This window comes from Kineococcus haloalkalitolerans, assembly GCF_050871905.1.
Classification (GTDB): domain Bacteria; phylum Actinomycetota; class Actinomycetes; order Actinomycetales; family Kineococcaceae; genus Kineococcus.
This window is the reverse complement of the sequence record NZ_JBJLSH010000018.1, coordinates 1-56,396: the sequence shown is the minus strand read 5'-3', so window position 1 is coordinate 56,396 and position 56,396 is coordinate 1. Positions and strand designations below refer to the sequence as shown.

Sequence of the window (56,396 nt, the reverse complement as noted above, 5' to 3'; positions counted from 1 at the left end):
GCTGGCCGAGACCGACCGGCTGCTGGCCGCCGAGGCCCGCAGCACCGGCTCGGTGGCCGTCGTGTCCCAGCACCGCTTCGGCTCCGGCGTGCAGCGGCTGACCTCGATCGTCGCCGACGGCTCGCTCGGGCGGCCGCTGGTGGCCACCTGCCTGACCCAGTGGTACCGGCCCGACGCCTACTTCGAGGTGCCGTGGCGCGGCACGTTCGACGTCGAGGGCGGCGGGCCGACCATGGGCCACGGCATCCACCAGATGGACGTCCTGCTGTCCGTCCTCGGCCCGTGGGAGGAGGTCAGCGCCATGGCCTCGCGCGGCGCGCGGCCCACGGAGACGGAGGAGGTCTCGGCGGCCACCGTGCGCTTCGCCGGCGGCGCGCTCGCCTCGGTGGTGAACTCGGTGGTCTCCCCGCGCGAGACGACGATCCTGCGCTTCGACCTCGAGCACGCCTCCGTGGAGGTGCACCACCTGTACGGCTACGGCGACGACGACTTCACCGTGACCCCGGCGCCCGGCCACGAGGAGGCGGCGCAGGAGGCCTGGGCGCGCGAGCCGCGCGGGGTGCGCAGCAGCCACGAGGCGCAGTTCCGCGCCGTGCACGACGCCCTGGACGCCGGCACCACCCCGCCGGTCGCCCTCGCCGACGCGCGCGCCACCCTGGAGCTCGTCGCGGCGATCTACCGCTCGGCGTTCACCGGGCGCCTCGTGCGCCGCGGCGAGATCGGCCCCGACGACCCGTTCGCCGTCCGCATGGACGGCACGGGCGCACCGTGGGCGCGCGTGCCCGAGGGGGCGGGCGCCTGAGCACCGCGTACGTCGGCAGCCTCACGACGCCCCAGCGGGGCGGCAGCGGCACCGGCCTGACCGTCCACCGCGTGCGCGACGACGACCCGGGCGCGGAGTGGGAACTGCTGCAGACCGTCCCGGAGACGAACCCGTCCTGGTTGGTGCCGTCCGCCGACGGCACCCGCCTGCACGCGGTCCACGCCGACGGCACGAGCGCCACCACCTACGCCGTCGAGGCCGGCACCGGACTGCTGGAGCGGCTGGGCACCGCCGCGTGCGGGGGCCGCAACCCCGCGCACGCGGCCCTCGTGGGCGGGTACCTGCTGACGGCGGAGTACGCCACCGGCACGGTCTCCGCGCTGCCCGTGCGCGCCGACGGGACGCTCGGCGACGCCGAGCACGTCCTGGCGCTGCCCGGCGAGCCGGGGCCGCACCCCGTCGAGCAGGCCTCCTCCCACCCGCACCAGGTGCTGCCGGTGTCCGAGAGCACGGCGTGGGTGTGCGACAAGGGACTGGACCGGCTGTTCCTGCTGCGCGTCGGCGACGGCGGGCTGGAGGTGCGGCAGGTCGTCGAGTCGCTGCCGGGGTCCGGTCCCCGCCACGCCACCGCCCACCCGCGGCTGCCGCGGCTCTACGTGGCCGACGAGCTGTCCAGCTCGGTGACGGTCCTCGACACCTCCGGCGAGGTGCCCGTGCGCGTGCAGGTGCTGCCCACCCTGCCCGCCGGGGCCGACCCGGCCGGGAACACGCCCGCCGCCGTCGTCGTCGCGCGCGGCGGCGGCAGCGTGCACGTCACCAACCGCGGCCACGACAGCGTGGCCTCCTTCGCCGTGGACCCCGCCAGCGGCGACCTGCGGCCCGTGCGGGTCAGCCGCGGCGGTGCGGTCCCGCGGTTCGCCGCGGCCGGTCCGCGCGGGGACACCCTGCTCGTCGCGCACGAGCGCGGTCACGACGTCGTCGAGGTCGACGTCGACGGGGCGGGCCGGCTGGGTGCGGCGCGCGTGCGCGCCCGGACCCCCAGCCCCGTCTGCGTCGTCCTCCTGCCCTGACGCCCGGACGGCCCCGGACAGCGCGACGCGCGCGCCCCCGGCCTGGCCGGGGGTCGCGCGCGTCGGGGCCGGGTCGTGCGGGTCAGTGACCGCGCGGCAGCTCGACGGTCTCGGGACGCTCGTCGTCGCCCTCGACCTCCTTGGCGAGCAGGCCGGAGCCGATCGCCCAGAGAGCGGCACCGACGATGCCGACGAAGACGCCGATGGCCGGCTCGATGGCGTCACCGCGCTCCAGCCCGCCCATCGGGTTCAGGGCGAAGGCGATGCACTGGATCGTGGCGGCCAGGCCGACGGCCATCGACACCAGGGTCAGGCCGCGGTGCTGGCCGCGGCGGGCGCGGCCGCGGGCGTAGAGCATCGCCAGGAGCAGGCCGAGGCCCAGGTAGGCGATGAAGGGGACGAGGGAGTCGGTCTCGTAGCCGACGCGCCCCGCGTCGGAGCCCTCGAAGCGGATCCAGGTCATCAGGGGCGCCACGTTGAAGACGACGATGCCCAGCGCAGCGACGCCCAGGCCGGCGCCGGAGGCGCGGCGGTCGTCCACGGTGGCGCGGCCGGCGGTGCGGTCGGTGGCTGCGGTGCGGCCGGAGGAGCCGGCGGTGGCGTGCTGGTCAGGGGTGCTCATGTGTGCGTTCCTCACGCTCGGTGGTACCCGTCGTGACGACGGGTGGTGCAGTGACGACGGCACGCAGCCGCGCGCAGCGCGGGTGCCGTCGAACCTCGGGTCCAGGAGGTGGCAGCCGGGGCGGACTTCGTCCACGGGGTGGGACGCGTCTCGCGCCGCGGCCTGCTCGGAACGGCCCGTCTGTTCCAGGCCGTGGCTACAGCAGACCACGGGTGGCGGGCTCCCGCGACCTGGAACCCCGGGAGTGGCAGGGTGTCCCCCACCGGCGTCCGCCGGTGGCCCCGGCCGGGTGGGAGGGCACCGTCGTGGACGTCGACGCACGAGTGGGGGTCGCGCACGCCTTCGTCGACCTGGCCGACAGCCTCGCCGCCGGCTACGACGCCTACGACCTCCTCCAGCGGCTCGTCGAGCACTGCGCGCGGCTGCTGGACGTCTCGGCCGTGGGCCTGCTGCTGGCCGACGCGCAGGGCCGGCTGCAGGTGGCCGCCTCCTCCAGCGAGGAGGTCCACCTGCTGGAGCTGTTCCAGCTGCAGACCGGAGGCGGTCCCTGCGTGGAGAGCTGCGCCACCGGCGCGGTGGTGCGGGCCGGCACCGACGAGGAGCAGCGGCGGCGCTGGCCCGCCTTCGCCGGCGCCATGCACGCGCACGGCTTCCACGGGGTGGCGGCGCTGCCCCTGCGGCTGCGGGAGCAGTCGCTGGGGACGCTCGGGCTGTTCACCGAGCGCCCGCACGCCCCCGGCGACGCCGACGTGGCCGTCGCCCAGGGCCTGGCCGACGTCACCTCCATCGCCCTGCTGCAGGCGCGCGCCGTGGGCGACGCGCAGCGGGTCACGCGGCAGCTGCAGACGGCGCTGGACTCGCGGGTCCTCGTGGAGCAGGCCAAGGGCATCGTGGCCACGCAGCGCGGCACGGGTGTGCGGGAGGCGTTCGCGCTGCTGCGGACCCACGCGCGCAACCACCACGTCCCGCTGTCCGCGCTGGCCGGGGACGTCGTCGCCGGGCGTCTCCACGGCCGGGAGTTGCGCACGACGCCGACCCCCGCGGCGCGCCGGGACGGGTCTTGACGCGGGCCGGCGGTCCTCGTGGCGTCCGCTGAGCGCGTGCAGGCCGGGCTGGGTGCCGCGGTCGCGGAGGCGGGGGGCGGTCTGGCGGCCGCCGACCGGCTGTGCGTGGCGTGCGTGGACCTCCTGGAGGTCGACGGCGCGGCCATCTCCCTCGTCCACCGGGGCAGCACCCGCGGCACGTTCGGGTCCAGCGGCCCGCTCAGCCGGCGCCTGGACGCCCTGCAGTTCGTGTACGGGGAAGGCCCGTGCCTGGACGCCGTGGCCCAGCGGCAGCCCGTCCTCGTCGGCGACCTCGCCGCGGAGGAGGACCGCTGGCCCGCCTTCACGGGCGCGGTCCTGGAGGCCGGGGTGCGAGCGGTGTTCGCGCTCCCGGTGGTCCTCGCCAGCGACCACGTCGGCGCGCTGGACATGTTCCGGCACGAGGCCGGCCCCCTGGACGCCGGTGCCCTGCACGGCGCGCTGCTGGCGGCGCACCTCGCGGCGCTGCCCGTCCTCGACCTCGTCGGGGAGCTCGCGGACCGCTCGGCCACGGGCATCGAGGAGCACGCGCAGGTCGACCCCTGGAACGAGCTGGACGGCCTGGAGCGGGTGGAGATCTACCAGGCGACGGGAGTGCTGATCGCCCAGCTCGGCGTCGGTCCCACCGAGGCGCTGGTCCGCCTGCGCGCCCGCGCCTTCACCACCGCGCAGACGGCCAGCGAGGTGGCGTGGGAGCTGCTCGACGGGCGGCTCGCCGCCCGGCCGGACGGGTCGTGGGACGCGCAGGGCGCGCCGGGCACCGGGCCGGGTGGGACGTCGTGAGGGGCGAGGAGCGGGAGGACGCCGTCACCGAGTCGTTCGTGGCGCTGGCCACCAGCCTCGCGCTGGGCGCGGACGTCGTCGACCTCGTCACGCGCCTCACGGCCGACTGCGCCCGCCTGCTGGACGTGGGGTCGGCGGGGTTGCTGCTCGGCGACGAGCGCGGCGCCCTGCACGTCATGGCCGCCTCCTCCCAGCGGGCCCGGGACCTGGAGGTGCTGCAGGTCCAGCGGCGCGAGGGTCCCTGCCGCGACTGCTGGACGAGCGGCCGCCCCGTCCACGTCCCCGACCTGCGCGAGGAGGCCGGGCGCTGGCCGGTCTTCGCGGCGGCGGCCGCCGAGACCGGCGTGGTGTCGGTCCACGCGCTGCCCATGCGGTTGCGCACCTGGACGCTGGGGGCGCTCGGCCTGTTCGGCACCCGCCCCGGCCCCCTGGAACCCGCGGACCTGCGCCTGGGCCAGGCCCTCGCGGACGTGGCCAGCGTCGCGCTCGTGCAGGACGACGCGAAGGCCGACCCGGCGACGGTCACCGTCCACCTGCAGGCCGCGCTCAACGCGCGCGTCCTCGTCGAGCAGGCCAAGGGCGTGGTGGCGCACGCCGCCGGCACGACCGTCGAGGACGCCTCCGCCCGCCTCAGCGCCCACGCCGGGGCGACGGGTGCGCGGCTCAGCGACGTCGCGCGGGAGGTCGTGCACCTGCGGCTGCCCGTCGGCGCCCTGCCCCCGGCGCCGGCGCGCGGGCAGGAGCGGGCCGGCGGCTGAGCCGCGCCCGGGTCCTCGACCACGCGCAGCTCCTGCGCCGTCCCGGTCCCCTCCACGGACACCGTCGTCGCCCGCGCGCGGCGCGGGCCGACGACCGAGCCGACGACGACGGGGGGTCAGCCGCGGAACTGGGCGGCCAGCGGGCAGTTCCGCGCCCGGCGCGCGCCGAGGCCGACGTCGTTGAGGTACCGCACGACCGCGAGGTAGGCGCCCGGGAAGGACGTCTCGGTGTAGGCGATGCCGTGCTCGGCGCAGAAGGCGCGCACGACGGGCTGCACCCGCTTGAGGTTGGGCCGCGGCATGCTCGGGAACAGGTGGTGCTCCACCTGGCGGTTCAGGCCACCCATCGCGAAGTCGACCCACCAGCCGCCGCGGACGTTGCGCGAGGCCAGCACCTGGCGGTGCAGGAAGTCCATGCGCGTCCCGCGCTCCGCGACCGGCATGCCGGTGTGGTTCGGGGCGAACGCGCCGCCGAGGAAGACCCCGAAGCAGGCGAGGGCGACGGCGACGAAGGCCAGGGCCTTACCGGGCGACAGGACGACCAGCAGCAGGCCGGCGAGCAGCACCCAGTGCGCGACGATGAGCGCCAGGTCGGCCCCGCGGCCGCGCGGACCGCGGCGGCGCAGCACGGCGGTCCAGCTGTCGACGTGCAGGTTGAAGCCCTCCAGCAGCAGCAGCGGGAAGAACCAGAAGCCCTGGTGGCGCAGCAGCCAGGTGTGCAGGCGCGACGGCTTGCGCGCCGCGGCCTCGTGGAAGGCGAGCACCTTCGACTCGATGTCGGTGTCGGCACCCACCTGGTTCGGCTTGGCGTGGTGGGCGTCGTGCTTGCCGCGCCACCAGCCGATGCTGAGGCCGGCGACGAGCGAGGCCAGGACGCGGGAGGTCACGTCGTTGGCGCGGTCGGACGCGAAGACCTGCCGGTGCGCGGCGTCGTGGCCGAGGAAGGCGACCTGGGTGGTCACCAGCGCGAGGGCCGGCGCGAGGGTCAGCGCCCACCACGAGTCCCCGACGAGGACCAGGCCCGCGACCACGAGCGCCAGAGCGGTGCCCGTGAGGGCCATCCGCACGGCGTAGTAGGCCCGGCGGCGCTCGAGCAGGCCGCTCGCGCGGACCTGCTGCGAGAGGGCCACGTAGGCGGCGACCGCGCGGCGGGCCGGTCGGGCCGGTGCCGTGGTGGTGGTGCCGCCCGCGGCGGCTGCTGAGGTGGTCACGGGTCCTCCAGGAACGCATCGGTCTGCGACGCGCCACCGGGTCCGGGGCAACACATCTCCGTCAGCCCCACAGGACCACGCGCGGACGGTGCCCGCAAGCGGGGAGGGGATCCGCGGTCCGGGCCGAGCCCGGCCGCCGCGGGTCGTGCGCTCAGGACCGGTCGAAGGGCGAGCGCGCCAGCGGCCACCAGTCCGGGCCGGCGCCGCCCAGCGCGGTCACCAGCGCGGCGACCGCGACGAGACCCAGGACGGCCAGCGCCGCAGCGGTCTCCCGCTCACCGCGCAGCGTCCCGCGCACCGCCGCCCGGGCCCCCCGCTGCAGGGAGCGGCTGCCCGGCCCCCACCAGGCCGTCAGCAGGCCGGCGAGGCCGCCGAGGGCCAGCAGCAGTGGCTGGTCCGGGGCGCTGGCGGAGACGGTGCCGCCGATGAAGGCGACGCTGACGGCCACGAGCAGCGGGACGACCGAGGCCAGCGCCGTCGACAGCGCCGCGCGCAGCACCAGCCACGGCGAGCTCAGCCCCACCGCCCAGGCGTCGCTGGCGCGCGGACCGGCCTCCCAGCGACGGCGGAACAACCGGGCCGCGGCCCGGTCGACCGTGCGGGCGAGCGTGCCGAGCGCGAACGCCGTGATCGCCCCGGCCGTGGGGGCCACGGCGACGACGCCCAGCAGGGCCAGCAGCCCGACGAGGAGGGTCCACGTGCGCTGCGGGCGGGCCGGCTGGCCGTTCGTGCCCAGCGGCGGCCCGGCGGGCCGGGCGGGGACGCCGGGCGGCACGTGCGCGGCCGGCCCGGTCGGCGGGCCGTGCGGGGCGGGGGCGCGGGCGGGGTCCGGCCCCGGCACCCGCGGGATCCAGCCGGGTGGTGCCTGTCGAGCCTGCTGCGCCGGCTGCGGGCGCTGCCCCCACCGGCCCGGCGGGGCCGGTGCCGGGCCCGGGACGGCGCGGGTGGGCCCCGTACCGCGCACGGGCGGCAGCACGGCGGTGTGGTCGGCGGCGTGGTCGGCGGCGTGGTCGGTGGCGTGGTCGGTGGCGTGGCCGGCCGCGTGAGCGGGCGGGACGACCGGGTGCTGCTGCGTCGCCGCCTCCCCCGGGTCCCCGATGATCGAGTGGAAGCGCGAGCGCGGGGGCTCGGGGCGCGCCTCGGGGAACGGCGGCGGCACCGGGGCGGGGTCGACGACCACGGTGGGCGGCCCCGCCGGGCGGGCACCGGCCGCGCTCGCCCCGCCCGCCCCGCTGGTGGCGCCGTCCAGCGCCGCAAGCAGGTCGTCGGGGGCCGGACGGTGGGCCGGGTTGACCGCGAGCGCCGAGCCCACGGCGTCGCGCAGGTGGGCGGGCACCCCGGTCAGGTCCACGTCGGCGCGGCGCACGCGGTCCAGCACCACCTCCATCGGCCCGCGGCCGAAGGGCGGGCGCCCGCTGGCCGCGTACGCGACGGTCGCCGCCCAGCCCCACCAGTCGGTGGCGGGCGAGACGAGACCGCCCGCGACGACCTCCGGGGACAGGTAGCCGGGGGTGCCCATCACCAGGCCGGTGGAGGTCAGGCGCACGTCGTCGGCGACGTGCGCGATGCCGAAGTCGATGACGACGGGCAGGCCGTCCAGCAGCAGGACGTTGCCGGGCTTGAGGTCGCGGTGGACGACGCCGGCGGCGTGGATGGCGCGCAGCGCCTCCGCCAGCCCGTGCCCGAGGTCGCGCAGCGCCGTCCCGCGCAGCGGCCCGCGGGCCTCCACGACGGCGTCCAGCGGCTTGCCGGGCACGTACCGGGTGACCAGGTGCGGGAAGGGGCCGTCGACGTCGGCGGTGAGGACCTCGGCCACGCGCGGGGAGCGGACCCGCTCCAGGGTGGCGACCTCGCGCGCCAGGCGGCGGCGGGCCGAGGGGTCGGCGGCGATGTGCGGGCGCAGCACCTTCAGCGCGACGGCGCGGTGCTCGGCGTCCAGGGCCAGCCACACCACGCCCATGCCGCCCTCGCCCACGACGTGGTCGAGGCGGTAGGCGCCCAGCCGCGAGCCCGGCTCGAGCGGGTGGCCGGCGGCGCGGGCGCCCCAGCCGGCGGTCCCCTCCTGCGGGTGGCCGTCCCCGCCGGGCGCGGCGCCGTCCCGCGGGACCGCGCGCGTGGGCGCGGTGTCCGGCGACCGCGGGTAGGGGGTGACCACGACCACCACGGTACGGCAGCGGGCCGCCGGCGCCCCGGCGCTCGGCGCCCCGGCCCGGCGGTGGGCGCGCGGCCCGCGGCGGCCCTCACGAGGGGTGGGCGGTGGGCACGCCCGGTAGGGTCGCCGGCGAGCTACCCCGAGGAGGACTCCCCGATGGCCGGCGACTACGACCTGGTGGTGGTGGCCAACCGCCTCCCCGTGGACCGCGTGGAGGAACCGGACGGCTCGACGTCCTGGCGGCGCAGCCCCGGCGGCCTGGTGACCGCCCTGGAACCGGTGATGCAGCGCGAGGACGGCGCCTGGGTGGGCTGGGCGGGCACCCCCGGCGACGCCCCGGAGCCCTTCGACGCGGAGGGCGTGCGCTGCGTGCCGATCGGCCTGTCCGAGCAGGAGGTCGAGGACTACTACGAGGGCTTCTCCAACGGCACGCTGTGGCCGCTGTACCACGACGTGATCGTCGCGCCCGGCTACCACCGCAGCTGGTGGGAGGCGTACGTGCGGGTCAACGAGCGGTTCGCGCAGGCGGCCGCCGACCAGGCCTCCGAGGGCGCGACGGTGTGGGTGCAGGACTACCAGCTGCAGCTCGTGCCGCGGATGCTGCGGCGCCTGCGCCCCGACCTGGCGATCGGCTTCTTCAACCACATCCCGTTCCCGCCGTTCGAGATCTTCGCGCAGCTGCCGTGGCGCAAGGCGATCGTGGAGGGCCTGCTGGGCGCCGACCTCGTCGGGTTCCAGCGCGCCGCCGACGCCGGGAACTTCGCCCGCGCCTGCCGGCGCACCAGCAACCTGCCGGCGCGCGCGGGCCGGGTGCGGCTGGACGCCGAGGGCGGCCGGGAGGTGCGGGCGGCGTCCTTCCCCATCTCCATCGACTTCGCCGCCCTCGACGAGCTGGCCCAGCGCGAGGACGTGCGGGCCCGCGCGGCGGAGATCCGCCGCGACCTGGGCAACCCCGAGCACGTGCTGCTGGGCGTGGACCGGCTCGACTACACCAAGGGGATCCTGCACCGGCTCAAGGCGTTCGAGGAGCTGCTGGACGACCGGCGCATCGACGTCGCCGAGGCCTCGCTGGTGCAGGTGGCGACCCCCAGCCGGGAGCGCGTGGAGCAGTACCAGCAGTTGCGCCAGGACGTCGAGGTCACCGTCGGGCGCATCAACGGCACGCACGGCACGATCGCGAACACGGCGGTGCACTACCTGCACCACTCCTACGGCCGCGAGGAGATGGCGGCGCTGTTCCTGGCCGCCGACGTCATGCTCGTCACGGCGCTGCGCGACGGGATGAACCTCGTCGCCAAGGAGTACGTGGCCTCCCGCCACGACGAGCGCGGGGTGCTGGTGCTCTCGGAGTTCACGGGCGCGGCCGACGAGCTCGGGCAGGCGCTCATGGTGAACCCGCACGACATCACCGGGCTCAAGGACACGATCGTCAAGGCGCTGCGGATGTCGCCGCGCGAGGCGGGCCGGCGGATGCGCTCGCTGCGCCGGCGGGTGGCCGACCACGACGTGCAGCGGTGGGCGGCCTCGTTCCTCGACGCGCTGGCCGAGCACGTGCCCGGCGACCGGACGGCCAAGGCCGCGGAGATCGCGCGCAGCGCGGAGGAGGCGACGGAGTGAGCGACGTGAGCGGCGTGAGCGCCCCCGTGGCGGTCCCCGGCCTGGAGGCCTTCGCGGCGCGCGGGCGGGTGCTCGTCGCGCTCGACTTCGACGGCGTGCTCGCCCCGATCGTCGACGACCCGGACGCGGCGCGCGCGACCCCGGAGGCCGCCGAGGCGCTGCGGCGCCTCGTGGACCCCGGCCGCACCGACGTCGCCCTCGTCTCCGGCCGCGACATCGACGACCTGGCCGCGCGCGCGCAGCCGCCCGCCGGGGTGGTGCTCGTGGGCGGGCACGGCACGCAGAGCTCCCTGGAGGGCGGCGCGGCGGCCCTGTCGCCGCAGGAGGCGGCCCTGCTGGAGCGCCTGGTCGACCGGGTCGAGTCGATCGCGGCGACGCACCCGGGGGTGCGGGTGGAGCGCAAGCCGATGTCGGTGGTCCTGCACACCCGCACCGCCGAGCGCCCCGTCGCGCAGGAGGCGGCGGAGGCGGCGCTGGCCGGGCCGGCGGCCCTGCCGGGCGCGCACGCGCTGCGCGGCAAGGAGGTCGTCGAGATCGGCGCGGTGCCGCTGGGCAAGGGCGGCGGGCTGCGGCGGCTGCGCGAGCGCCTGTCCGGCGACGGCGCGCCCGTCGAGGCGGTCTTCTTCGCCGGCGACGACGTCACCGACGAGGACGCCTTCGCGGTGCTGGACCCGGCGGCCGGGGACCTCGGCGTGAAGGTGGGCGAGGGCCAGACGGCCGCCCGCGCGCGGGTGGCCGACCCGCACGCCGTCGCGGCGCTGCTCGCGGCGCTGGCCGACCTGCGCGGCTGACCCCCCGGGGGGCCGGGAGGGCGGTCCGTCAGGCCCGCGCGGCGGCGGCCCGCCGGCGCCGCGCCCAGGACCGCCCGACGGGGTCGGCCCAGCGCGCCAGCAGCGGGCCCAGGACCGCCAGCAGCAGGACGTAGGCGGCGGCCAGGGCGCCCAGCCGCGGGTCCACCCCGCCCGCGGTGGCCAGCCCGGCGATGACGATGGAGAACTCCCCGCGCGGCACCAGCGCCGCGCCCGCCCGCACGCGCCCGGGCACCGCCACCCCGGCGCGCGCCGCGGCGACCCACCCGGTGACGAGCTTGGTGGCGATCCCGACGACCACGAGGGCGACCGCCGGCACCAGCACGGGCGGCAGCGCCGCCGGGTCCGTCGTCAGGCCGAAGGAGACGAAGAAGACGGCCGCGAACAGGTCCCGCAGCGGTTCCAGGGAGCGGCGGGCGTCCTCGTCGAGGTCGTCGGACAGGCTGATGCCCAGCAGGAACGCCCCCACGGCCGCCGAGACGTGCAGCGCCTCGGCGACCCCGGCGACGAGCAGGGCCAGGCCGAGGACCCGCAGCAGCGTCACCTCGCTGGACCCGCCGGAGACGAACCGCGACACGGTCGAGCCCCAGCGCAGCGCGACGACGAACGCGGCGACCAGGCACGCCAGGGCGACGAGGACCGAGCGGGTGGCCTGCCAGGCGCTGGAGGCGGCCAGGACGGCCGTCAGCACCGGCAGGTAGACGGCCATCTGCAGGTCCTCCAGCACGAGGACCCCCAGCACGCTCGGGGTCTCCCGGTTCCCCAGCCGGCCGAGGTCGGACAGGACCTTGGCGACGATCCCCGAGGAGCTGATGGCGGTGACGCCGAACATGGCCAGCGCGCCGACGGGGCCGAAGCCGAGCAGCAGGGCGAACGCCGCGCCGGGCAGGCCGTTGAGCAGGAGGTCCAGCAGGCCGACGGGCGCCTGCCGGCGCAGGTTCCCCAGCAGGTCGCCGGCGGTGTACTCCAGCCCCAGCAGCAGCAGGAGCATGACGACGCCGACCTCCGCGGCCGCGTCCAGGAACTCCTCGGGCGCCTCCAGCGGGAAGATCCCGCCGACGCCGAACGCCAGGCCGGCCAGCAGGTACAGCGGCACGGGCGAGACGCCCACCCGCCCGGCGACCCGCCCCAGGAGCCCGAGCCCGAGGATCACCGCCCCGAGCTCGACGAGCAGCGCCGCCGTGTGCACGCCCGGCTCAGCCGTGCGCGAGCAGCTCGGCCGTGGCCCGCACGCCCTCGGCGGTGCCCACGACGACGACCTTGTCCCCCACCTCGAACACGTGCGAGGGCCGCGGGGAGGGCACGACCTCCCCGGCGCGCACGACGGCCACCACGGAGGCGCCCGTGCGGGTGCGCACGGCGGCGTCGCCCAGCGACCGGCCCGCGTAGGGCGAGCCCGCCTCGATGTAGACCCCCTCGGTGGCCAGGCCCTCGACCTGCTCGCGCAGGCGCGCCAGCCGCTCCACGACGCGCGGCTGCCCCAGCAGCTCGGCCAGCACCTCGGCCTCGTCGGCCTCCAGGTCGATCACCGCCTGGCAGGCGTCCGGGTCGTCCTCGCTGTACAGCAGCAGCTCGCGCTCGCCGCCGCGCTGGGACACCACACCCACGCGGCGCCCCCGCGAGGTCGTGAAGTCGTGGCGCAGGCCGACGCCCGGCAGCTTGGTCTCCTCCAGGTCCACGGGACCAGTCTGGCCCCGCGACCGGGTGCGCGCGGCGCCGCCCGCCGCTCGTGTGGACTGGGTCACAACCCTGGACGCAAGCGCTTTCCTGGTGCACCATCGCTGCACCGCGACGCCGCGACCGCACGGCGAGGGCGCCGCGGGGTCGGAGTCGCGGGCGACTCCCGGGCCGTCGGCCCGAGGCGCTCCCGTCCCGGCACAACCGAAGAGCGCCCGGGAGCAGCACGCGACCGGGTCCATCCACGACGGATCGTCCGGCACGTACCTGCCGGTGGAGAGGACGCACACGACATGGCTACGGTCACGTTCGACAAGGCCACGCGCATCTACCCGGGCGGCGAGAAGCCGGCCGTCGACGCCCTGGACCTGCACATCGAGGACGGCGAGTTCCTCGTGCTGGTCGGGCCCTCCGGCTGCGGCAAGTCCACCTCCCTGCGCATGCTCGCGGGTCTCGAGGACGTCAACGGCGGGCGCATCCTCATCGGTGACCGCGACGTCACGACGGTCCCGCCGAAGGACCGCGACATCGCGATGGTCTTCCAGAACTACGCGCTGTACCCGCACATGACGGTCGCCGACAACATGGGCTTCGCCCTGAAGATCGCCGGCACCCCCAAGGACGAGATCAAGCGCCGCGTGCAGGAGGCGGCCAAGATCCTCGACCTCGAGCAGTACCTGACCCGCAAGCCGAAGGCCCTCTCCGGCGGCCAGCGCCAGCGCGTCGCCATGGGCCGCGCCATCGTCCGGCAGCCGCAGGTCTTCCTCATGGACGAGCCGCTGTCGAACCTCGACGCCAAGCTGCGCGTGCAGACCCGCACCCAGATCGCGTCCCTGCAGCGCCGCCTGGGCGTCACCACCGTCTACGTCACCCACGACCAGGTCGAGGCCATGACGATGGGCGACCGCGTGGCGGTCCTCAAGGACGGTCTGCTGCAGCAGGTCGACACCCCGCGCCGCATGTACGACCACCCGAACAACGTGTTCGTCGCCGGTTTCATCGGCTCCCCCGCCATGAACCTGCTGACCCTGGACACCGTCGACGGCGGCGTGCAGTTCGGCGACAACGTCCACCCGGTCGAGCGCTCCGCCCTCGCCGCCTCCGGCGAGAAGATGACGCTGGGCGTGCGCCCGGAGGACCTGGAGCTGTCGCCCACGGGCCTGCCGGTGCAGGTCGACGTCGTCGAGGAGCTCGGCGCCGACGCCTACATCTACGGCACGCTGGCCCAGGCCGGCCGCGACGCGCACCAGATCATCGCGCGCGTCGACGGCCGCCGTCCCCCGGAGAAGGGCTCGACGGTGCACTTCACGGCCAAGCAGGGCCACGTGCACCTGTTCGACCACAACACCGGCCAGCGCATCGAGGCGACCGCCTGACGCGCTCGCTCCCACGCGGCAGGGCCGTCACCCCGCGGGGTGGCGGCCCTGCCGCGCGCTGGACCCCCGATCCGCCGCCCCGCCTGGGAGGATGAGCGCGTGAGCACGCCGACCACGACCCCCGGCACGACCGCGCCCGGCACCGCAGCGTCCCGGACGGCGGCCGCGCAGTCCCTGCAGATCACCGCGGCCCGCCCCTACCCCGAGCTGCTGGACCTGCCGTGGGAGGTGCCGCTGGAGGAGTGGCCCGAGAAGCACCTCGCGGCCCTGCCGCGCGGCATCAGCCGGCACGTCGTGCGCTTCGTGAAGATCGGCAACCGGGTCATCGCCGTCAAGGAGACCAACGCGGAGATCGCCCACCGCGAGTACCGCATGCTGCGCCTGCTCAACCGGCTCGAGGTGCCCTCGGTCTCCCCCGTCGCCGTCATCACCGGCCGCGCCGACCGCGACGGCGAGCCCCTGAACTCGGTGCTCATCACCCGGCACCTGCAGTACTCCCTGCCCTACCGGGCCCTCTACAGCCAGACGCTGCGCCCCGACACCGCCAAGCGCGCCGTCGATGCCCTCGCCGTGCTGCTCGTGCGCCTGCACCTGACCGGTTTCTACTGGGGCGACGTGTCGCTGTCGAACACGCTGTTCCGCCGCGACGCCGGCGCCTTCGCCGCCTACCTCGTGGACGCCGAGACCGGGGAGCTGTACGACGAGCTGTCCACCGGCCAGCGCGAGTACGACCTCGACGTGGCGCGCACCAACATCGCCGGCGAGCTCATGGACGTCGTCGCCAGCGGCGCGCTGGAGGTCGACATGGACGACGTCATCGCCATCTCCGACCGCATCATCTCCCGCTACCGCGCCCTGTGGTCGGAGCTGACCGAGCCGGAGTCCTTCGAGCGCGGGGAGCGCTGGCGCGTCGAGGCGCGCATCCGGCGCCTGAACGACCTCGGCTTCGACGTCGGCGAGCTGGCCATCACCACCGACATCGACGGCACCTCCGTGCGCATCGAGCCCAAGGTCGTCGACGCCGGCCACCACTCCCGCCGCCTGCTGCGCCTGACCGGCCTGGACGCGGAGGAGAACCAGGCCCGCCGCCTGCTCAACGACCTCGACTCCTACATGGCCGCCGCCGACCGGCAGAACGAGGACGAGGAGATCGTCGCCCACGACTGGATGGCCGAGGTCTTCGAGCCCGTGCAGCGGGCCGTGCCCCGCGAGCTGCGCGGCAAGCTGGAGGGCCCCGAGCTGTTCCACGAGGTGCTGGAGCACCGCTGGTACCTGTCCGAGCGCGCCGGGCGCGACGTCGGCCTCGACGAGGCCGTGCACTCCTACGTCGAGGCCGTCCTGCCGGGCAAGCCCGACGAGCGCGCCGTGCTCGGCGTCGACACCCAGGCCATCCGCGTCGTCGCGGACGACTGACCCGCTCCCGAGGAGAACCCTTGACCGACCAGACCAAGCCCCGCGTCGCGCTGACCGGCGCCGCGGGCAAGCTGGGCAGCGTCGTGCTGCGCGACCTGCTCGACCACGGGTGGTCGGTGCTCGCGCTCGACCAGGTCCGGCCCGGCACGCTGCGGCCCGGCGACGACGCGCAGTTCGCGCGCGTCGACCTCACCGACCACGGGCAGGTGGTCGAGGCGATCGCCGGGCGCACCGACGAGCGGCCCGGCCCGTTCGACGGCGTCGTGCACCTGGCGGCGATCCCCGCCCCCGGGCTGACGAGCAACTCCGCGACGTTCCGCAACAACTCCGCCGCCACCTGGAACGTCTTCGACGCCGCCCGCGCCGCGGGGGTGCGGAACGTGGTGTGGGCCTCCAGCGAGACGCTGCTCGGCCTGCCCTTCGACAGCGCTCCCCCGCCGTACGCGCCGCTGGACGAGGAGTACCGGGTCCGCCCGGAGTCCACGTACTCCCTCGTCAAGGCGCTCGAGGAGGAGATGGCCCACCACTTCTGCCGGTGGCAGCCGGAGCTGACGATGACGGGTCTGCGCTTCTCCAACGTCATGCACGTGGAGGACTACGCGGCCTTCCCCTCCTTCGACGCCGACCCGCACCTGCGCAAGTGGAACCTGTGGGGCTACATCGACGCCCGCGACGGCGCGCAGGCCGTGCGGCGCTCGCTGCAGCGCACCGGCCCCGGCGCGGAGGTGTTCGTCATCGCCAACGCCGACACCGTCATGAGCCGCTCCTCGGCGGAGCTGATGGCGCAGGTGTACCCGGACGTCGAGGTGCGCCGCGAGCTCGGCGAGCACGAGACCCTGCTGAGCATCGACAAGGCCCGCCGGCTGCTCGGCTACGAGCCGCAGCACAGCTGGCGCGACCACGTCTGAGGACGGCGCCCACCGCGACGGGGCCCCCACCGCTCAGGCGGAGGGGGCCCCGTCCCCGTCCCGCCCCTCGTCCACACCGTCCGAGCCGTCCATCTCGCGGGCCATCGCCGTCGCCGCGAACCGGCAGCACGGGTCCAGGACCTCCAGCAGGCGGCGCGCCGCCCGGTCCAGCTGCTCGATGTCGACGTCCTCCAGCGGGTCGAACACCAGCTCCCGCACGCGCTCCACGTGCCCGGGGGCCGTGGCGACGACCTTGTCCCAGCCGGCGTCGGTGAGCACGGCGACCTGCCCGCGACCGTCCTCGCGGCTGCGCTCGCGGCGCACGTAGCCGTCGCGCTCCAGGCGCGCCACGACGTGCGACATCCGCGAGGGGCTGGCGTTGGAGCGGGCGCCCAGCTCGCTCATCCGCAGCCGCCGGTCCGGCTCCTCCGACAGCATCGCCAGCGTCAGGTACGCCGTCATCGTCAGGTCCGCGTCGCGCTGCAGCTGCGCGTCCAGCGCCGCCGGCAGCAGCTCGATGAGCGCGCTGACGCGCAGCCACACCCGCCGCTCCTCCGCGGACAGCCAGCGGGGCTCACCCACCCCGCACCCCCTCGTCGATCGGAACCGCCCGGACCTGCCTGGACCTGCCTGGACCCGCGCCTCAGCGGTGCCGGGACACCTCGTACAGCGCGATGCCCGCGGCCACCCCGGCGTTCAGCGACTCCACGGCGGCCGCCATCGGGATGCTCACCACCTGGTCGCACGTCTCGCGCACCAGCCGCGACAGGCCCGCGCCCTCGGCGCCGACCACGACCACCAGCGGGCCGTCCGCCAGCCGCAGCTCCGGCAGCTCCACGTCGCCGTCGGCGTCCAGGCCGACGACGAACAGGCCGGCCTGCTGGTACTCCTGCAGCGTGCGGGTGAGGTTCGTCGCGCGCGCCACCGGCACGCGGGCCGCCGCGCCCGCCGACGTCTTCCACGCCGAGGCCGTCATGCCCGCCGCGCGGCGCTCGGGCACCACGACGCCGTGCGCGCCGAACGCGGCCGCCGAGCGCACCACCGCGCCCAGGTTGCGCGGGTCGGTCACCCCGTCCAGGGCCACCACCAGCGGCGGCACCCCCCAGCCGGTGGCCCGCTCCAGCAGGTCGTGCGGGTGCGCGTACTTGTACGGCGGCACGGTCGCCGCCAGTCCCTGGTGCACGGCGCCGTCGGTGAAGCGGTCCAGGTCGGCGCGCGAGGCCTCCAGCAGCGGGATGCCGCGGTCGCCGGCCGCCGACAGCACCTCCTTGACGCGCTCGTCCGAGTCGATCCGGCTGGCCACGTAGACCGCCGTGATCGGCAGGCCGGCGCGCAGCGCCTCCACGAGGGAGTTGCGCCCGGCGATCCACTCGGTGTCGCCCTGGGAGGAGCGGGTCCGCCGGACCGGCGCGGTGCCCGCGGGGCGGTTCGTCGTCGCCGCCCGGTGCGCGGCGCGCGCGGCCCGCGCGGCGGCCGGGTGGCCGGTGCGCTCCGTCGCCTTCGGCGTGGGGCCCCGGCCCTCCAGCGAGCGCCGGTTCTTGCCGCCCGTGCCGCTCGTGGGGCCCTTCTTGCCCTTGCTCACCGCACCGCGGCGCTTCGAGTTGCCTGCCACTGCTACTGCCCACCCTCCAGCGACCACCGCGCACCGGTGGGCGTGTCCTCGACGACGATCCCCGCCGCCTCCAGGCCGTCGCGCACGGCGTCGGCCGTCGCGAAGTCGCGCGCCGCGCGGGCGGCCGCGCGCTCGTCCAACCGGGCGCCGACGAGCGCGTCCAGCGCGCGGCGCTCGGCGCCCGAGCCGCTCTCCTGCGACGCCCACGGCTCGGCGAGCGGGTCCAGGCCCAGCACCGCCAGCCCCGCCCGCACCTGCCCCAGGGCCCGCGCCAGCTCCGCGTCCGGCGCCCCGGCGGCCAGCGCCTGGTTGCCGCGGCGGGCCGCCTCGTGCAGGGAGGCGACCGCCGCGGGCGTGCCCAGGTCGTCGTCCATCGCCTCCGCGAAGCCCGGTGCCCACCCGGCCGGTTCCACCGCGGCGGCCCCCAGCCGCTCGGCGGCGCGGCGCACGAACCCCTCCAGCCGCGCGTAGGCGGCCTCGGCCTCGGCCAGCGAGGAGCCGGAGAACTCCAGCGCCGTGCGGTAGTGCGCCGCGACGAGGTAGTAGCGCAGCACGACCGCCCGGTGCGAGCGCAGCAGGTGCGGGATCCCCAGGACGTTGCCCAGGGACTTGCTCATCTTCTCGCCGGCCATCGTCACGAAGTGGTTGTGCAGCCAGTACCGGGCGAACCCGTCGCCGGCCGCGCGCGACTGCGCCTGCTCGTTCTCGTGGTGGGGGAAGCGCAGGTCCAGCCCGCCGCCGTGCACGTCGAACTCGGGGCCCAGGTAGCGCCCGGCCATCGCCGAGCACTCCACGTGCCAGCCGGGGCGGCCGCGCCCCCACGGGGTGTCCCACGAGGCGCTGGCCGGCTCGTCGGCCTTCGCGCCCTTCCACAGGGCGAAGTCGCGCGGGTCGCGCTTGCCGCGCGGGTCGGCGTCCGCCGCCGGCGCGAGGTCCTCCAGCCGCTGCCGGGTCAGGCTGCCGTACTCCGGCCAGGACCGGACGTCGAAGTAGACGTCGCCGGAGCCGTCCGGCGCGGGGTAGGCGTGGCCGCGCTCGACGAGCCGGGCGATCAGCTCGACCATCTCGGGCACGTGGCCGGTCGCGCGCGGCTCGACCGTCGGCGGCAGCACGCCCAGCGCGTCGTAGGCGGCGCTGAACTCCCGCTCGTAGCGGTAGGCGTGCGCCCACCACTCCACGCCCGCGTCGGCGGCCCTCGCGAGGATCTTGTCGTCGACGTCGGTGACGTTGCGCACCAGCGTGACGTCCAGCCCACCGGCGGTCAGCCAGCGGCGCAGCACGTCGAAGACGACCTGCGCGCGCGCGTGGCCCAGGTGGGGGGACCCCTGCGGCGTGGCCCCGCACACGTACACGCCCGCCCGTCCGGGCACGCGGGGCACGAACTCGCGCACCGCGCCGGTGGCGCTGTCGTACAGGTGGAGGGTCACCGGCTCAGGCTACCGGCGGCTCCCGCGCCCACCCGCCGCGCCACCTGCCGCGCCACCGCCCGCGGCACGGCTCCGGGCGGCGCGGCGCCGGGCCCGGCGACTAGGGTCCGGGCATGGCCTGGACCGTCCCCGGAGTGATCTCGCGCGCCCAGGGCGCGCCCGTCGAGACCGTCGACGTCGTCGTGCCCGACCCGGGGGCCGGCGAGGTCGTCGTCGACGTCGCCGCGTGCGGCGTCTGCCACACCGACCTGCACTACCGCGAGGGCGGCATCAGCGACGACTACCCGTTCCTGCTCGGCCACGAGGCCGCCGGCACCGTGGCCGCCGTCGGCGAGGGCGTGACCACCGTCGCCGTCGGCGACCCCGTCGTCCTCAACTGGCGCGCCGTGTGCGGGCAGTGCCGCGCCTGCAAGCGCGGACGGCCGCAGTACTGCTTCGCCACCCACAACGCCTCCCAGCCGATGACGCTGACCGACGGCACGCCGCTGTCGCCCGCGCTGGGCATCGGCGCGTTCCAGCCCAAGACGCTCGTCGCCGCCGGGCAGGCGACGAAGATCGACACGTCCGTGCTCGGGGACAGCTGGGACCCGGCCGTGGCCGGGCTGCTGGGCTGCGGCGTCATGGCCGGCATCGGCGCCGCCGTGAACACCGCCCCCGTGCAGCGCGGCGACACGGTCGCCGTCATCGGCTGCGGCGGGGTCGGCTGCGCCGCCGTCGCCGGCGCCGTCCTGGCCGGCGCCCGCCGCGTCGTCGCCGTCGACCTGGACGACCGCAAGCTGGCGTGGGCGCGGCAGCTGGGCGCCACCCACACCGTGAACTCCCGCGGGCTGGACGAGGACGGCGTCGTGGCCGCGGTGCGGGAGCTGACCGACGGCTTCGGCGCGGACGTCGTCATCGACGCCGTCGGGCGCCCGGAGACCTGGCGGCAGGCCTTCTACGCCCGCGACCTGGCCGGCACCGTCGTCCTCGTCGGCGTCCCGACGCCGCAGATGCAGCTGCAGGTGCCGCTGCTGGACGTCTTCGGCCGCGGCGGGGCGCTGAAGAGCTCCTGGTACGGCGACTGCCTGCCCGAGCGCGACTTCCCCGCGCTGCTGGAGCTGCACGCCGCCGGCCGCCTGCCCCTGGACGCCTTCGTCACCGAGCGCATCGGCCAGGGCGACGTCGAGGAGGCGTTCGCGACCATGGGCCGCGGCGAGGTGCTGCGCTCGGTGGTCGTGCTGTGAGCGCCCGCGTCGACCACCTGGTCACCTCCGGCACCTTCAGCCTCGACGGGCAGACGTTCGACGTCGACAACAACGTGTGGGTCGTCGGCGACGACCGGGAGTGCGTCGTCCTGGACGCCCCGCACGACGTGGACGCCATCGCCGCCGTCGTCGGCGACCGGCGCCTGCTGGCGGTGCTGGCCACCCACGCCCACGACGACCACGTGCGGCGCGCCCCCGAGCTGGCGCAGCGCTCCTCGACGCCGGACCACCGGGTGCCCGTGCTGCTGCACCCGGCCGACCGCGAGGTGTGGCAGCTGACCCACCCGGACGGCGTGGCGACGACCGACCTGTCGCACGGCGAGGTCGTCACCGTCGCCGGCACGGACCTGCACGTCCTGCACACCCCGGGCCACACGCCCGGCTCGGTGTGCGTGTACGCGCCGCAGCTGGGGACGGTCTTCACCGGCGACACCCTCTTCGCCGGCGGGCCCGGCGCCACGGGGCGCTCCTTCTCCGACTTCGGGACGATCATCGCCTCGATCCGCGACGTGCTGCTCGTCCTGCCGCCGGAGACCCGCGTGCTCACCGGCCACGGCGAGAGCACCACGATCGGCGACGAGGCCCCGCACCTGCAGGAGTGGGTGGACCGCGGGCACTGACCGGGCCCGGGCGGTGGCGCTGAGCCCCCGGCGGGTGGCGGGGGTGGGTGGAGCGCCCGGGGTCCTGGATAGCCGACACGGATCGTTGCTGACAGCATCCCCGCGTGAGCGACCAGCCGGACCCACCCGTGAGCGAGCAACCCGAGGGCGTCCGTTCCCCCGAACCACCACCCCGCGGCCGTCTGCGCCGCCGACCGTTCAGCGAGCAGCAGGCCCGCCTGGGCCGGATCCGCGCCGCGAAGCAGCGCGAGGTCCACGAGGAGGGCACCGAGCGGCCGCACCAGCCCCCGGAGCAGCCGCTGCCCCAGCACGTCAACGCCGGGGCCGTCCTCGGCCGGGGCATCACGGAGGCCTCCCGCTGGGCGCTGCGGCTGCTGATCCTCGGCGTGGCCGTCGCCGCGCTGATCTGGCTGCTGGCCCGCGGGTGGTCGCTGCTGCTGCCGCTGGTGCTCGCCCTGCTGCTGTCCGCCGTGCTGTGGCCCGTGGCCCACGTGCTGCGGGCGGTCATGCCGCGGGCGCTGGCCGCCCTCGTCGCCCTGCTGGCGCTGCTGGTCGCGGTCGGCGGGCTGTTCGCCGCGCTCATCCCGAACATCGCCGGGCAGACGGAGGAGATCGCCGACTCGGCCATCGCCGGTCTGGACAGCCTGCAGGGGTTCATCACCGGCCCGCCGCTGAACCTGGCCAACGACGAGATCGGGAACCTCGTCGACCAGGGCATCACCGAGCTGCAGAACAACGCCCAGAACATCGCGCTGACCGTCGTGGGCGGCGTCAGCACCGTCGGGGCCAGCATCGGCTCCGGGATCATCACCGCCGTCCTGGCGCTGGTGCTGACGTTCTTCCTGCTCTCCGGCGGCGACAAGATGCTGCCGTGGTCGCGCCGCTGGCTCGACGCCGGCACGCACAAGCACGCCGAGCAGCTCGGCGGGCGCCTGTGGCAGACCCTGCGCGGCTACATCATGTCCCAGGCGGCCGTCGCCCTCGTCGACGCCGTCTTCATCGGCCTCGGCCTGCTCATCGTCGGCGTGCCGCTGTGGCTGCCGCTGGCCGTGCTGATCTTCTTCGCCGGGTTCATCCCGATCGTCGGGGCGATCGTCACCGGGATCCTCGCGGTGCTCATCGCGCTCGTGACGCTCGGCTGGGTCCAGGCGCTGATCGTGCTCGGCATCGTCCTGCTGGTGCAGCAGCTGGAGAGCAACGTCCTGCAGCCGTTCCTCGTCGGCAGGACGCTCGCGCTGCACCCGGTCGTCGTCCTCAGCTCCGTCACGATCGGCGGCACGCTCTTCGGGATCGTCGGGGCCTTCCTGGCCGTCCCGGTCATCGCCATGATCACCGTGACGCTGCGCTACCTGCGCAGCCAGCTGGTCCCCGACCCGGACGAGACCGACCAGGCCGGTACCGCCGGCGGCGGCGAGGCGCCGGGGGCGGTCGCGACCGCGACCACCCCGGAGCAGGCCGAGGCGGCCACCGCGCCGCAGCGCGAGGAGGGGCGGCCGGTGGGGGCGGCGCCCCGCCCGGCCCCCGAGGCCTGACGGCCCGCGGCCGAGGGCGGCGCCGTGCTCGCGGGGCGTCCTCAGCCGCGCGCGACGACCAGAGCCGTGGCGAGGGCGGCGACGCCCTCGCCACGGCCGGTCAGCCCCAGCCCGTCCGTCGTGGTGCCCGCGACGGCGACGGGCGCCCCGCAGGCGGCGGACAGCGCGGCCTCGGCCTCGGCCCGCCGCGCACCAATCCTCGGCCGGTTGCCGACGACCTGCACCGACACGTTGCCGATCTCGTAGCCGGCCCCCCGCACCAGCCGCGCGGCCTCGGCGAGCAGCCGGGCACCGGAGGCGCCGGCGAACTCCGGGCGGGCCGTGCCGAAGTGGGCGCCCAGGTCCCCCAGCCCGGCGGCGGCGAACAGCGCGTCGCAGCAGGCGTGCGCGGCCACGTCGCCGTCGGAGTGCCCGGCGGGGCCGACGGGCTCGTCCGGCCACAGCAGCCCCGCGATCCAGCACGGGCGCCCCGGCACGAGCGGGTGCACGTCCAGGCCGGTGCCCACGCGGGGCAGGGCGCTCACCGCGCCGCCCGGGCGGGCACGGCCCCGCGGGCCAGGACGGCCTCGGCCAGGACGAGGTCCAGCGGGCGGGTCACCTTGAAGGCGAGGTCGTCGCCGGGGACGGTGCGCACCGGGTGGCCCAGCGCCTCGAGCATCCCCGCGTCGTCGGTGGCCGGCGCGGCCCCGGCGGCGGCCTCGTGGGCGCGCAGCAGCGGCCCGGGCGCGAAGCCCTGCGGCGTCTGCACGGCGGCCAGCTCGCGGCGGTCGACGGTCTCCACGACCACGTCGCCGGCGACCCGCTTGACGGTGTCGCTGACCGGCAGGACCGGCACGACGGCCACGGCTCCGGCACGCACGGCGGCGACCACAGCGGTGAAGACCCCGGGGGGCGTCAGGCAGCGGGCGGCGTCGTGCACGAGCACGACGTCCACGTCGGCGGGCAGCGCGGCCAGCCCGGCGCGCACCGAGTCCTGGCGCTCGCGGCCGCCCTCGACGACCCGCAGGTCGGGCAGGTCCAGACCGGCTAGCGCCGAGCGGACCACGTCGCAGCCGTCGGGCGGGGCGACGACGACGACCACGTCCACGACCCCGGAGGCGCGGGCGCGCTCCAGGGCGTGGACGAGCAGCGGGCGGCCGGCCAGGTCGACGAGCGCCTTGGGCAGGCCCAGACCGAGACGGTCGCCCCGGCCGGCGGCCGGGACGACCAGTGCGGACCTCAGGAGGCGAGGACCTCGTCGAGCAGGGACTCGGCCTTGTCCTCGTTGGTGTTCTCCGCCAGGGCCAGCTCGGAGACGAGGATCTGGCGGGCCTTCGCCAGCATGCGCTTCTCGCCGGCGGACAGGCCGCGGTCCTGGTCGCGGCGCCACAGGTCGCGCACGACCTCGGCGACCTTGACGACGTCGCCCGAGGCGAGCTTCTCCAGGTTGGCCTTGTAGCGGCGCGACCAGTTGGTCGGCTCCTCCGCGTACGGGGTGCGCAGCACCGAGAAGACCTTGTCGAGGCCCTCGCGCCCGACGACGTCGCGGACACCCACGAGGTCGACGTTCTCGGCGGGCACCTCGATCGTCAGGTCGCCCTGAGCGACCTTGAGGACCAGGTAGAGCTTGTCCTCGCCCTTGATGGTCCGGGTCTTGATCTCCTCGATCAGTGCGGCCCCGTGGTGGGGGTAGACGACCGTTTCGCCGACCGTGAAAGCCATAGAAGCAACCCCTTTCCCTGTCCCCAGGCTACCACGCCCCACCGGGCCCCGGCAGCCTCGCGCTCGGCGTTTGCGCAGGTCAGAGGCTTGCGAGGGGCCGTCCCGGGCCTTGACAGGCGTCCCCCGGCGTGCTTTCGCGCGCGTTGCACGGGGCGGCGGGTGCGCGGCGCCGCCCCGCCGCGCGCGCCACCCGTCGCGCCGGGCCGGGCGGTGGGCGTGCCGCGGGCGGTGCGGCGGGGCCCTCCCGGCGGGCGCCCGCTACCCTGTGCCACGTGAAGCACCGCCTGCACCGGCCCGCCTCCGCCGCCGCCCTCGCCGCAGCCGTCCTCGGCCTGTCGGGCTGCGCGATCTTCTCCCCGCCGACGGTGCTGCGGCCCTACAACCCCGGCGACGGGGTGCGCACGACGGTCGGCGACGTCGAGGTGCGCAACGCCCTGGTCGTGGCCGCCGACATCGACCGCCCCGGTGTCGTGTCGGTCCTCCTGGTCAACGTCGCCGACGAGGAGAACACCGTGACGGTGTCGGCCTCGGGCGCCAGCGGCACCTTCACCGTGGCCCCGGGCCAGAACCTCCAGCTCGGCGCACCGAGCGCCCCGGACGACGCCGACGACGAGGGGCTGGACACGGGCGCCGCGCCCGTCGGCTCCGGCCAGCTCCCGCCGCCGGAGCCCGCGTCCCTGGTGCTCCCGCAGGTGTCGCAGTTCCCCGGGGAGACGATCCCGGTCTCCTTCACCGTGGGGTCGGAGACCCTCGAGGTGGACGCGCCCATCGTCCTGCCCTGCTTCGAGTACGCCACCATCACGCCCACCGCGGACCCGGCGGACCCGAGCGCCACCACCGCCGAGGACGTCGAGTGCGGCCCGGCCCTGGGCGAGGAGGGCCTGCTCACCGACGAGGACATCGCCGAGGAGGAGGCCGACGGCTGAGCCGTCCCGCGCACGACGAGGGCCCGCGAGCCGACCGGCTCGCGGGCCCTCGCGCGTCGGGGGCGCTCCTCCCCCTCAGGCCTCGAACTTGTAGCCCAGCCCGCGCACCGTCACCAGGTAGCGCGGGTTCGACGGGTCCGGCTCGATCTTGGCGCGCAGCCGCTTGACGTGGACGTCGAGGGTCTTGGTGTCGCCCACGTAGTCCGAGCCCCACACGCGGTCGATCAGCTGCACGCGCGTCAGCACCCGGCCGGCGTTGCGCAGCAGCAGCTCCAGCAGCTCGAACTCCTTCAGCGGCAGCGGCACCTGCTCGCCGTGGACCGTCACCACGTGCCGGTCCACGTCCATCCGCACCGGGCCCGCCTCGACCGTGGTCTGCACCAGGTCCTCCGGCTCCGCGCCGCGGCGCAGCACCGCCCGCACGCGGGCCAGCAGCTCGCGCGAGGAGTACGGCTTGGTGACGTAGTCGTCCGCGCCGATCTCCAGGCCGACCACCTTGTCGATCTCCGAGTCCTTCGCGGTCAGCATGATCACCGGCACGCTGGAACGGGTCCGCAGCTGCCGGCACACCTCCGTGCCGGGCAGACCGGGCAGCATGAGGTCCAGGAGCACGAGGTCGGCGCCGGCCTTGTCGAACTCGTCCAGGGCGGCGGGACCGGTGTCGGTCACGGCCACGTCGTACCCCTCTCGCCGCAGCAGGTAGGACAAGGGGTCGGAGAAGGACTCCTCGTCCTCCACCACCAGGATCCGCGTCACGGACGTGCCTCCAGGGAAGGGTTCTCCGACGGGTCCGCCGGAGCGCGGGAGCCGCCGCGGGCGGAGACCCGCAGCGGTTCGTCGAGGGGGCGCGGGGCACCGGCGCCCGCGGTGCCGGGAGCCCCCGGCACCTGGCGCCCCGTCGCGTCGGGCAGGCGCAGGGTGAAGGTCGACCCCTCCCCCTCCACGCTCCACACCCGCACGTCACCGCCGTGGTTTCCGGCGACGTGCTTGACGATGGACAGGCCCAGCCCCGTGCCGCCGGTCAGGCGGGAGCGGGCCGGGTCGACGCGGTAGAAGCGCTCGAAGATGCGCTCGAGGTCGGCGGGGCTGATGCCGACGCCGCGGTCGGAGACCGCGACGTCGACCGTGCGGGCGCCCGTCTCGGCGTCCACCGTGCGCCGCACCTCCACCACGACCTTGCTGCGCTCCGGGGAGTAGGCCAGGGCGTTGTGCACGAGGTTGCGCACGGCGGTGATGACGAGCTCGCGGTCGCCCACGACCTGCGCGCCGCGCTCGCCCGCCACCACGACCACCGACTCGCGCTGCTGGCAGACGCTGCCGGTGCGGTCCACGGCCTCGGCGACCAGGGCGTCCACGTCCAGCAGCGCCGGCTCCACGATGCGTGTGCTGGCCTGCAGGCGCGACAGGTCGATGATCTCCTGCACCAGCTGGGTCAGGCGGATCGACTCCCGGCGCATCCGCTGGGAGAAGTGCCGCACCGCGTCCGGGTCGTCGGCCGCGTCCTCGACGGCCTCCGACAGCAGCGACAGGGCGCCCACGGGCGTCTTCAGCTCGTGGCTGACGTTCGCGACGAAGTCGCGGCGCACCGCCTCCACGCGACGGGCCTCGGTGCGGTCCTCCAGCAGCAGCAGCACGTGGTGCCCGCCCAGCGGGGACACCCGGGCCAGGACCACCGCCGAGGGCCGGCCCAGGCCGCCCGCCAGCTCCACCTCGGCCTCTCGGACCAGTCCGTCGCGCCGGCAGCGGCGCACCATGTCCCGCAGGTCGGGGCTGGCCAGGTCGCGGCCGGTGACCACGCCCGCCGAGTAGGCCGCGGCGCTGGCCCGGACGACCTCGTCGTCGGCGTCCAGGACCACGGCGGAGGAGCGCAGGGCGAGCAGGACGTCGCTGACGCCGGGCGGCAGTCCCGGCCGGGACGGCTCGGGTTCGGCCGCGCGCTGGGAGCGCTCGCTGATCCGGAAGGCGAGCACGGCACCGGCGCCCGTCAGCACGCCGACCACCGCGGCGATCGACGTGGACAGGTCCGCCAGCACGCTCCCAGACTATGCGGGCAGCGCAACCGCTCCCGGCCCGCCGGGACGCGGCGGGCCGCCGCGCACAGCACTGTTCACCCGCGCGGTGGCGGGCGTTCACCCCCGGCTGCGACGCTGGAGCGGGCGCGGCCGCACCGCGCCCTGCCCGCACGCCGGTGACGCAGGAGGAGACCCGTGCGCAACGTGTTCCACGACGAGCTGAACGCGCTCGTCGAGACGCTCGTGGAGATGACCCACCTCGCCGAGTCGGCGATGGGGCGGGCGACCACCGCCCTGCTGGACGCCGACCGCGAGCTGGCCGAGACCGTCATCAGCAACGACGAGGCGATCGACCGCCTGCAGCGCGACCTCGAGGAGCGCTCGCTGCAGCTGCTGGCCCGCCAGCAGCCGGTGGCCACCGACCTGCGCGTGGTCGTCACCGCGCTGCGGATGAGCAACAGCCTGGAGCGCATGGGCGACCTCGCCCGGCACGTGGCCAAGCTGGCCCGGCTGCGCCACCCCGCGAGCGTCGTGCCCGACGAGTCGCGCGCGCTCTTCCTGCAGATGGGCCAGGTCGCCGAGCGCATCGTCGCCAAGGCCGGCAGCGTCATCGCCTCGCGCGACGTGGAGCTGGCCGCGGCCATGGAGCTCGACGACGACGAGATGGACAGCCTGCACCGGCAGGTGTTCGAGATGCTGCTCTCGCGCAAGTGGCAGCACCCCACCGAGGTGGCCGTCGACCTGACCCTCCTCAGCCGGTACTACGAGCGCTACGCCGACCACGCCGTCTCGGTCGCCAAGTCGGTGATGTTCCTGGTCACGGGCTCGCACGACGCCGAGGACGGGCTCTCCCTCACCGGCTGAGCGGCGGGGGGCGGGTGCGCGGGGCCCGGTGTAGCGTGCCCGGGGTGAGGCGGCGCGGCGCGGTGCGGAGCGGCTCCCGCGCGGGGGCGGTGCTGATCGCCGCGGTCGTCGTGGTGGGAGCCACCGGCTGCGGCTCGGCCGACCCGGACTCCCCCGCCGCCCCCACCACGACGACCGCGCCCGCGAGCACGCCGGTCACCTCCTCGGCGCCGGCGGGCTCGCCGACGGCCACCACCGGCACGGACGGGGAGGGCGGCGTCGACTGCGCGGCCGCGCAGGAGGCGCAGCAGGAGCTCGACGAGGCCTACAGCGCGCAGCTGGACGAGCTGGGCATCGGCCGCGGCGACCCGCGCGCGCAGACGGTCTACGCCCTCGTGACCACGACCGAGGGCCCCGACTACTACAGCGCCCTCGCCGCGGCCGTCCCGCCGGAGCTCGCCGACGACGCGCGCCGCGTCCTGGAGTACTACGAGCAGGTGGCCGCCGCCGTCGGCGAGGTCGACTACGGCGACGGATCGCGCGACGCGCTCGCGCGCGCCGGCAACGACCTGGCCGCCGCCACCGAGGGCGTGGTCGGCGACCCGGAGACGGGCACGGCCGTGGTCCAGGCGCAGGAGCGGCTGCAGTCCGAGGTGCAGCGCGCGTGCGCGGACGGCGGCACCGCCACCCCGGAGGAGACCACCGGCGGCCAGGACGCCGACGGCGAGGAGGGCTCCGGCACGGACGGTCCCACCGACGACGGCCCCACCGGCACCGCGACGTCCTGACGCCGCCGGACCGCCGGGAGCAGCGGCCCCGGCGGTCCGTCAGCCCGGCGGTCCGTCAGCCCCGGCGTCCGCGGCGGTGCACCGAGCGCAGCACCCGGGCCACCTCCTCCGCGGCCGGTCCCTGGTCGAAGTCGCGGGCGCGGGCAGGGCCCAGCTGCGCCTTGCGGCGCAGCGGCTCCGGGTCGTCGAGGTGGCGCAGCACGGCGTCGGCGAGCGCCTGCGGGTCCTCGACGGGGACCAGGTCACCCACCTCGCCGTCGCGCAGGACGTACCGCGGGCCCGTCGGGCAGTCGGTCGCCACGACCGGCACGCCGTGGGCCAGCGCCTCCAGCAGCACCAGGCTGCCGTTGCCCTCGTAGCGCGAGGACAGCACGAACAGGTCGGCCCCGGCCAGCAGCGGCTGCGGGTCCGCCACGTGCCCGGCGAGCTCGACGTGCTCGCCCAGGCCCAGCTCGGCCACCTGCCGCTGCAGGACCTCGCGCAGCGGCCCGGCGCCGACGAGGACGAGCTCGACGTCGCGGCCGGCGGCGACCACGCGGGCCACGGCGTCCAGCAGGACGTCGAAGCCCTTCTGCTCCGCCAGGCGGCCCGCGGCCACCAGGCGGGTGCGCCCGGACGCCGAGCGCACCGGTCCGCCGGCGTCGCGGACCCGCTGCAGCGTCGCCTCGACGTCGATGCCGATGGCCGCGGTGTGGATGCGGTCGGCGGGCAGGCCCGCGCGGCGCACCTCCTCCACCAGGCCCGGGGAGACGCACACGGCGGCGTCGACGCGGCGGTGCACCGCCGACAGCAGCGGCCGCAGGGCCGCCGGGGTCCAGGCGGCCACGGCGCGCGGCAGCGAGTTCTGCACCAGCACCACGAACGGGGTGCGGGTGACCCGGGCCGCGGCCCAGCCGACGAGGAGGTTGTAGCCGACCTCGCTGCCGCTGACGACGACGTCGGCCCGCCGCGCGTGGCGCAGCGCGCCGAGGACGACGGGCACGACCGCGCTGCGGAAGCGGCGGACCTTGCCGCTGGCGAAGCGGACGTCCAGCCCCGGGTCCGGCTGCAGCAGCGGGACCGTGGGCGCCACCGTCTCCAGGACGAGGAAGCGCACGCGCGCGCCGGCGGCCTGCCAGCGGCGGGCGAGGTCGTGGCTGACCCGCAGCCCGCCGTTGTCGCGCAGCGCGCCCTCGACCACCAGGATCCGCGGGCCCGGCCCGCGCACCGGCCGGTCCGCGGCCGGCACCGTCTCCGTCGCGCTCACCGCGCCTCCCCCCTCGTCGCCCCTCGTCCCCCGGACACCGGTCAGCGGCCCTGGTTGGCCACCGCGGCCACCGCGGCCGCGGCGGCCTCGGGGTCGAGGTAGCGCCCGCCCGGCTCCAGCGGCCGCAGGTCCTCGTCCAGCCGGTACACCAGCGGGATGCCGGTCGGGATGTTCAGGCCGGCGATGTCCTCGTCGGAGACGCCGTCGAGGTGCTTGACGAGGGCGCGCAGGGAGTTCCCGTGCGCGGCCAGCAGGGTCACCCGCCCCGCGCGCAGGTCCGGCACCACCGACTGCTCCCAGTACGGCAGCATCCGGGCGACGACGTCGGCCAGGCACTCGGTGCGGGGCATCTCGCCGGCGCCGAGCGCCGCGTAGCGGGGGTCGCCGTCCTGGGAGAACTCCGAGCCGGCCTGGATCTCCGGCGGCGGGGTGTCGTAGGAGCGGCGCCAGAGCATGAACTGCTCCTCGCCGAACTCGGCGAGGGTCTGCTTCTTGTCCTTGCCCTGCAGGGCGCCGTAGTGGCGCTCGTTGAGGCGCCAGGAACGGCGCACGTCGATCCAGTGCCGGTCGGCGGCGTCGAGGGCCAGGTGCGCCGTGGTGATCGCGCGGCGCAGCACCGAGGTGTGCACGACGTCGGGCAGCACCCCGGCCTCGACCATCAGCCGCCCGCCGCGGACGGCCTCGGCGCGGCCCTTCTCCGAGAGCGCGACGTCGACCCAGCCGGTGAACAGGTTCAGGGCGTTCCACTCGCTCTCGCCGTGGCGGAGCAGGACGAGCGTGTGCGGAGCGTCGGTCATGCCCCCGACCCTAGCGGCCGGACCCCCGGCGGTTGCCCCCGTGCACCGGTCGCGTCCACCCGGACGGGTGGCGCGCCGCCCTCAGGGCTGCCGGCGGCCGGCGGCGGCCCGCGCGTACACCTCCAGCGTCGCCGCCGCGGTGGCGTCCCAGCCGAAGCCGGCGGCGCGCTCGACGCCGCGCGCGGCCAGCAGCGCGCGGCGGGCCGGGTCGTCCAGCAGCCCGCCGAGCGCGGCGGCCCAGCGGGCGGGCTCGTGACCGTCGACGAGCAGGCCGCTGCGCCCGTCCTCCACGGCCGTGGGCAGCCCGCCCACCGCGGCCGCCACCACCGGCGTCGCGCAGGCCTGCGCCTCCAGCGCCACCAGCCCGAACGTCTCGTTGTACGAGGGCACGGCCACCAGGTCGGCGGCCCGGTAGTGGTCGGCCAGCTCCGCGCGCCCGACCGGCGGGCGCACCTGCACCACGTCCTGCAGGCCGAGGGAGGCGACGAGGTCCTGCAGGGCGCGCGGGGTGCGGGTGCCGCTGCCGCTGGGACCGCCCAGGACGACGACGCGCAGCCGCTCGCGCCGGCGCGGCTGCGCCCGCAGCAGCTCCGCCGCCGCGCGCACGAGCAGGTCCGGGGCCTTCAGCGGCTGGATGCGCCCGACGAACAGCAGCAGCTCGGCGTCGGCGGGCAGGCCGAGGCGGGCGCGGGCCGCGGCACGCCCGTCGGCCGGGGCGAAGGTCGCCAGGTCCACGCCGGGGGCGACGACGTCGACGCGGTCGGGGTCCGCGCCGTACAGGCCCAGGAGGTCGTCGCGCTCGCCGTCGGTGTTGGCGACCAGCCGGTCGGCGGCGTCGACGACCTGCTGCTCGCCGATGACCCGCCCCTCCGGCTCGGGGGTGTCGCCGTCGGCCAGGTGGGCGTTCTTGACCCGCGCCATCGTGTGCATCGAGTGCACCAGCGGCACGTCCCAGCGGTCGGCGACCAGCCAGCCCACCTGGCCGGACAGCCAGTAGTGGGTGTGCACGACGTCGTAGTGGCGCTCGGCGTGCCGGGCCTCGGCGCGCAGCACGCCGGCCGTGAAGGCGCACAGCTGCCCGGGCAGGTCCTCCTTGCCCAGGCCCTCGTAGGGCCCGGCCGCCACGTGGCGCACCCGCACGCCGGGCGCGGCCTCCACGACCGCCGGCTGCTCGGAGGAGGTGCGGCGGGTGAACACCTCGACCTCCACGCCCCGGCGGGCCAGCTGGGCGGCCAGCTCGACCACGTACACGTTCATGCCGCCGGCGTCGCCGGTGCCCGGCTGCTCGAGCGGTGAGGTGTGCACCGACACCAGCGCGACCCGCCGCAGACCCACGCGTCCTCCCGTCCCGCGACCCGCCCGCGGACGCGGGTGGGTACCGTCGCCGGGTGTCCCGCCGCACCGGCGGCGGCCCACGGCCCGCCGAAGAGTGTCCACCCAGCACCCCCGCCGCACCGCGCGCAGGGGTCCGCCGGGCGGCCGGGTGAGCCCGCGGGCGGGTTCGGGGACGGCCTCGCGGGCGGCTCCGCGCACCGCGGTGGTGGGCACCGTCACCCGCGGCACGACGGGCACCGACCGGCTGCGGCGCGTGGAGCGCTGGCTGGCGCAGGTGCAGGGCCGGCGGCTGCGCGCGGCGGCCGACCCGCTGGTCGTCGACCTCGGCTACGGCGCGCGGCCGTGGACGGTGACCGACCTGCAGCGCTGGCTGCGCCGGGTGCGCCCGGACGTGCGGGTCGTCGGCCTGGAGGTGGCCCCCGAGCGGGTGGAAGCCGCCCGCGCCGCGCTGGCCGGCGTGCCCGGCGCCCCCGAGTTCGCCCACGGCGGGTTCGAGCTGGCCGTGCCCGGCGGCGGCGACCCGGTCCTCGTGCGGGCCTTCAACGTGCTGCGCCAGTACCCGGAGGCCGAGGTCGCGGCGGCCTGGGAGCTGCTGCGCTCGCGGCTGGCGCCGGGCGGGCTGGCCGTGGACGGCACGTGCGACGAGCTGGGGCGCCGCGCCGCGTGGGTGGCGCTGGAGCGCGAGGCGGGCGCCGTCTCGCTGACCGTCTCGGTGCGGCTGGCGGGCCTGCCGGCGCCGTCGGCCGTCGCCGAGCGGCTGCCCAAGGCGCTCATCCACCGCAACGTGCCCGGCGAGGGCGTGCACGACCTGCTGCGCGACGCGGACGCGGCGTGGGCGCGGGCGGCGCCGCTGGGCACGTTCGGCGCCCGGCAGCGCTGGATCGCCACCTGCCGCGACCTCGCGCAGCGCTGGCCGGTGCTGGACTCCCCCGCCCGCTGGCGGCTGGGCGAGCTGACGGTGGCGTGGGAGGCGGTGCGGTGAGCGCGCCCGGGCGTCGTCCCACCATCCGCGACATCGCGCTGGCCGCGGGGGTGTCGAAGGCGTCGGTGTCCTACGCGCTCAACGGCGGGCCGGGGGTGTCGGCCGCCACCCGCGAGCGGGTGCTGGCGGTGGCCGCGCAGCTGGGCTGGCGGCCCAGCGCAGCGGCCCGCTCCCTCTCGCACGCCCGCGCCCACGCCGTCGGCCTGGCCGTGGCCCGCGACGTGCGGCTGCTGGGCGAGGAGCCGTACTACATGCGGTTCATCTCCGGGATGGAGGCCGTCCTGGCGGCCGAGGGCACGTCGCTGCTGCTGACGGTCGTGCCGGACGTGGGCACGGCCGTGGACGTGCTGCGCACCTGGTGGGCCGAGCGGCGCGTGGACGGCGTGGTGCTCACCGACCTGCTCGTCGACGACCCCCGGCTGGCCGCGGTACGCGAGGTGGGCGTGCCGTGCGTGCTGCGCGGCGGGCCGGGCGACGTGCGCGGGCCGCAGGTGGCCGCGGCCCCCGAGGACCACCGGCAGGCGTTCACCGACGTCGTGGAGCACCTGCTGGAGCGCGGGCACCGGCGCCTGGCCCGGGTCAGCGGCCCGCCCTCGTTCGCGCACACCCGCCGCCGCGACGAGGCGTGGGCACGGGTCACGGCCCGGCTGGTGGGGCGCGCCGAGCCGGTCGTGGCCGCCGACTACTCCGGGGCGGGCGGGGTGGCCGCCGTCCGCGAGCTGCTCGCGCGCGAGCACCCGCCGACGGCCGTGGTGTTCGACAACGACGTCATGGCGGCCACCGTGGTGGCCGAGCGCGCGGCCCTGGGGGTCTCGGTGCCCGGCGACCTGGCCGTGGTCGCCGGCGACGACTCGCTGCTGTGCCGGCTGGCCACCCCGGCGATCACGTCGCTGCGCCGCGACGTGGTGGCCGACGGGGCGGTCTCGGCGCGCCTGCTGCTGGACCTGCTGGCCGGGCGCGACCCCGGCCCCGCCGGCCCGGGCACGCGCGACCTCGTCGTGCGCGCGAGCACCTGAACGGGTGCTCGGACCGGGCGCCCTCAGACCTCCAGCAGCAGCGTCACGGGCCCGTCGTTGACCGACTCGACCGCCATGTCGGCGCCGAAGCGGCCGGTGGCCACGGGGACGCCGCGCCCGCGCAGGTCCGCCACGACGGCCTCCACGAGGGGTTCGGCGACGGGACCGGGCGCGGCGGCGCTCCACGTCGGGCGCCGCCCCCTGCGGGCGTCGCCGTAGAGGGTGAACTGGCTGACGAGGAGGACGCCGGCACCGGTCTCGGCCACCGACCGCTCCCCGCGCAGCACGCGCAGCTCGGCGACCTTGCGGGCCAGCTGCGCGACCTGGGCGGGACCGTCGTCGTGGGTGACGCCGACGAGGACGAGCAGACCGGGCCCGGCCAGCTCCCCGACCACCTCGCCGTCGACCCGCACGGCCGCCGAGGTGACGCGCTGGACCACCGCTCTCACGGCCGGCTCCGGGGACGGGCCGACCGGGTGAACGGGGCGGGACGATCCGGTGACGACCGTACGATCGCCGGGTGCACGTGCCCGTGGTCGTCCCGCTGGTCCTGCTCGCGCTGGCGGTGTGCGCCGTGGGCGCGCTGGCGCGACCGCGCTGGGACGGCGGGCTGCTGCTGGGGCTGCTGGCGGCCGTGTGGACGCGCGTCAACGGGCCCGTGGAGGGCCGCGTCCTGCACACGTGGTCGCCCGGGCGCGGTTTCACCGAGGCGGACCTGCTGGCCGTGGCCGCCCTGGTGCTGGCGGCCGTGACGCTGCTGCGCTGCCTGCTGCGGGTCCTGCGCCCGGCGCGGGCCGGCTCCCGGCCGCGTCCGGCCGGCGCGGCGGCGCGGCGCGCTGCCGCCGGTCACCAGGGGCCGTAGGGGCCCGAACCGGTCCCGCGGCGCGGCCCGCGCCGGCCGCCGTACTGGCGCACGGCCGGGCGCACGTCGGCCAGGTAGACCGCCGCGGCGACGACGGCGACGATGCCGAGCAGCCCCGGCATGCCGGCCGTGCCGACGGACAGCGGCAGGGACACGAACGCGATGGCCGCGGCGACCGCGACGATCGCCACCCAGAACGTCTTGGTGCGCTTGCCGGCGGCCGTGTAGGCGGCCGCGCTGTGCCGCAGCGCGTCCACGAGCGCCCACACCGTCAGGCCGAACGCCGCGAGGCTGATGACGAGCAGGATGCCGCTCTGGACGCTGCCGATGAGGTTGGTCACCACACCGGATCCTACGAGCGGGGACCGCCGCGCGTTCCGCGCGCGCGGCGGCGCTCACCCGCGCGGGCGGTCCCGGCGGGCCGCGTCAGGGGCGGGAGGTGCGCAGCGCGTCCTCGACGGACACGAGGCCCTCGCGGTAGCGGCGGGTGACCTCCTCGGTGCAGGCGTCCATGACCTCCTGCACGCGGTGCCGGTCCCCGGACAGCTCGTGCTCCAGGGCCAGCAGGCGCTCGCGCGCGCCGGCCAGCTGCTCGTCGTCCATCGCGGTCAGGTCGGACAGGTGCGGGTCGGCCACGGCCAGCTCGGCGCGGCGGCGGTGCTCGCCGACGCGGCTGGGCTCCACGGAGGTGAAGCGGCCCATGCCGTGGTGGGTGCGGCGGGGGTCGGCGAGGACGTCGGTGAGGGCGGCGACCAGCTCGGCGTCGGAGCGGGCGGCGGGCACGTCGACGGCGCCGTCGACGCCCTGGCGGCGCTCGCCCTCGGCGCGCAGGAGGTCCAGGCGGCCCTGCAGCAGGCGCCGGGCGTAGGACAGGTCGGCCTCCTCCTGCTCGGCGAGGTCGCGCCGCGCGCGCAGCTCGTCGAGGGGCAGCTCGCCCAGTCCCTCCAGGAACTCCGGGGCCAGCACCCGGTCGAGGGCCCGGCGGCCGCCCTGCTGGTACCCGCTGTGCTCGACCATCGCGGCCTCCTGCCGTCGTCGTCCTCCGGGCACGGCCCGGTCGTCGCTGGCAGCGATCCCACCACGACCGAGCGTGTCCGTCGAGCCTGACGCACCGGCCGGTCGCCCGCGAGGCGCTCGCGAGGGGCTCGCCGAACCTCAGGGAGCGACGACGACCTCCTGCGCGGCCGCCAGGCGCGCGCCGGACGCGGCCAGCGCGGACAGCTGCGCGTCGACCGGCAGGGAGCGCTTGACCACCGCGAGCGCCACGGGGCCCAGCTCGTGGTGGCGCGCGGCCGTCGTGACGGTCCCGACGCGCTTGTCGCCCAGGACGACGTCATCGCCGTGCGCCGGCAGGTCGTGGGTGGAGCCGTCCAGGTGCAGCAGGACGAGGCGGCGCGGCGGGCGGCCCAGGTTGTGCACCTTGGCGACGGTCTCCTGCCCCCGGTAGCAGCCCTTGTGCAGGTGCACGGCGGTGCGCAGCCAGTCCAGCTCGTGCGGGATGGTCCGCTCGTCGGTCTCGCGGCCCCAGCGCGGGCGCCACGCCTCCACCCGCAGGGCCTCGGTCGCCCAGGTGCCGGCCAGGCGCCGGCCGGCGACCCGGGCCGGCAGCTCCGCGCGCGGGACGAGCACCTCGCGCCAGGCGCGGTCGCGGCCGGGGTGGTCCAGCGTGGCGACGGCCGCGTAGCTGGCGGTGTCGGCGCTGCCGCCCTCGGCCAGCGGCGTGGCGCCGGGCCACGGGTCCACCCACACCGGCCCGGGACCGTCCGCGGACGCCTCGCGGGAGGGCTCGCCGAGCACCGCCCAGTCGGCGGTGACGTCCGCGACCTCGACGCGCAGCGTGAAGCGCATGCGGTCCAGCCAGGCGCCCAGCGCGACCTGCGCGCCGGGCTCGGTGGTGATCCACACCGCCTCGCCGTCGTCGACGAGGTGCAGGTCGTGCTCGACGCGGCCGGTGGGGCTGAGCAGGAGGCTCTCGGTGCTGTCGCCGGGCGCCAGGGACGTCAGGGACTGCGTGGTGAGGCTGTGCAGCCAGCTGAGCCGGTCGGGTCCGGCGACGCGCAGGACGCCGCGGTGGGACAGGTCGGCCACGGCCTCGCCGCGCACCAGGGCGCGCTGCTCGCCGACGGGGTCGCCGTAGTGCCAGGCGACGCCGGCGTCCAGGCCCTCGGCGGCGACCGCGCCGGGGGCGGCGAGCAGCGGCGAGGCGGGCGCGGGGACGGTGGCGGGGGTGCTGGGGGTGGCGGTGGTCACGGGACCTCCACGGGCTCGGGCGCCGGGGCGGGGCCGGTGGCCCGCTCCCCGGCGCGGCAGGTGCGGCAGGTGCCGCGCAGGGCGAGGTGGTGGGTGTCGAGCGCGAAGCCGGTGCGGTCCGCGAGCTCGCGGGCCAGCGGCCCGGCCAGGGAGGAGGGGGCGGCCCCCACGTCGCCGCAGCGGTCGCACACCAGGTGCACGTGGCCGCCGTGCTCGAGGGCGGAGAAGGACGGGGAGCGACGGTCGAGCTGGGTGCGGGCCACGAGCCCGACGTCCTCGAGCACGGCCAGCGCGCGGTAGACCGTGGACGGGTCGACCGCCGCACCGCCGGGGACCGCGCCGAGGTGGGCGGAGACCTCCTCGGCCGTGGCGTGCCCCAGGGCGCGGACCGCGGTGAGCACGCGCTCGCGCTGGGGGGTCACCCGCAGCCCGCGGGCGTGCAGGGCGGTCCCGAGCTCGTCGCGGCCCCCCGCGCCGTCCCGCCCCACCACGTCCACCGGGCCTCCAGCTCCTCCGGGTCCTGCGCTCAGCCGACCCGCTTGAGCCGCGCGGAGGCGTAGCTGCGCAGCGGGTGACCGCCCAGGACGGCGTCGTGCGCCCACAGCAGGTCGCCCTCGACGAGCCCGTACAGGCGGCTGCCGGCGGTGTACTCGTGGGCGGAGGAGGTGCGGACCACGGCGTCGGTGCTCAGCTCCACGCGCGGGCCGGTGGCCGTGCCGACGTAGACCTCGACGACACCGGTGGGGTGGGCCAGGACGACCTCGAGCGGCACGGGCGCGGGCCCGTCGCCGGCCGCGGTGCCGACCGGCCCCGGGCGCCAGAACCCGGTCTCGACGTCGAGCGGGTCGGTGGTGGCGCCGGCCTCGTCGAGTGCCCAGGTGGTGGAGGTGTAGCTGAGGAAGTCGCGGCCGTCGTGGGAGAACTCCACGACCTGCCCGAAGCGGGTGTCGCCCTCACCGCGGGCGGGGTGGCCGAGGACGCCGGCGCCCTCCCAGCGGCCCAGCAGCCAGGACAGGGGGACGAGCGGCAGCGGCGTGTCGGCGCGCAGGGGGACGGGCACGGTCAGCGCTGGCCCTTGAACAGGCGGTACACCACGTAGACCGAGAACCACGCGATCGTGATGGACGCCAGGATCAGCAGGACCAGGAAGAAGATCTCGATGGCTTGCGTGCTCACCCCCGCGAGCCTACCGGCGGCCGGGGCGCCCGCCGCCCGGGCGTGGGCCGGCTCACGCGCGGCGGGGCGCCGGGCGGGCGGCGGTTCAGCCGATGACGAGCCGGCCCACGACGTAGGCGCCGGCCCCGGCGAGGGCGACGGGGGCGGCGGCCACGGCCAGCGAGGCCTGCACCGTGCGGCCGGTGGGGGTGCGCGCGGCGTGCGCGCGCCACCCGGCGGTCAGCAGGCCCGCGCCGAGGCCCGTGAGGACGCCGGTGACCGTCCAGTCCGTCTGCGAGGTGCCCACGCCGGCGCCGGCGAGGTCGACCAGGAGGCTGACCAGCCACCCGGTCGCCGCGCCCGCGAGCAGGCTCAGCGGCCCGGCCACGCGCAGCGGCCAAGGGCCGGCGCACACCAGCGCCGCCGCGGCCACGGCCGCGAGGACGACCACCGCCAGCCCGGGCCCGGCGAAGGTGGAGGGGACCACGACCCACGAGGCGGCGAGCACCGCGCACGCCTGGCCGGTGACCGTGCCGGTGACGGACTCCACCAGGCGCGGGCGCCCGTCGGTGCGCAGGAGCTGGTGGACGAAGGCCACGAGCAGCGCGAGCGCCGCCACCCCGGGCAGGGAGGCCAGGGTGCCGCTGCCGACGGCGTCGTCGGGCCGCACGAGCGACAGGCTCGTGCCGTGGGTGCCGACGAGGGCGGCCGCGGGGGCGGCCAGCGCGGCCAGCGCCACGACGAGGGCCGAGCCGCGCCGGGCGGGCAGCTCCAGCAGCTCCGCCCAGCCGGCGGCCAGCAGGAGGCCGACGACGGCGACGGCCAGGGCCAGCAGCAGCGGCGGGCCGAAGGCGGCGACGGCGACGACGACGGCCAGGGCCGCCGTCGTCGCCGCGGTCGCCGAGGTCGTCACGCACGGCATCCTCGCACCCCCGTCCGGGGACCCGGACGACCCCGCGGGAGCCCGGACCGGGGCGCAGCGCGACAGGAGCGGGCCGGTCGGGGTCACCGGCCGTCCCCCCGCCGTTATCCTGGGGTTCCCCGCGGGACGCTCGCGCGAGGCCCGACCGGACTGGGAGGCAGGACAGCGGGTGGCTCAGATCCTGGTGCTGACGAACGCGCTCACGCCCTCCACGGAGGTCCTGCCCGCCCTCGGCCTGCTCCCGCACACCGTGCGCGTGCTGCCCGCCGAGGCCTCGGTGCTGGTGGACGAGCCCGCCTCCGACGCGGTCCTCGTCGACGGCCGCCGGGAGCTGGCCGCGGCGCGCTCGCTGTGCCGGCTGCTGCGCACGACGGGCCTGTCCCAGCCGCTGCTGCTGGTGCTCACCGAGGGCGGCATGGCCGCGGTGGCCGCCGACTGGGGCGCGGACGACGTCCTGCTCGACACGTGCGGCCCGGCCGAGCTGGAGGCGCGGCTGCGGCTGGCCGCGGGGCGCTCGCGCCGGCCCGCGGAGGAGGCCGACGGCGTCCCGCAGCACGAGATCCGCGCCGGGGACGTCGTCATCGACGAGGCGGCCTACTCCGCGCGGGTCCGCGGCCGGCAGCTGGACCTGACGTACAAGGAGTTCGAGCTGCTCAAGCACCTGGCGCAGCACCCGGGCCGCGTGTTCACCCGCGCCCAGCTGCTGCAGGAGGTGTGGGGCTACGACTACTTCGGCGGCACGCGGACGGTCGACGTCCACGTGCGGCGGCTGCGGGCGAAGCTGGGCCCGGAGCACGAGGGCGCCATCGGCACCGTGCGCAACGTCGGCTACCGCTTCGTCACCAGCGGTCGCGACGAGGACGGGCTGGACCTGGTGGAGGAGGCGGAGCGGGTGCCCGACCAGGCCGGGCCGGCGAGCGGCGGCTCACCCGGCCGCTCGCCCGAGGGCGCGGCCCCGCGCCCGCTGCGGGCCCCGCGCGCGTGAGCGCGCCCGGCCCGCGCGCCGGCGCGCAGGAGCTGGTGCGCAGCGAGGGCGCGCTGCCCGCGGGGGTCGCGGCGGCGGTGCGGGCGCTGGCGGCCGCGGCATCGGCGGCGGACGGGGCGAGCGCCCTCAGCGAGGACGCCCTGCTGCGGCTGGACGCGGCTCCGGACGGTGTGACGCACCTGGTCACCGCCGAGCGCGCGGCCGACGGTGCCGCGGCCGGGTACGCGCAGCTGGCGGCCGCGGGGGACGGGTCGGTCGGCGGCGAGCTGCTGGTGCACCCGTCGGTGCGCCGGCGGGGCACGGGGCGGCGGCTGCTGGCGGCCGTGCGAGCGGCCGCGGGAGGCGCGCCCGTGGCGCTGTGGTCGCACGGGGACACCCCCGGCGCGGCGGCGCTGGCCCGCGCGGACGGCTGGCGCCGGGCCAGGGAGCTGTGGCGGATGGAGCGGCCGGCCGCGGGGCTGGCGGAGCTGGTGGAGCCGGAGCTGCCCACGGGCACGGCCGTGCGCGCCTTCGTCCCCGGCCAGGACGACGCGGCGTGGGTCGCGGTGAACGCAGCGGCCTTCGCCGACCACCCCGAGCAGGGCCGCTGGACGGTCGAGGACCTGCGGCTGCGGCTGGCGGAGCCGTGGTTCGACCCGCGGCTGCTGCTGCTGGCGACCGGCGCCGACGGCGGCCTGCTGGCCTCCTGCTGGATGAAGGTGGCGCCGGGTCCCGCCGGTGCTCCGGTGGGCGAGCTGTACGTGCTGGGGGTGGCGCCGTCGGCCGCGGGCCGCGGGCTGGGCCGCGCGCTGCTGGTGCGCGGGCTGCGGGCCGTCGTGGCCGGCTCCCCGGCGCCGGACGTGGTGGAGCTGTACGTCGACGCCGGCAACGTCCCGGCGGTGCGCCTGTACCGGCGGCTGGGCTTCGAGCGCGCCGCGGTGGACGTGCAGTACGCCCTGCCCTGACCCCTGCCTGCCCTCGTCCACGGACCCGTCCACCCGCGCGACACCCGCCGGTCACCCGGGCGTCACCGCAGGTCGGAGGGGTCCGCGCGGCCGGGTGCCGGCACCGGCCGCGGTGGCAGGATGGGCCCATGACCACGACTGCGCGCGCCGCGACCGCGGCCCCCCTCCCCGCCGTGGCCCCGCCGGGCGAGACGGTGGAGCTGCCCGAGGACCGCTTCGCGGACCGCGAGGTGTCGTGGCTGGCGTTCAACGCGCGCGTGCTGGAGCTGGCGGAGGACCCGGACCTGCCGCTGCTGGAGCGGGCGCGGTTCCTGTCGATCTTCGCGAACAACCTCGACGAGTTCTTCATGGTGCGCGTGGCGGGCCTGAAGCGGCGCATCGCCACGGGCCTGGCGGTGACGGCGGCCAGCGGCCTGGAGCCGCGCGAGGTGCTGGACGCCATCAGCGTGCGCGCGCACGAGCTGACCGAGCGCCACGCCCGGGTGTTCCTGGACCAGGTGCGCCCGGCGCTGGCCGGCGCGGGCATCACCATCGTGCGCTGGGACGAGCTGTCGACCTCCGAGCAGGTGCGCCTGCACGGGTTCTTCCGCGACCACGTCTTCCCGGTGCTGACGCCGCTGGCGGTGGACCCCGCGCACCCGTTCCCCTACATCTCGGGGCTCTCGCTGAACCTGGCCGTGGTGGTGCGCAACCCCACCACGGACAAGGAGCACTTCGCCCGGGTGAAGGTGCCCCCGCTGCTGCCGCGGTTCGTCGCGGTGGAGTCGCCCGAGGACGACGGGGTGACGTCCGCGCGGTTCGTGCCGCTGGAGGACGTCATCGCGGTGCACCTGGACCAGCTGTTCCCGGGCATGGAGGTCGTGCAGCACCACACGTTCCGCGTCACCCGCAACGAGGACCTCGAGGTCGAGGAGGACGACGCGGAGAACCTCCTGCAGGCGCTGGAGAAGGAGCTGCTGCGCCGCCGCTTCGGCCCGCCGGTGCGCCTGGAGGTCGCCACCGACATCGACCCGACGGTGCGCGACCTGCTGGTGCGCGAGCTGGGCATCCACCACCAGGAGGTCTACGAGCTGCCCGAGCCGCTGGACCTGCGCGGCCTGGGCGACATCGCCGACCTGGACCGCCCGGAGCTGAAGTACCCCAAGTTCGTCGCCCGCACCCACCGGGACCTGACCGACGGCGCGGAGACGGCCAAGCCGCGCGACGTGTTCGCGGCGATCCGCAACCGCGACGTGCTGCTGCACCACCCCTACGACTCGTTCTCCACGAGCGTGCAGGCGTTCCTGGAGCAGGCCGCGGCCGACCCGAAGGTCCTGGCCATCAAGCAGACGCTGTACCGCACCTCGGGCGACTCCCCCATCGTCGACGCGCTCATCGACGCCGCCGAGGCCGGCAAGCAGGTGCTGGCCCTGGTGGAGATCAAGGCGCGCTTCGACGAGCAGGCGAACATCTCCTGGGCGCGCAAGCTGGAGCAGGCCGGCGTGCACGTCGTGTACGGGCTGGTGGGCCTGAAGACGCACGCGAAGCTGAGCCTGGTGGTGCGCCAGGAGTCCGGCGGGCTGCGCCGCTACTGCCACGTCGGCACGGGCAACTACAACCCCAAGACGGCGCGCCTGTACGAGGACATGGGCCTGCTGACCGACGACCCGCAGGTGGGCGAGGACCTGACGCGGCTGTTCAACCAGCTGTCGGGGTACGCGCCGAAGACCGCCTACAAGCGGCTGCTGGTGGCGCCGCGCTCGCTGCGCACGGGCCTGGTGGACCGCATCGACCGCGAGATCGACAACCACCGCCAGGGCCTGCCGTCGGGCGTGCGGATCAAGGTGAACTCGATCGTCGACGAGGCCGTCGTGGACGCGCTGTACCGGGCCTCGATCGCGGGTGTGCCCGTCGACGTCCTGGTGCGCGGGATCTGCGCGCTGCGGCCGGGCGTGCCGGGGCTGAGCGAGAACATCCGGGTGCGCTCGATCCTCGGGCGCTTCCTGGAGCACAGCCGCGTGTTCTGGTTCGCCGGCGGCGGCGACCCCGTCGTGATGATCGGCAGCGCGGACATGATGCACCGCAACCTGGACCGGCGGGTGGAGGCCGTGGTGCGGCTGACCGACCCGCGCCACGTGCGGGAGATCACGGCGCTGCTGGACCGCGGGATGAGCGACGCGACGAGCTCGTGGCACCTGGACGCGGAGGGCACGTGGACGCGGCACAGCCGCGCCGCGGACGGCTCGCCGCTGACGGACCTGCAGGAGCACACCATCGCCACGCGGCCGGGCCGGCGCCCGTCGGTGCGCCGGCGCCGCTGACGTGGCGGCGCGCGGCGGGAGCGGGGCGACGGCGCTGTCCCCCGGCACGGCGCTGGCCGGGCGCCCGGTCGTGGAGGCGGCCGGGTGCGTCGTCGTGCGCCCCGGGCCGGAGGGGCCCCGGGTGCTGCTGGTGCACCGGCCGGCGACGGTGAACCACGGCACCGACTGGTCGTGGCCCAAGGGCAAGCTCGACGACGGCGAGACGCACCCGGCCGCGGCCGTGCGCGAGACGGCCGAGGAGGCGGGCCTGCGGGTCGTGCTGGACCGGCCGCTGCCGGAGCTGCGCTACGAGGTGCCGCCCGGCCGGCTGAAGCGGGTGCGGTACTGGCTGGCGCACCCCGTCCCGGGCGAGGAGGCGGCGCTCGCCTCGCCCGAGGAGGTCGACGCCGTCGAGTGGCTGGACGCCGCGGGGGCCCGCGAGCGCCTGACGTACGCCCACGACGCGCACGTGCTGGACGCGGCCCTCGCCGCGGCGGCGGAGCCGACGCGCCCGGTGGTGCTGCTGCGGCACGCCCGGGCGGTGGCCCGCCGGGACTGGACGGGACCGGAGGACGGCCCGCGGCCGCTGACCGACCGCGGTCACGCGCAGGCGCACGCGCTGACGACGCTGCTGGGGGCGTGGGACGTGCGGTGGGCGGTGACCTCGCCGTGGGCGCGCTGCGTGCAGACGGTGCTGCCCAGCGCCGACGCGCACGGCTGGGACGTCGCCGAGGAGGAGGACCTGACCGAGCGGGCGTTCCGCGAGGACCCCGCGCGGACCCTGGCGGTGCTGGACCGGGCGCTGGACGGGGACCTGGACGGGGAGCTCGGCGAGCAGGACGACGCGGACGCCGCCGGTCGCCCGGGCGTGCTGCTGTGCACGCACGGGCCGGCGCTCCCGTCGCTGCAGGAGCGGCTGGCGGACCGGCTGGCCGCGAGCGCGACGGCGGAGGGGTCGGCGCGCGCGCTCGCGCTGCCGAAGCTGAGCAAGGGCGAGCTGCTCGTGGCCCACGTGGCGGGTCGGGGGCCCGGCGCCCGCGTGGTCGCCGTCGAGCGCCACCGCGCCTGAGTCGACCCCGGGACCGCCGCCCGGGGTGCGGCCGGACCCCGATCGCTCACGCGACGTCGCGCAGTGACCACCCACCGGCGTACCGGTCACTCGTTCACCCACACGTCGGCGTCCGGTCGGGGGACGGACGCCGAAGCGACCGGCCTGGTTCACCCCTCGTTCACCGTCGACGTGCCACGGCGTCACCTGCCGCTCCTACCGTCCTCGCACGTCGGACCCCGGCGGGCCCTCACCGTGCCCGCCCGTCGAGCGAAAGCGAGTCCCACGTGAAGCGCACCACCCTCCGCCGCGCCGCCCTCCCCGCGGCGCTCGCCCTCTCCCTCGGGCTGGCCGCCTGCAGCGGCGCCAACGAGACGACCACGAGCCCCGGCGGTGGCGACACCGCCGCGGCCGAGGAGCAGCTGAGCGGGCAGCTCAACGGAGCGGGCGCCAGCTCCCAGCAGGCCGCCATGCAGGCCTGGCAGGCGGGCTTCACCGAGGTGCAGCCCGACGTCACGGTCAACTACGACCCGGCCGGTTCCGGCGCGGGTCGCGAGCAGTTCCTCTCCGGCGCCGTGCCGTTCGCCGGCTCGGACGCCTACCTGGACGACGAGGAGCTGACCGCGGCGCAGGAGCGCTGCAACGGCGGGAACGCCATGGACCTGCCGGTCTACGTCTCCCCGATCGCCGTCATCTACAACCTCGAGGGCGTCAGCGACCTGCAGCTGTCGGCCACGACGCTGGCGAACATCTTCAACGGCACCATCACCACCTGGAACGACCCGGCCATCGCCGCGGAGAACCCGGACGCGACGCTGCCCGACACCGCCATCACGCCGGTGCACCGCGCCGACGACTCGGGCACCACCGAGAACTTCACCGACTACCTGCACCAGGCCGCGCCCGAGGCGTGGACCGAGGAGCCCGACGGCGAGTGGCCGCTGCCCGGCGGTGAGGCCGCCCAGGGCACCTCCGGCGTCGTCAGCGCCGTGCAGGCCGCCGCGGGCGGCATCGGCTACGCCGACGCCAGCCAGGCCGGCGACCTCGGCGTCGTCCAGGTCCAGGTCGGCGAGGACTTCGTCGGCCCGACCCCCGAGGAGGCCGCGGCCGTCCTCGACGTCTCCGAGCGCGTGGAGGGCCGCCCCGACGGCGACCTGGCCATCGAGCTCGCCCGCACCACCACCGAGGCGGGGACCTACCCGATCGTCCTCATCTCGTACCACGTCGTCTGCTCGCAGTACGCCGACCAGGCCGAGGCCGACCTCGTCAAGGCCTTCGTCTCCTACGTGGTGAGCGAGGACGGTCAGCAGACCGCGGCCGACAACGCCGGCTCGGCCCCGATCTCCGACACCCTGCGTGAGGACATCACCAGCTCCCTGGACATGATCACCGCGGGCAGCTGATCCCCGACGCCGGGGCGGGTAGCATCCCGCCCCGGCGTTCCCCGTCCCCGCGCGGTCCGCCGCGCCGTCCTCCCGGAGACCCAGTGGCGTCGACCACCCAGCCGACCGGCCAGCCCGGTCCAGCCCCCATCGCGACAGGAGCGGTCCGCCGCGGCGACCAGGTCTTCAAGGGCCTGTCGACCGCCGCCGGCGTCGCCATCCTGGCCATCCTGGCAGGCGTCGCCGTCTTCCTGTTCGCGCAGGCCCTGCCGGCGATCACGGCCGACGCCGAGGACCTCCCCGGCGGGAACGGCCTCGTCGCCTACATCGCCCCGCTGCTGTACGGCACCGTGCTCGCCGCGGTCATCGCGCTGGTCATCGCCACGCCGCTGGCCGTCGGCATCGCGCTGTTCATCTCGCACTTCGCGCCGCGGCGCCTGGCCCAGACGCTCGGCTACACGGTCGACCTGCTGGCCGCCGTGCCCAGCATCGTCTACGGCATCTGGGGCCTGACGGTGCTGGCCCGTTGGCTGGTGCCGGTCTACGAGTGGCTGGCCGCCAACCTCGGCTTCATCCCCCTGTTCGCCGGGCCGGCCTCGGCGACCGGGCGCACCATCTTCACCGCGGGCACCGTCCTGGCGGTCATGATCCTCCCGATCATCACCGCCATCTCCCGCGACGTCTTCCTGCAGACCCCGCGCCTGCACGAGGAGGCCGCCCTGGCCCTCGGCGCGACGCGCTGGGAGATGATCCGCTACGCCGTCATCCCCTACGGCCGCTCCGGCGTGATCAGCGCCGCCATGCTCGGCCTGGGCCGCGCGCTCGGCGAGACGATGGCCGTGGCCATCGTGCTGTCCGGCTCCGGCGGCATCAGCGTGAACCTCATCAGCGGCACGAACCCCTCGACGATCGCGGCGAACATCGCCCTGCAGTTCCCAGAGGCGACGGGCTTGGCGGTCAACACGCTCATCGCCTCCGGCCTGGCGCTGTTCGTCATCACCTTCCTCGTCAACATGGCGGCCCGCTGGATCGTCAACCGCCGCGCCGAGTTCTCGGGAGCCAACGGATGAGCACCGACGTCACCTCCCGCAAGGGCGAGCTGGACGAGGTCATCAACCAGCCGCTCAGCGCGCAGAAGCTGCCGCGCTGGACCCCCTGGGCCGTGCTGGCCGCCTCCGTGGTCGTGGGCTTCGCCGTCACCTGGCCGTTCGGCCGTCCCCTGGCCGGCGTCGTGGTGGTCGCCGCGCTGGCCAACCTCCTGCTCACCTACGCGGTCTCGACCGCCCGCGAGGGTGCCCGCAAGGCCAAGGACCGCCTCGCGACGGCCATGGTCACGACGGCCTTCCTGATCGCCCTCGTCCCGCTGGTCTCGGTGGTGTTCACGGTCGTCGCCGAGGGTGCGACGCGCTTCGACGTGGAGTTCTTCACCTACTCGATGCGCGGCATCGTCGGTGAGGGCGGCGGCGCCCTGCACGCCATCTGGGGCACGGTCATCGTCACCCTGCTCGCGACGCTGATCTCCGTGCCGATCGGCCTGCTGGCCGCCGTCTACCTCGTCGAGTACGGCCGCGGCCGCCTCAAGCGCTGGATCACCTTCCTCGTCGACGTCATGACGGGCATCCCCTCGATCGTCGCCGGCCTCTTCGCCGTCGCGGTCTTCGTGCTGTTCGCCGGCCCGGGCATCCGGCTGGGGGTCATGGGCGCCATCGCCCTGTCGGTCCTCATGATCCCGGTCGTGGTCCGCTCCACCGAGGAGATGCTCAAGCTCGTCCCGCACGAGCTGCGCGAGGCCTCCTACGCGCTGGGCGTGCCCAAGTGGCGCACCATCGTCAAGGTCGTCCTGCGCACCTCCGTCAGCGGCATCGCGACGGCCGTCACCCTGGCCGTCGCCCGCGTCGCCGGTGAGACCGCCCCGCTGCTCATCACGCTGGGGATCACGCAGGGCACGAACTTCAACCCCCTCGAGGGACGCATGGCGACCCTGCCGGTGTTCACCTACTACTCGTACACCCAGCCGGGCGTGCCGCCGGAGTTCGCGGTCGACCGCGCCTGGACAGCGGCGCTGGTCCTGATCATCCTGGTGATGGCCCTGAACCTCGTCGCCCGCATGATCTCCCGCTTCTTCTCCCCGAAGGGCAGCCGCTGACCGGCCCCGCCGGCACCGGACACCCGACGCCCAGCCCGCCCGCCCGCCCGCACGACCGGACAGACCGAGGAGCCCGACGTGGCCAAGCTCATCGACGTGAGCGACCTGAACATCTACTACGGCGACTTCCTCGCCGTGGAGAGCGTCACCATGACGATCGAGCCGCGCGCCGTGACCGCCCTCATCGGTCCGTCCGGCTGCGGCAAGTCGACCTTCCTGCGCTCGCTGAACCGCATGCACGAGGTCATCCCCGGCGCCCGCGTGGAGGGCAAGGTCGTCATGGACGGCCAGGACCTCTACGACAAGGACGTCGACCCGGTCTCGGTGCGCCAGCACATCGGCATGGTCTTCCAGCGGCCCAACCCGTTCCCGACCATGTCGATCTACGAGAACGTCGCCGCGGGCGTGCGCCTGAACGCCAAGCGCATGCGCAAGTCGGACATGGACGACCTGGTCGAGAGCTCGCTGCGCGGCGCCAACCTGTGGACCGAGGTCAAGGACCGCCTCGACCGGCCCGGCTCGGGCCTGTCCGGCGGCCAGCAGCAGCGCCTGTGCATCGCCCGCGCGATCGCCATCCGCCCGTCCGTCCTGCTCATGGACGAGCCGTGCTCGGCGCTGGACCCGATCTCGACGCTGGCCGTCGAGGACCTCATCGGGGAGCTGAAGAACGAGTACACGATCGTGATCGTGACCCACAACATGCAGCAGGCCGCGCGCGTGTCCGACCAGACGGGCTTCTTCAACCTGTCGGGCGTGGGCAAGCCGGGCAAGCTCGTGGAGATGGACTCCACCTCGGTGATCTTCTCCAACCCCTCGCAGAAGGCGACGGAGGACTACATCTCCGGTCGCTTCGGCTGACCGGCCCGCCTCCGGGCGACGCACCACGACGAGGGCCCCGACCGCGCGCGGTCGGGGCCCTCGTCGTGCGTGCGGGCGGCGGGCTACAGCAGCGGGCGCAGCGCCAGCCAGGCCAGGACCGCCAGCAGGGCCGCGCCCGGGAAGGTCAGGACCCAGGCCAGCACGAGGGAGCGGACCACGCCCCAGCGCACGGCCGAGAGCCGCCGCGTGGCCCCGGCACCGGCGATGGAGGCCGAGACCGCCTGGGTGGTGGAGATCGGCGCGCTCAGCCCGAAGGCCGCGACGTACGACAGCCCCGCGGCCACCGTCTCGGCGACGAACCCGCGCGGCGGGTCGAGGTCGATGATGCGCCGGCCCAGGGTGCGCACGATCCGCCAGCCGCCGGCGTAGGTGCCGAGGCTGATGGCGAGGGCGGAGGCCCCCTGCACCCACAGGGGCACCCCGTCCCCCTCCCCCTGGACGTCCAGGGCGATGAGCACGAGCACGACGGCGGCCATCGCCCGCTGCGCCCCCTGCAGGCCGTGGCCGAGGGCCATCGCGGCGGCGGAGACCGTCTGCGCCAGGCGGAAGCGGCGGTGGACGGGCGTCGGGGCGGAGCGGCGGTGCAGCCACAGGACGCCGACCATGCCGGCGTAGGCCAGGACGAAGCCGAGCAGCGGGGAGACCAGCAGCGGCAGGAGGACCTGCTCCAGGAGCATCTCCGGGTGCGTCGTCGCGCCGGCGACCACCCCCGCGCCGGCGAGCGCCCCCAGCAGGGCGTGCGAGCTGGACGTGGGCAGGCCCCGCCACCAGGTGATCAGGTTCCAGCCGATCGCGCCCAGCAGGCCGGCCAGCACGACGCCGATCCCCGGTGCGCCGGGCGCCACGTCGACGACGTCGGTGATCGTGACGGCGATGCCGGTGCCCAGCCAGGCGCCGACGAAGTTGCAGACGGCCGCGAGCGCCACCGCCACCCGGGGGGTCAGCGCGCGCGTCGACACCGAGGTGGCGATGGCGTTGGAGGCGTCGTGGAAGCCGTTCGTGAACGCGAAGAGCAGGGCGACGGCGACCGTCGTGCCGGCCAGCAGGAGCAGCGGGTCCACCCGGCTCAGGACTCCTTGACGGCGATGGTCTCCACGGTGTGGGCCACGTGCTCGAAGGCGTCGGCGGCGTTCTCCAGCGTCTCGACGATCTCCTTCTGCTTGAGGATCTCGACCGCCTCGAAGCGGCCGTCGAAGAGGGCGGCCAGCGACTGCCGGTGCAGCTGGTCGGCGCGGTTCTCCAGGCGGTTGACCTCGACCCAGTAGTCGACGAGGGCGGCGGGGCGGCGCAGCCGCGGCATCGCCTCGGCCGTCAGCTCGGCCATCCGCGCGAGCACCTGCACGACGTCGGCGGCGGGGGGCAGCAGGGCGCCCACCCGGTACAGCACCATGAGGTCGACGGCGGCCTGCATCTCGTCGAGGCAGTCGTCCAGGCGCGAGGCCAGCTGGTAGACGTCCTCGCGGTCGAAGGGGGTGACGAAGGAGGAGTTGAGGCGTCGCAGGACGGCGTGGGTGGTCTGGTCGCCGTCGTGCTCGAGCTCCTCCATCCGCCCGGCGAGCTCCTCGCGCCGGGCGTGGGGGCTGCCCACGGCCTCCGCCAGCACTCCCGTCGCCTCGACGAGCAGGTGCCCGACCCGCGTGAACAGCTCGTCGAAGGAGCCGTCCCTCGGGGTGAGTCGCAGACGCACGTGTCCCCTCCGCTGTGGTGCCCGGTGCCCGGGGCGGCGGCTGGACCGGCTCACCACCCCGTCGGATGGTAGGTGGCCGGGGGCGCCGGAGCCGTCACCGCCCCTGGTCCGGACGGGTGGGACGGCACGACGAGGTGACGCTCAGTCACCGCCGGGGAGGCCGAGGACGCGGTCCAGCTCACCCTCGGGCAGGGGGCCGTCGCTCTCGGAGGCGGCGACCACGACCTCGGCGTAGAGGGCGATCTCCTCGGCGAGCGCGTCGTCGGCCAGCGCGTCCCGCGCTGGCTCGGCGGGGGCGACGGCGTGCTCGGGGGGGCGCGCGGCGTGCGTCATGGTGGCCCTCACCGTACGCCCCCGGCCCCCCGCCCGGGGGCCGGTCCGGCCAGCCCGGCGAGCGCGCCCGGCGTGTCGGCGGGCGTGTCGGCGGGCGCGTCGGCGGGCGTGTCGGTGGGGATGCCGGTGGGGACGTCCGTCGGCTCACCGGTGGGCAGGTCCGTCGGGTCGCCGGTGGGCAGGTCGGTGGGCACGACGAGCGGGCGGTCCTCCGCCGGCGGCACCACCGTGCGCTGCAGGCTCACCTCGGCCAGCCCCAGCCCGCCCACGGTGACCTCGTCGTAGGCCACGAGGCGGCCCGCGCGCTCGCCGGAGGCGGCGAAGTACAGCAGCGTCGCGCTCAGCGGCACCGGGCTGCCCTCGGCCAGGCGGGCCAGCCCGGCCGCGGAGATGCCGGACCCGCCCGTGGTGCCCTGCACCATCACGCGCGTGCCGGAGGCGTCCAGGCTGATGCGCCGCGAGTGCAGGTGGCCGGCCAGGACGAGCGGGACGCGGCCCAGCAGCGGTTCGGTGCCGCTGGGGTCGTGCACGAGGGCGACGTCGACGGGGTCGTCGGGGTGGTCCTCGTCCCAGGCGACGATCTCGTCGGCGAGGACCTGGTGGGCCGCGCGCTGCACCGCCTCGGCGTCGCCGGTGGCCTCCTGCCCCTCCCCGCCCTCGTCGCCGGAGGGGGTGAAGACGGGGTCGCCGTTGCCGGCGAAGCGCAGGCCGGCGACCTCCGCGGTCGCCCCCTCGTCGAGGACGACCGCGCCGGGCTGGGCGGCGACGGCGGCCTGCGTGGCGGCCGAGTCGTGGTTGCCGCGCACGTACACGTACGGGACGCCCAGGCCGGGGATGCGGTCCAGGAAGGAGGACTCCAGGCCGGTGCCCCACGTGGTGATGTCGCCGGTGTCGACGACGGCCTCGACGCCGAACTGCTCGACGAGGTCGTCGGCCAGGTCGAAGCCCAGCGGGTTCAGGTGCAGGTCGGAGATGTGCAGGACGGTCGTCACGTCCGCCCCCGCGCCGGGGCTGACGGTGCCGTCGCCCAGCACGGGCAGGTCGGCGGAGACGGCGTACAGGGTGCTGACGCTGCGCACGATGTCGGACAGGCCGCTGCGGTAGGACTCCAGCCGCTCCAGGGCGTCCTGGGTGCTGGTGACCAGGTAGGGGGCCTGCGAGAGCAGGCCGGTGAAGCGCGGCTGCTGCAGGCCCGCCGGGTCGAAGGTCGCCGCGGAGGCACCGCCGGCGGCCACGACCGCCACCAGGCACGCCGCGCCCGTCTGCAGGGTCCGGCGCAGGGCGCGGAAGACCAGCAGACCCCCCAGCAGGGCGCCGGCCAGGCCGCAGCCGACGCTCCACGCGGCGGCGCGCACCGTGGCGGCGCGGACCGTGTCGGCCACGGTCAGCTCCAGGGCCAGCAGCTCCTGCGGGGAGGTGACCAGGCGGCTGGCGGCGTCCAGGTCGACGGAGCGGATGTTGGCGGTGACGAGGACGGGCGCGGCGTGGGTGTCGAACTCGACCTTGCCCACCGGCGGCAGGTCGACCTCGACGCCGGGGCTGAGGCTCGGCTGGACGCGGACCTCGGTCTGCAGGGGCCCGACGTAGGTGGTCGAGCCGGGCGCGAGGGCGAAGCCGACGCCCGCGCCGGCGGCGGCGACGAGGAGGACGGCCAGCCACGGGACCAGCACGCGGGCGGCCCGCAGCCCGGCCCGGCCGGCCCGGTGCGAGCGCAGCGCGGCACCGGCCCGCGCGGTGCGGGCGGCGACCGCGCGGCGGGCACCGGATCGCGCGGCGGGACGAGGGGTCGCGGGCATCGACCCGATCCTCGCCCATCGGCCGCGGGCGCGCGTGACCGGTGCGCGGGGCGGGTAGGGGGCGGGCATGACGAGCACCGAGACCCCCGCCCCGGACGCCTTCCGCGACCTGCGCTCGGCCGACCCCACCGGCCGGCCCGGCCCGGCCCTGGTCACCGGCTCCGAGTCCGGCATCGGCCGGGCCACGGCCGTCGAGCTGGCCCGGCGCGGGCACGACGTGGGGGTGACCTGGTACCGCGACGAGGCCGAGGGCGAGCGGACGGCCGAGGAGGTGCGCGCCCTCGGGCGGCGCGCGGAGCTGCGCCACCTGGACCTCACGCGGCTGCCGGACGCCGCGGACGTCGTCGACGAGCTGGCCGAGGCCCTGGGCGGGGTGGAGGTGCTCGTCAACAACGCCGGCACGGGCACCTCGACGCTGCTGCTGGACCTGGCCTTCGAGGACTGGCGCGAGGTCGTGGCCACGGACCTGGACGGGGCGTTCTGCTGCCTGCAGCGGGCCGCGCGCCGGATGGTCGCGGCCGGGCGCGGCGGGCGCGTCGTCAACGTCACGAGCGTGCACGAGCACCAGCCCCGCGTCGGCGCGGCGCCCTACTGCGCGGCCAAGGGCGGCCTGGGCCTGCTGACCCGCACGGCGGCGATCGAGCTGGCCGAGCACGGCATCACGGTCAACTCGGTGGCGCCCGGTGAGATCGCCACGCCCATGACGGGCAACGAGGACGTCGACCCGCACGGGGTGCAGCGCCCCGGGGTGCCGCTGGCCCGCCCGGGGGACGCGCGGGAGATCGCCGCGGTCGTGGGGTTCCTCTGCTCGCCCGAGGCGTCCTACGTGACGGGCCAGTCGTGGGCGGTGGACGGCGGGATGCTGCAGATGGGGCCGATGGCCGGCTCGCACCTGACCTCCGGCGACTGGCGCCGCCCCTGAGCGCGGCGCGCCGGCGACCCGCCGGGACGCACCTTGTCTTGACCAGTTCCAGACTGGCTGGTGGACTGTCCCCGTGACCACGACAGCCGCGCACCACGGGGAGCCGGGTGCGCCAGGTGCCCCCGGCACGCCCGAGGAGCGGCTGCGCGCGCGGGGCCTGCGGGCCACCCGCCCGCGGGCCGTCGTCCTCGGCGTGCTCGACGGCGCCGCCGCCACCGCCGAGCACCTCGCCGTCGCCCAGGTCGTCGACCGGGCCCGCCGGGACCTGCCCGCCGTGTCCGTCCAGGCCGTCTACGACTGCCTGGACGCCCTGACCCGCGCGGGCCTGGCCCGCCGCATCGAGCCCGCGGGCCACCCCGCCCGCTACGAGGCCCGCGTCGGCGACAACCACCACCACCTCGTGTGCCGCGGGTGCGGGCGCACCGCCGACGTCGACTGCACCGTCGGCGCCGCCCCGTGCCTGCTGCCGGACCTCGGCACCCCCGGCCTGCCCGCCGGCTTCACCGTCGACGAGGCCGAGGTCGTGTTCTGGGGCCGCTGCGCCGACTGCGCCGCCACGCCCCCGCCCACGACCCCCTCCCCCACCACTCCCACGACTCCCCGACCAGCCGCTGGACCCTCAGCGGAGACGGCAGAACGAGAGGAAGCGCGATGACCGATGTCGCCAGCCAGGCCCCCGCGACCGGGGACGACCGCCCCGTCCTGACCAACCGGCAGGGCCACCCGGTCTACGACAACCAGAACCAGCGCACCGTCGGCGCCCGCGGGCCCGCCACGCTGGAGAACTACCAGTTCCTCGAGAAGATCAGCCACTTCGACCGCGAGCGCATCCCCGAGCGCGTCGTGCACGCGCGCGGCTTCGTCGCCTACGGCGAGTTCGTCGCCGACGGCACCTGGGGCGACGAGCCCATCGCGAAGTACACCCGCGCCAAGCTCTTCCAGGAGAAGGGCAAGAAGACCGACCTCGCCGTCCGCTTCTCCACCGTCATCGGCGGCCGGGACTCCTCCGAGGCCGCCCGCGACCCGCGCGGCTTCGCGGTGAAGTTCTACACCGAGGACGGCAACTGGGACATCGTCGGCAACAACCTCGCGGTCTTCTTCATCCGCGACGCCATCAAGTTCCCCGACGTCATCCACTCCCTCAAGCCGGACCCGGTCACCTTCAAGCAGGAGCCGGCCCGCATCTTCGACTTCATGTCGCAGACGCCCGAGGCGATGCACATGCTCGTCAACCTCTTCAGCCCCCGCGGCATCCCGGCCAACTACCGCACCCAGCAGGGCTTCGGCGTCAACACCTACAAGTGGGTGAACGCCCAGGGCGAGACCAAGCTCGTGAAGTACCACTGGATCCCCTCCGAGGGCGTCAAGAGCCTCACCGAGGAGGACGCCGCGAACATCCAGGCCACCAACCTGGGCCACGCGTCGGAGGACCTGTACGACGCCATCGAGCGCGGCGACTACCCCTCGTGGGAGCTGTACGTCCAGATGATGGACGACCACGACCACCCCGAGCTCGACTGGGACCCGCTGGACGACACCAAGACGTGGCCGGAGAACGACTTCCCGGCCAAGCGCGTCGGCGTCATGACGCTGAACCGCAACGTCCAGAACCACTTCGCCGAGAACGAGCAGATCGCCATGGGCACCGGCGTGCTCGTGGACGGCCTGGACTTCTCCGACGACAAGATGCTCGTCGGCCGGACGTTCTCCTACTCCGACACCCAGCGCTACCGCGTCGGCCCGAACTACCTGCAGCTGCCGGTGAACCAGGCGAAGAACGCCCAGGTGAACACCAACCAGCAGGGCGGGCAGATGCAGTACTTCGTGGACAACACGGGCGCCAACCCGCACGTCAACTACGAGCCCTCCATCACCGGTGGGCTGCGCGAGGCGCAGTACCCCACCCACGACGAGCAGGGCCCGGAGATCACCGGCCGCCTGACCCGCAAGCGGATCCCGCGGACCAACGACTACGAGCAGGCCGGCCAGCGCTTCCAGCTGATGGAGGACTGGGAGAAGGACGACCTGGTCAAGAACTTCGTCGACCTCATCGGGCAGGCCGCGCGCGCCGTGCAGGAGCGCATGGTGTGGCACTTCCTCATGGTCGACGACGAGCTGGGCCTGCGCGTGGGCGAGGGGCTGGGCATCTCCCCCGACGACGTCCGCCACCTGGAGCCGCTGGCCTCGCAGACGCTGTCCGAGAAGGAGCTGGCGCGGCTGGCCAACCTCGGCAAGAACGGCCCCCGCGACGTCGAGGGCCTGGTCATGACGCACTGCGTCCCGAACGAGCGGGTCGTCGTCACGCGCTGACGCGGCACCGTCCGGACCACCGTCCGGTCACGACGGGCGCCGTCCCCTCCCCGGGGCGGCGCCCGTCGTGCGTCCCGGGGGGGGGGGGGGGGGGCCCGCGGCCCCCCCCCCCACGGCCACGAGCGTCGCGGCCAGGACGGCGAGCGCCAGCGTCCCCAGGTGCGCCCACGTGGG

General features: G+C 76.2%; 57 protein-coding genes (1 of these 57 running past the window's edge). 30 read left to right on the top strand and 27 right to left on the bottom strand.

Annotated features, from left to right (window positions below):
- Window positions 1-802, top strand: partial view of a Gfo/Idh/MocA family protein gene (locus ACRYMY_RS09195; RefSeq protein WP_432546960.1) — the 3' portion only. 317 nt of this gene lie to the left of the window's left edge; 802 of the gene's 1,119 nt are visible here — the last part of the coding sequence; its start codon lies beyond the left edge, outside the window; it ends in the stop codon at window positions 800-802.
- On the top strand, window positions 769-1,833 hold the full coding sequence (locus tag ACRYMY_RS09190; protein WP_432546959.1) for a lactonase family protein: 1,065 nt from the start codon (window positions 769-771) through the stop codon (window positions 1,831-1,833). The genes ACRYMY_RS09195 and ACRYMY_RS09190 overlap by 34 nt, the downstream gene beginning before the upstream one ends.
- Window positions 1,834-1,915: 82 nt before the next feature.
- Here the strand turns inward: ACRYMY_RS09190 and ACRYMY_RS09185 are convergent, their stop codons facing one another.
- Window positions 1,916-2,455 carry a hypothetical protein gene (locus ACRYMY_RS09185; protein ID WP_432546958.1) on the bottom strand — a complete coding sequence of 180 codons (540 nt, stop codon included), beginning with the start codon at window positions 2,453-2,455 and terminating at the stop codon, window positions 1,916-1,918.
- A gap of 305 nt (window positions 2,456-2,760) precedes the next feature.
- Between ACRYMY_RS09185 and ACRYMY_RS09180 the strand changes: the two genes are divergently transcribed.
- The 3 genes from ACRYMY_RS09180 to ACRYMY_RS09170 are packed head-to-tail and all read left to right on the top strand — an operon-like array spanning window position 2,761 to window position 5,078.
- The gene (locus ACRYMY_RS09180; protein ID WP_432546957.1) at window positions 2,761-3,519 is read left to right on the top strand and encodes a GAF and ANTAR domain-containing protein; all 759 of its coding nucleotides are present in this window, start codon (window positions 2,761-2,763) and stop codon (window positions 3,517-3,519) included.
- A gap of 36 nt (window positions 3,520-3,555) precedes the next feature.
- Complete coding sequence (locus ACRYMY_RS09175) at window positions 3,556-4,320, top strand: GAF and ANTAR domain-containing protein (protein ID WP_432546956.1); 765 nt, start codon at window positions 3,556-3,558, stop codon at window positions 4,318-4,320.
- Window positions 4,317-5,078 (top strand): GAF and ANTAR domain-containing protein, encoded by a 762-nt coding sequence (locus ACRYMY_RS09170; protein ID WP_432546955.1) that lies wholly within the window; start codon window positions 4,317-4,319, stop codon window positions 5,076-5,078. The genes ACRYMY_RS09175 and ACRYMY_RS09170 overlap by 4 nt, the downstream gene beginning before the upstream one ends.
- Window positions 5,079-5,194: 116 nt before the next feature.
- On the opposite strand, the gene ACRYMY_RS09165 is transcribed toward ACRYMY_RS09170, so the two are convergent.
- Window positions 5,195-6,289: an acyl-CoA desaturase gene (locus tag ACRYMY_RS09165; RefSeq protein WP_432546954.1), complete on the bottom strand. Its 1,095-nt coding sequence runs from the start codon at window positions 6,287-6,289 to the stop codon at window positions 5,195-5,197.
- A 151-nt stretch (window positions 6,290-6,440) separates the two neighbouring features.
- The gene (locus ACRYMY_RS09160; protein ID WP_432546953.1) at window positions 6,441-8,444 is read right to left on the bottom strand and encodes a serine/threonine-protein kinase; all 2,004 of its coding nucleotides are present in this window, start codon (window positions 8,442-8,444) and stop codon (window positions 6,441-6,443) included.
- A 153-nt stretch (window positions 8,445-8,597) separates the two neighbouring features.
- Between ACRYMY_RS09160 and ACRYMY_RS09155 the strand changes: the two genes are divergently transcribed.
- Both ACRYMY_RS09155 and otsB read left to right on the top strand, forming a co-directional pair.
- A complete protein-coding gene (locus tag ACRYMY_RS09155; protein ID WP_432546952.1) occupies window positions 8,598-10,058 on the top strand; it encodes an alpha,alpha-trehalose-phosphate synthase (UDP-forming) in 1,461 nt (486 codons plus the stop codon).
- On the top strand, window positions 10,055-10,849 hold the full coding sequence (gene otsB, locus ACRYMY_RS09150; RefSeq protein ID WP_432546951.1) for a trehalose-phosphatase: 795 nt from the start codon (window positions 10,055-10,057) through the stop codon (window positions 10,847-10,849). The genes ACRYMY_RS09155 and otsB overlap by 4 nt, the downstream gene beginning before the upstream one ends.
- 28 nt (window positions 10,850-10,877) lie before the next feature.
- Here the strand turns inward: otsB and ACRYMY_RS09145 are convergent, their stop codons facing one another.
- A complete protein-coding gene (locus tag ACRYMY_RS09145; RefSeq protein ID WP_432546950.1) occupies window positions 10,878-12,056 on the bottom strand; it encodes a cation:proton antiporter in 1,179 nt (392 codons plus the stop codon).
- Window positions 12,057-12,063: 7 nt separating this feature from the next.
- The gene (locus ACRYMY_RS09140) at window positions 12,064-12,546 is read right to left on the bottom strand and encodes a cation:proton antiporter regulatory subunit (protein WP_432546949.1); all 483 of its coding nucleotides are present in this window, start codon (window positions 12,544-12,546) and stop codon (window positions 12,064-12,066) included.
- Window positions 12,547-12,837: 291 nt separating this feature from the next.
- Between ACRYMY_RS09140 and ACRYMY_RS09135 the strand changes: the two genes are divergently transcribed.
- The 3 genes from ACRYMY_RS09135 to ACRYMY_RS09125 all read left to right on the top strand — a co-directional run bounded on the left by ACRYMY_RS09135 (window position 12,838) and on the right by ACRYMY_RS09125 (window position 16,241).
- Entirely contained in the window at window positions 12,838-13,920 is a 1,083-nt protein-coding gene (locus ACRYMY_RS09135; RefSeq protein ID WP_432546948.1) for an ABC transporter ATP-binding protein, read from the top strand.
- Between the two features lie 99 nt (window positions 13,921-14,019).
- Complete coding sequence (locus ACRYMY_RS09130; protein ID WP_432546947.1) at window positions 14,020-15,333, top strand: DUF4032 domain-containing protein; 1,314 nt, start codon at window positions 14,020-14,022, stop codon at window positions 15,331-15,333.
- Window positions 15,334-15,353: 20 nt separating this feature from the next.
- Window positions 15,354-16,241, top strand: coding sequence for an NAD-dependent epimerase/dehydratase family protein (locus tag ACRYMY_RS09125; protein WP_432546946.1), 888 nt, complete (start codon window positions 15,354-15,356; stop codon window positions 16,239-16,241).
- A 33-nt stretch (window positions 16,242-16,274) separates the two neighbouring features.
- Here the strand turns inward: ACRYMY_RS09125 and ACRYMY_RS09120 are convergent, their stop codons facing one another.
- From ACRYMY_RS09120 to cysS, 3 genes are all read right to left on the bottom strand, one after another.
- Window positions 16,275-16,823 carry a MarR family winged helix-turn-helix transcriptional regulator gene (locus ACRYMY_RS09120; protein ID WP_432546945.1) on the bottom strand — a complete coding sequence of 183 codons (549 nt, stop codon included), beginning with the start codon at window positions 16,821-16,823 and terminating at the stop codon, window positions 16,275-16,277.
- A gap of 61 nt (window positions 16,824-16,884) precedes the next feature.
- Complete coding sequence (rlmB, locus tag ACRYMY_RS09115) at window positions 16,885-17,853, bottom strand: 23S rRNA (guanosine(2251)-2'-O)-methyltransferase RlmB (RefSeq protein WP_432546944.1); 969 nt, start codon at window positions 17,851-17,853, stop codon at window positions 16,885-16,887.
- Between the two features lie 2 nt (window positions 17,854-17,855).
- Complete coding sequence (cysS, locus tag ACRYMY_RS09110; protein WP_432546943.1) at window positions 17,856-19,280, bottom strand: cysteine--tRNA ligase; 1,425 nt, start codon at window positions 19,278-19,280, stop codon at window positions 17,856-17,858.
- A gap of 113 nt (window positions 19,281-19,393) precedes the next feature.
- On the opposite strand from cysS, the gene ACRYMY_RS09105 reads away from it, so the two are divergent.
- From ACRYMY_RS09105 to ACRYMY_RS09095, 3 genes are all read left to right on the top strand, one after another.
- Window positions 19,394-20,503: an S-(hydroxymethyl)mycothiol dehydrogenase gene (locus tag ACRYMY_RS09105; protein ID WP_432546942.1), complete on the top strand. Its 1,110-nt coding sequence runs from the start codon at window positions 19,394-19,396 to the stop codon at window positions 20,501-20,503.
- Window positions 20,500-21,144, top strand: a complete 645-nt coding sequence (locus tag ACRYMY_RS09100) for an MBL fold metallo-hydrolase (RefSeq protein ID WP_432546941.1) — start codon at window positions 20,500-20,502, stop codon at window positions 21,142-21,144. The genes ACRYMY_RS09105 and ACRYMY_RS09100 overlap by 4 nt, the downstream gene beginning before the upstream one ends.
- Window positions 21,145-21,272: 128 nt before the next feature.
- Window positions 21,273-22,676: an AI-2E family transporter gene (locus ACRYMY_RS09095; protein ID WP_432546940.1), complete on the top strand. Its 1,404-nt coding sequence runs from the start codon at window positions 21,273-21,275 to the stop codon at window positions 22,674-22,676.
- A 41-nt stretch (window positions 22,677-22,717) separates the two neighbouring features.
- Here ACRYMY_RS09095 and ispF read toward each other — a convergent pair whose 3' ends face one another.
- The 3 genes from ispF to ACRYMY_RS09080 are packed head-to-tail and all read right to left on the bottom strand — an operon-like array spanning window position 22,718 to window position 24,377.
- Entirely contained in the window at window positions 22,718-23,200 is a 483-nt protein-coding gene (gene ispF, locus ACRYMY_RS09090) for a 2-C-methyl-D-erythritol 2,4-cyclodiphosphate synthase (RefSeq protein WP_432546939.1), read from the bottom strand.
- Window positions 23,197-23,898: a 2-C-methyl-D-erythritol 4-phosphate cytidylyltransferase gene (ispD, locus tag ACRYMY_RS09085; RefSeq protein WP_432546987.1), complete on the bottom strand. Its 702-nt coding sequence runs from the start codon at window positions 23,896-23,898 to the stop codon at window positions 23,197-23,199. Before ispD ends, ispF begins: the two co-directional genes overlap by 4 nt.
- Window positions 23,895-24,377 (bottom strand): CarD family transcriptional regulator, encoded by a 483-nt coding sequence (locus ACRYMY_RS09080; RefSeq protein WP_369055541.1) that lies wholly within the window; start codon window positions 24,375-24,377, stop codon window positions 23,895-23,897. The genes ispD and ACRYMY_RS09080 overlap by 4 nt, the downstream gene beginning before the upstream one ends.
- A gap of 272 nt (window positions 24,378-24,649) precedes the next feature.
- Here ACRYMY_RS09080 and ACRYMY_RS09075 point away from each other — a divergent pair, with 272 nt between their 5' ends.
- Window positions 24,650-25,303: a hypothetical protein gene (locus tag ACRYMY_RS09075; protein ID WP_432546938.1), complete on the top strand. Its 654-nt coding sequence runs from the start codon at window positions 24,650-24,652 to the stop codon at window positions 25,301-25,303.
- A gap of 75 nt (window positions 25,304-25,378) precedes the next feature.
- Here the strand turns inward: ACRYMY_RS09075 and ACRYMY_RS09070 are convergent, their stop codons facing one another.
- Entirely contained in the window at window positions 25,379-26,059 is a 681-nt protein-coding gene (locus ACRYMY_RS09070) for a winged helix-turn-helix domain-containing protein (protein ID WP_369055539.1), read from the bottom strand.
- Window positions 26,056-27,336 carry a sensor histidine kinase gene (locus tag ACRYMY_RS09065; RefSeq protein ID WP_432546937.1) on the bottom strand — a complete coding sequence of 427 codons (1,281 nt, stop codon included), beginning with the start codon at window positions 27,334-27,336 and terminating at the stop codon, window positions 26,056-26,058. Before ACRYMY_RS09065 ends, ACRYMY_RS09070 begins: the two co-directional genes overlap by 4 nt.
- Before the next feature lie 174 nt (window positions 27,337-27,510).
- Here ACRYMY_RS09065 and phoU point away from each other — a divergent pair, with 174 nt between their 5' ends.
- Entirely contained in the window at window positions 27,511-28,179 is a 669-nt protein-coding gene (gene phoU / locus ACRYMY_RS09060) for a phosphate signaling complex protein PhoU (protein ID WP_432546936.1), read from the top strand.
- A gap of 44 nt (window positions 28,180-28,223) precedes the next feature.
- The gene (locus ACRYMY_RS09055; protein WP_432546935.1) at window positions 28,224-28,946 is read left to right on the top strand and encodes a hypothetical protein; all 723 of its coding nucleotides are present in this window, start codon (window positions 28,224-28,226) and stop codon (window positions 28,944-28,946) included.
- A gap of 55 nt (window positions 28,947-29,001) precedes the next feature.
- On the opposite strand, the gene ACRYMY_RS09050 is transcribed toward ACRYMY_RS09055, so the two are convergent.
- The 3 genes from ACRYMY_RS09050 to mshA form a co-directional block, all read right to left on the bottom strand.
- A complete protein-coding gene (locus ACRYMY_RS09050) occupies window positions 29,002-30,192 on the bottom strand; it encodes a glycosyltransferase (protein ID WP_432546934.1) in 1,191 nt (396 codons plus the stop codon).
- A 41-nt stretch (window positions 30,193-30,233) separates the two neighbouring features.
- Window positions 30,234-30,989 (bottom strand): phosphoglyceromutase, encoded by a 756-nt coding sequence (locus ACRYMY_RS09045; protein WP_432546933.1) that lies wholly within the window; start codon window positions 30,987-30,989, stop codon window positions 30,234-30,236.
- An 81-nt stretch (window positions 30,990-31,070) separates the two neighbouring features.
- Window positions 31,071-32,318: a D-inositol-3-phosphate glycosyltransferase gene (gene mshA / locus ACRYMY_RS09040; protein WP_432546986.1), complete on the bottom strand. Its 1,248-nt coding sequence runs from the start codon at window positions 32,316-32,318 to the stop codon at window positions 31,071-31,073.
- A gap of 211 nt (window positions 32,319-32,529) precedes the next feature.
- Between mshA and ACRYMY_RS09035 the strand changes: the two genes are divergently transcribed.
- The gene (locus tag ACRYMY_RS09035; protein ID WP_432546932.1) at window positions 32,530-33,306 is read left to right on the top strand and encodes a class I SAM-dependent methyltransferase; all 777 of its coding nucleotides are present in this window, start codon (window positions 32,530-32,532) and stop codon (window positions 33,304-33,306) included.
- Window positions 33,303-34,322, top strand: a complete 1,020-nt coding sequence (locus ACRYMY_RS09030; RefSeq protein WP_432546931.1) for a LacI family DNA-binding transcriptional regulator — start codon at window positions 33,303-33,305, stop codon at window positions 34,320-34,322. Before ACRYMY_RS09035 ends, ACRYMY_RS09030 begins: the two co-directional genes overlap by 4 nt.
- 23 nt (window positions 34,323-34,345) lie before the next feature.
- On the opposite strand, the gene dtd is transcribed toward ACRYMY_RS09030, so the two are convergent.
- The gene (gene dtd, locus ACRYMY_RS09025; protein ID WP_432546930.1) at window positions 34,346-34,771 is read right to left on the bottom strand and encodes a D-aminoacyl-tRNA deacylase; all 426 of its coding nucleotides are present in this window, start codon (window positions 34,769-34,771) and stop codon (window positions 34,346-34,348) included.
- A 71-nt stretch (window positions 34,772-34,842) separates the two neighbouring features.
- Here dtd and ACRYMY_RS09020 point away from each other — a divergent pair, with 71 nt between their 5' ends.
- Complete coding sequence (locus tag ACRYMY_RS09020; protein WP_432546929.1) at window positions 34,843-35,184, top strand: hypothetical protein; 342 nt, start codon at window positions 34,843-34,845, stop codon at window positions 35,182-35,184.
- Here ACRYMY_RS09020 and ACRYMY_RS09015 read toward each other — a convergent pair.
- The 6 genes from ACRYMY_RS09015 to ACRYMY_RS08990 form a co-directional block, all read right to left on the bottom strand.
- Entirely contained in the window at window positions 35,169-35,525 is a 357-nt protein-coding gene (locus tag ACRYMY_RS09015; RefSeq protein WP_432546928.1) for a DUF2516 family protein, read from the bottom strand. The genes ACRYMY_RS09020 and ACRYMY_RS09015 overlap by 16 nt on opposite strands.
- An 85-nt stretch (window positions 35,526-35,610) precedes the next feature.
- Window positions 35,611-36,201 carry an RsiG family protein gene (locus ACRYMY_RS09010; RefSeq protein WP_432546927.1) on the bottom strand — a complete coding sequence of 197 codons (591 nt, stop codon included), beginning with the start codon at window positions 36,199-36,201 and terminating at the stop codon, window positions 35,611-35,613.
- A gap of 138 nt (window positions 36,202-36,339) precedes the next feature.
- Window positions 36,340-37,434: a CAF17-like 4Fe-4S cluster assembly/insertion protein YgfZ gene (ygfZ, locus tag ACRYMY_RS09005; protein WP_432546926.1), complete on the bottom strand. Its 1,095-nt coding sequence runs from the start codon at window positions 37,432-37,434 to the stop codon at window positions 36,340-36,342.
- Window positions 37,431-37,931, bottom strand: coding sequence for a Fur family transcriptional regulator (locus ACRYMY_RS09000; protein ID WP_432546925.1), 501 nt, complete (start codon window positions 37,929-37,931; stop codon window positions 37,431-37,433). Before ACRYMY_RS09000 ends, ygfZ begins: the two co-directional genes overlap by 4 nt.
- A gap of 29 nt (window positions 37,932-37,960) precedes the next feature.
- The gene (locus ACRYMY_RS08995) at window positions 37,961-38,494 is read right to left on the bottom strand and encodes a nitrobindin family protein (protein ID WP_432546924.1); all 534 of its coding nucleotides are present in this window, start codon (window positions 38,492-38,494) and stop codon (window positions 37,961-37,963) included.
- A 201-nt stretch (window positions 38,495-38,695) separates the two neighbouring features.
- Window positions 38,696-39,502 carry a hypothetical protein gene (locus ACRYMY_RS08990; protein ID WP_432546923.1) on the bottom strand — a complete coding sequence of 269 codons (807 nt, stop codon included), beginning with the start codon at window positions 39,500-39,502 and terminating at the stop codon, window positions 38,696-38,698.
- Window positions 39,503-39,680: 178 nt separating this feature from the next.
- Between ACRYMY_RS08990 and ACRYMY_RS08985 the strand changes: the two genes are divergently transcribed.
- The 8 genes from ACRYMY_RS08985 (at window position 39,681) to pstB (ending at window position 49,153) form a co-directional block, all read left to right on the top strand.
- Complete coding sequence (locus ACRYMY_RS08985) at window positions 39,681-40,496, top strand: winged helix-turn-helix transcriptional regulator (protein WP_432546922.1); 816 nt, start codon at window positions 39,681-39,683, stop codon at window positions 40,494-40,496.
- Complete coding sequence (mshD, locus tag ACRYMY_RS08980; protein ID WP_432546921.1) at window positions 40,493-41,440, top strand: mycothiol synthase; 948 nt, start codon at window positions 40,493-40,495, stop codon at window positions 41,438-41,440. Before ACRYMY_RS08985 ends, mshD begins: the two co-directional genes overlap by 4 nt.
- Window positions 41,441-41,568: 128 nt before the next feature.
- Complete coding sequence (locus ACRYMY_RS08975) at window positions 41,569-43,740, top strand: RNA degradosome polyphosphate kinase (RefSeq protein ID WP_432546920.1); 2,172 nt, start codon at window positions 41,569-41,571, stop codon at window positions 43,738-43,740.
- A 1-nt stretch (window position 43,741) separates the two neighbouring features.
- Complete coding sequence (locus ACRYMY_RS08970; protein WP_432546919.1) at window positions 43,742-44,788, top strand: NUDIX hydrolase; 1,047 nt, start codon at window positions 43,742-43,744, stop codon at window positions 44,786-44,788.
- 266 nt (window positions 44,789-45,054) lie between these two features.
- Window positions 45,055-46,170, top strand: coding sequence for a phosphate ABC transporter substrate-binding protein PstS (gene pstS, locus ACRYMY_RS08965; RefSeq protein ID WP_432546918.1), 1,116 nt, complete (start codon window positions 45,055-45,057; stop codon window positions 46,168-46,170).
- Window positions 46,171-46,298: 128 nt separating this feature from the next.
- Window positions 46,299-47,219 (top strand): phosphate ABC transporter permease subunit PstC, encoded by a 921-nt coding sequence (pstC, locus tag ACRYMY_RS08960; protein ID WP_432546985.1) that lies wholly within the window; start codon window positions 46,299-46,301, stop codon window positions 47,217-47,219.
- Window positions 47,216-48,295, top strand: a complete 1,080-nt coding sequence (gene pstA / locus ACRYMY_RS08955) for a phosphate ABC transporter permease PstA (RefSeq protein ID WP_432546917.1) — start codon at window positions 47,216-47,218, stop codon at window positions 48,293-48,295. Before pstC ends, pstA begins: the two co-directional genes overlap by 4 nt.
- A gap of 78 nt (window positions 48,296-48,373) precedes the next feature.
- On the top strand, window positions 48,374-49,153 hold the full coding sequence (gene pstB / locus ACRYMY_RS08950; protein ID WP_369052077.1) for a phosphate ABC transporter ATP-binding protein PstB: 780 nt from the start codon (window positions 48,374-48,376) through the stop codon (window positions 49,151-49,153).
- 83 nt (window positions 49,154-49,236) lie between these two features.
- On the opposite strand, the gene ACRYMY_RS08945 is transcribed toward pstB, so the two are convergent.
- The 4 genes from ACRYMY_RS08945 to ACRYMY_RS08930 all read right to left on the bottom strand — a co-directional run bounded on the left by ACRYMY_RS08945 (window position 49,237) and on the right by ACRYMY_RS08930 (window position 52,990).
- The gene (locus tag ACRYMY_RS08945; RefSeq protein ID WP_432546916.1) at window positions 49,237-50,235 is read right to left on the bottom strand and encodes an inorganic phosphate transporter; all 999 of its coding nucleotides are present in this window, start codon (window positions 50,233-50,235) and stop codon (window positions 49,237-49,239) included.
- A gap of 5 nt (window positions 50,236-50,240) precedes the next feature.
- A complete protein-coding gene (locus tag ACRYMY_RS08940) occupies window positions 50,241-50,861 on the bottom strand; it encodes a DUF47 domain-containing protein (protein ID WP_432546915.1) in 621 nt (206 codons plus the stop codon).
- Window positions 50,862-51,002: 141 nt separating this feature from the next.
- The gene (locus ACRYMY_RS08935) at window positions 51,003-51,194 is read right to left on the bottom strand and encodes a hypothetical protein (protein ID WP_432546914.1); all 192 of its coding nucleotides are present in this window, start codon (window positions 51,192-51,194) and stop codon (window positions 51,003-51,005) included.
- Window positions 51,195-51,202: 8 nt separating this feature from the next.
- Window positions 51,203-52,990, bottom strand: coding sequence for a metallophosphoesterase (locus ACRYMY_RS08930; RefSeq protein ID WP_432546913.1), 1,788 nt, complete (start codon window positions 52,988-52,990; stop codon window positions 51,203-51,205).
- A gap of 67 nt (window positions 52,991-53,057) precedes the next feature.
- Between ACRYMY_RS08930 and ACRYMY_RS08925 the strand changes: the two genes are divergently transcribed.
- The 3 genes from ACRYMY_RS08925 (at window position 53,058) to ACRYMY_RS08915 (ending at window position 56,222) form a co-directional block, all read left to right on the top strand.
- Complete coding sequence (locus ACRYMY_RS08925; protein ID WP_432546912.1) at window positions 53,058-53,912, top strand: SDR family oxidoreductase; 855 nt, start codon at window positions 53,058-53,060, stop codon at window positions 53,910-53,912.
- Between the two features lie 142 nt (window positions 53,913-54,054).
- Window positions 54,055-54,567 carry a Fur family transcriptional regulator gene (locus tag ACRYMY_RS08920; RefSeq protein ID WP_432546984.1) on the top strand — a complete coding sequence of 171 codons (513 nt, stop codon included), beginning with the start codon at window positions 54,055-54,057 and terminating at the stop codon, window positions 54,565-54,567.
- Window positions 54,564-56,222 carry a catalase gene (locus ACRYMY_RS08915; protein WP_432546911.1) on the top strand — a complete coding sequence of 553 codons (1,659 nt, stop codon included), beginning with the start codon at window positions 54,564-54,566 and terminating at the stop codon, window positions 56,220-56,222. Before ACRYMY_RS08920 ends, ACRYMY_RS08915 begins: the two co-directional genes overlap by 4 nt.
- The last annotated feature ends 174 nt before the right edge of the window (window positions 56,223-56,396 follow it).

Excerpts from the sequence above, each read along its gene's own strand:
- ACRYMY_RS09185 (WP_432546958.1), bottom strand. The coding sequence starts at position 2,455 with ATGAGCACCCCTGACCAGCACGCCACCGCCGGCTCCTCCGGCCGCACC.
- ACRYMY_RS09155 (WP_432546952.1), top strand. The coding sequence starts at position 8,598 with ATGGCCGGCGACTACGACCTGGTGGTGGTGGCCAACCGCCTCCCCGTG.
- ACRYMY_RS09135 (WP_432546948.1), top strand. The coding sequence starts at position 12,838 with ATGGCTACGGTCACGTTCGACAAGGCCACGCGCATCTACCCGGGCGGC.
- ACRYMY_RS09105 (WP_432546942.1), top strand. The coding sequence starts at position 19,394 with ATGGCCTGGACCGTCCCCGGAGTGATCTCGCGCGCCCAGGGCGCGCCC.
- ACRYMY_RS09080 (WP_369055541.1), bottom strand. The coding sequence starts at position 24,377 with ATGGCTTTCACGGTCGGCGAAACGGTCGTCTACCCCCACCACGGGGCC.
- ACRYMY_RS09045 (WP_432546933.1), bottom strand. The coding sequence starts at position 30,989 with ATGACCGACGCTCCGCACACGCTCGTCCTGCTCCGCCACGGCGAGAGC.
- ACRYMY_RS09010 (WP_432546927.1), bottom strand. The coding sequence starts at position 36,201 with ATGGTCGAGCACAGCGGGTACCAGCAGGGCGGCCGCCGGGCCCTCGAC.
- ACRYMY_RS08975 (WP_432546920.1), top strand. The coding sequence starts at position 41,569 with ATGACCACGACTGCGCGCGCCGCGACCGCGGCCCCCCTCCCCGCCGTG.
- pstA (WP_432546917.1), top strand. The coding sequence starts at position 47,216 with ATGAGCACCGACGTCACCTCCCGCAAGGGCGAGCTGGACGAGGTCATC.
- ACRYMY_RS08935 (WP_432546914.1), bottom strand. The coding sequence starts at position 51,194 with ATGACGCACGCCGCGCGCCCCCCCGAGCACGCCGTCGCCCCCGCCGAG.
- ACRYMY_RS08930 (WP_432546913.1), bottom strand. The coding sequence starts at position 52,990 with ATGCCCGCGACCCCTCGTCCCGCCGCGCGATCCGGTGCCCGCCGCGCG.
- ACRYMY_RS08925 (WP_432546912.1), top strand. The coding sequence starts at position 53,058 with ATGACGAGCACCGAGACCCCCGCCCCGGACGCCTTCCGCGACCTGCGC.
- ACRYMY_RS08915 (WP_432546911.1), top strand. The coding sequence starts at position 54,564 with ATGACCGATGTCGCCAGCCAGGCCCCCGCGACCGGGGACGACCGCCCC.